The 44,271-nt window shown below is 67.5% G+C and carries 47 protein-coding genes and 5 pseudogenes (1 of these 52 cut by a window edge); 18 read left to right on the top strand and 34 right to left on the bottom strand.

The genetic code is table 11. The features are described 5' to 3' along the window. The 10 genes from AB0G47_RS23315 to AB0G47_RS23360 all read right to left on the bottom strand — a co-directional run. On the bottom strand, nucleotides 1-234 hold the 5' portion of the coding sequence (locus AB0G47_RS23315; protein ID WP_360773058.1) for a hypothetical protein. It extends 114 nt beyond the left edge of the window; only the first 234 of its 348 coding nucleotides appear in the window; the start codon lies at nucleotides 232-234; the stop codon falls past the left edge of the window. A 146-nt stretch (nucleotides 235-380) separates the two neighbouring features. Next, complete coding sequence (locus tag AB0G47_RS23320) at nucleotides 381-845, bottom strand: hypothetical protein (protein ID WP_360773061.1); 465 nt, start codon at nucleotides 843-845, stop codon at nucleotides 381-383. A 27-nt stretch (nucleotides 846-872) separates the two neighbouring features. Then, a complete protein-coding gene (locus AB0G47_RS23325) occupies nucleotides 873-1,397 on the bottom strand; it encodes a hypothetical protein (protein ID WP_360773064.1) in 525 nt (174 codons plus the stop codon). Further along, on the bottom strand, nucleotides 1,394-1,822 hold the full coding sequence (locus AB0G47_RS23330; protein WP_360773067.1) for a hypothetical protein: 429 nt from the start codon (nucleotides 1,820-1,822) through the stop codon (nucleotides 1,394-1,396). Before AB0G47_RS23330 ends, AB0G47_RS23325 begins: the two co-directional genes overlap by 4 nt. 66 nt (nucleotides 1,823-1,888) lie before the next feature. Beyond that, nucleotides 1,889-2,233 (bottom strand): hypothetical protein, encoded by a 345-nt coding sequence (locus AB0G47_RS23335; protein WP_360773070.1) that lies wholly within the window; start codon nucleotides 2,231-2,233, stop codon nucleotides 1,889-1,891. A gap of 105 nt (nucleotides 2,234-2,338) precedes the next feature. After that, complete coding sequence (locus AB0G47_RS23340) at nucleotides 2,339-3,214, bottom strand: hypothetical protein (RefSeq protein WP_360773073.1); 876 nt, start codon at nucleotides 3,212-3,214, stop codon at nucleotides 2,339-2,341. Nucleotides 3,215-3,306: 92 nt separating this feature from the next. Further along, nucleotides 3,307-4,452 (bottom strand): hypothetical protein, encoded by a 1,146-nt coding sequence (locus AB0G47_RS23345; protein ID WP_360773076.1) that lies wholly within the window; start codon nucleotides 4,450-4,452, stop codon nucleotides 3,307-3,309. Between the two features lie 70 nt (nucleotides 4,453-4,522). Continuing rightward, the gene (locus tag AB0G47_RS23350; protein WP_360773079.1) at nucleotides 4,523-5,626 is read right to left on the bottom strand and encodes an AAA family ATPase; all 1,104 of its coding nucleotides are present in this window, start codon (nucleotides 5,624-5,626) and stop codon (nucleotides 4,523-4,525) included. A gap of 55 nt (nucleotides 5,627-5,681) precedes the next feature. After that, the gene (locus AB0G47_RS23355) at nucleotides 5,682-6,020 is read right to left on the bottom strand and encodes a hypothetical protein (protein WP_360773082.1); all 339 of its coding nucleotides are present in this window, start codon (nucleotides 6,018-6,020) and stop codon (nucleotides 5,682-5,684) included. Between the two features lie 160 nt (nucleotides 6,021-6,180). Beyond that, nucleotides 6,181-6,747: a hypothetical protein gene (locus tag AB0G47_RS23360; protein WP_360773085.1), complete on the bottom strand. Its 567-nt coding sequence runs from the start codon at nucleotides 6,745-6,747 to the stop codon at nucleotides 6,181-6,183. A gap of 81 nt (nucleotides 6,748-6,828) precedes the next feature. Here AB0G47_RS23360 and AB0G47_RS23365 point away from each other — a divergent pair. Next, nucleotides 6,829-6,996 (top strand): annotated as a pseudogene (locus AB0G47_RS23365) (IS5/IS1182 family transposase); the annotation flags it as partial. A 20-nt stretch (nucleotides 6,997-7,016) separates the two neighbouring features. Here the strand turns inward: AB0G47_RS23365 and AB0G47_RS23370 are convergent. Next, entirely contained in the window at nucleotides 7,017-8,402 is a 1,386-nt protein-coding gene (locus tag AB0G47_RS23370; protein ID WP_360773088.1) for a VCBS repeat-containing protein, read from the bottom strand. A 346-nt stretch (nucleotides 8,403-8,748) separates the two neighbouring features. Between AB0G47_RS23370 and AB0G47_RS23375 the strand changes: the two genes are divergently transcribed. From AB0G47_RS23375 to AB0G47_RS23395, 5 genes are read left to right on the top strand one after another with little or no spacing between them, the layout of a single operon-like run. Further along, the gene (locus AB0G47_RS23375; protein WP_360773091.1) at nucleotides 8,749-9,255 is read left to right on the top strand and encodes a hypothetical protein; all 507 of its coding nucleotides are present in this window, start codon (nucleotides 8,749-8,751) and stop codon (nucleotides 9,253-9,255) included. 15 nt (nucleotides 9,256-9,270) lie between these two features. After that, complete coding sequence (locus AB0G47_RS23380) at nucleotides 9,271-9,717, top strand: hypothetical protein (protein WP_360773094.1); 447 nt, start codon at nucleotides 9,271-9,273, stop codon at nucleotides 9,715-9,717. Nucleotides 9,718-9,728: 11 nt separating this feature from the next. Beyond that, nucleotides 9,729-10,424, top strand: a complete 696-nt coding sequence (locus AB0G47_RS23385) for a response regulator transcription factor (protein WP_360773097.1) — start codon at nucleotides 9,729-9,731, stop codon at nucleotides 10,422-10,424. Nucleotides 10,425-10,429: 5 nt separating this feature from the next. Further along, a complete protein-coding gene (locus AB0G47_RS23390; protein ID WP_360773100.1) occupies nucleotides 10,430-11,665 on the top strand; it encodes a HAMP domain-containing sensor histidine kinase in 1,236 nt (411 codons plus the stop codon). A 34-nt stretch (nucleotides 11,666-11,699) separates the two neighbouring features. Next, a complete protein-coding gene (locus tag AB0G47_RS23395) occupies nucleotides 11,700-12,026 on the top strand; it encodes a hypothetical protein (protein ID WP_360773103.1) in 327 nt (108 codons plus the stop codon). A 101-nt stretch (nucleotides 12,027-12,127) separates the two neighbouring features. On the opposite strand, the gene AB0G47_RS23400 is transcribed toward AB0G47_RS23395, so the two are convergent. The 13 genes from AB0G47_RS23400 to AB0G47_RS23460 all read right to left on the bottom strand — a co-directional run bounded on the left by AB0G47_RS23400 (nucleotide 12,128) and on the right by AB0G47_RS23460 (nucleotide 27,641). Continuing rightward, nucleotides 12,128-13,561, bottom strand: a complete 1,434-nt coding sequence (locus AB0G47_RS23400; RefSeq protein WP_360773106.1) for a DUF6177 family protein — start codon at nucleotides 13,559-13,561, stop codon at nucleotides 12,128-12,130. Beyond that, entirely contained in the window at nucleotides 13,558-17,571 is a 4,014-nt protein-coding gene (gene eccCa, locus AB0G47_RS23405; RefSeq protein ID WP_360773109.1) for a type VII secretion protein EccCa, read from the bottom strand. Before eccCa ends, AB0G47_RS23400 begins: the two co-directional genes overlap by 4 nt. Beyond that, nucleotides 17,568-18,680 carry a type VII secretion protein gene (locus AB0G47_RS23410; RefSeq protein ID WP_360773112.1) on the bottom strand — a complete coding sequence of 371 codons (1,113 nt, stop codon included), beginning with the start codon at nucleotides 18,678-18,680 and terminating at the stop codon, nucleotides 17,568-17,570. The genes eccCa and AB0G47_RS23410 overlap by 4 nt, the downstream gene beginning before the upstream one ends. Nucleotides 18,681-18,689: 9 nt before the next feature. After that, nucleotides 18,690-20,054 (bottom strand): type VII secretion integral membrane protein EccD, encoded by a 1,365-nt coding sequence (gene eccD / locus AB0G47_RS23415; RefSeq protein ID WP_360773224.1) that lies wholly within the window; start codon nucleotides 20,052-20,054, stop codon nucleotides 18,690-18,692. A gap of 31 nt (nucleotides 20,055-20,085) precedes the next feature. Further along, nucleotides 20,086-20,376 (bottom strand): hypothetical protein, encoded by a 291-nt coding sequence (locus AB0G47_RS23420; protein ID WP_351161611.1) that lies wholly within the window; start codon nucleotides 20,374-20,376, stop codon nucleotides 20,086-20,088. A 145-nt stretch (nucleotides 20,377-20,521) separates the two neighbouring features. Beyond that, entirely contained in the window at nucleotides 20,522-21,394 is an 873-nt protein-coding gene (locus tag AB0G47_RS23425; protein ID WP_360773115.1) for an immunity 49 family protein, read from the bottom strand. Continuing rightward, nucleotides 21,391-23,967 (bottom strand): hypothetical protein, encoded by a 2,577-nt coding sequence (locus AB0G47_RS23430; RefSeq protein WP_360773227.1) that lies wholly within the window; start codon nucleotides 23,965-23,967, stop codon nucleotides 21,391-21,393. The genes AB0G47_RS23425 and AB0G47_RS23430 overlap by 4 nt, the downstream gene beginning before the upstream one ends. 2 nt (nucleotides 23,968-23,969) lie before the next feature. Next, nucleotides 23,970-24,362 carry a DUF6507 family protein gene (locus AB0G47_RS23435; RefSeq protein ID WP_360773118.1) on the bottom strand — a complete coding sequence of 131 codons (393 nt, stop codon included), beginning with the start codon at nucleotides 24,360-24,362 and terminating at the stop codon, nucleotides 23,970-23,972. Between the two features lie 55 nt (nucleotides 24,363-24,417). After that, on the bottom strand, nucleotides 24,418-24,729 hold the full coding sequence (locus AB0G47_RS23440; protein ID WP_351161619.1) for a pore-forming ESAT-6 family protein: 312 nt from the start codon (nucleotides 24,727-24,729) through the stop codon (nucleotides 24,418-24,420). A 55-nt stretch (nucleotides 24,730-24,784) separates the two neighbouring features. Further along, entirely contained in the window at nucleotides 24,785-25,114 is a 330-nt protein-coding gene (locus AB0G47_RS23445) for a hypothetical protein (RefSeq protein WP_135335256.1), read from the bottom strand. 276 nt (nucleotides 25,115-25,390) lie between these two features. Beyond that, a complete protein-coding gene (locus tag AB0G47_RS23450; protein ID WP_360773121.1) occupies nucleotides 25,391-25,981 on the bottom strand; it encodes an ATP-binding protein in 591 nt (196 codons plus the stop codon). A 706-nt stretch (nucleotides 25,982-26,687) separates the two neighbouring features. After that, the gene (locus AB0G47_RS23455) at nucleotides 26,688-26,894 is read right to left on the bottom strand and encodes a hypothetical protein (RefSeq protein ID WP_360773124.1); all 207 of its coding nucleotides are present in this window, start codon (nucleotides 26,892-26,894) and stop codon (nucleotides 26,688-26,690) included. Between the two features lie 276 nt (nucleotides 26,895-27,170). Then, complete coding sequence (locus AB0G47_RS23460) at nucleotides 27,171-27,641, bottom strand: flavodoxin family protein (protein WP_360773127.1); 471 nt, start codon at nucleotides 27,639-27,641, stop codon at nucleotides 27,171-27,173. A 261-nt stretch (nucleotides 27,642-27,902) separates the two neighbouring features. Here AB0G47_RS23460 and AB0G47_RS23465 point away from each other — a divergent pair. The 4 genes and pseudogenes from AB0G47_RS23465 (at nucleotide 27,903) to AB0G47_RS23480 (ending at nucleotide 30,286) form a co-directional block, all read left to right on the top strand. Beyond that, nucleotides 27,903-29,146 (top strand): annotated as a pseudogene (locus AB0G47_RS23465) (IS701 family transposase). A 291-nt stretch (nucleotides 29,147-29,437) separates the two neighbouring features. Then, on the top strand, nucleotides 29,438-29,794 hold the full coding sequence (locus tag AB0G47_RS23470) for a hypothetical protein (protein WP_360773130.1): 357 nt from the start codon (nucleotides 29,438-29,440) through the stop codon (nucleotides 29,792-29,794). Between the two features lie 89 nt (nucleotides 29,795-29,883). Next, complete coding sequence (locus AB0G47_RS23475) at nucleotides 29,884-29,988, top strand: helicase (protein WP_360773133.1); 105 nt, start codon at nucleotides 29,884-29,886, stop codon at nucleotides 29,986-29,988. A 166-nt stretch (nucleotides 29,989-30,154) separates the two neighbouring features. Further along, on the top strand, nucleotides 30,155-30,286 hold the full coding sequence (locus AB0G47_RS23480) for a hypothetical protein (protein WP_360773135.1): 132 nt from the start codon (nucleotides 30,155-30,157) through the stop codon (nucleotides 30,284-30,286). 292 nt (nucleotides 30,287-30,578) lie between these two features. On the opposite strand, the gene AB0G47_RS23485 is transcribed toward AB0G47_RS23480, so the two are convergent. Next, a complete protein-coding gene (locus tag AB0G47_RS23485; protein WP_360773138.1) occupies nucleotides 30,579-30,920 on the bottom strand; it encodes an Lsr2 family protein in 342 nt (113 codons plus the stop codon). Between the two features lie 770 nt (nucleotides 30,921-31,690). Between AB0G47_RS23485 and AB0G47_RS23490 the strand changes: the two genes are divergently transcribed. Beyond that, nucleotides 31,691-31,933: a hypothetical protein gene (locus tag AB0G47_RS23490; RefSeq protein WP_360773141.1), complete on the top strand. Its 243-nt coding sequence runs from the start codon at nucleotides 31,691-31,693 to the stop codon at nucleotides 31,931-31,933. Between the two features lie 851 nt (nucleotides 31,934-32,784). On the opposite strand, the gene AB0G47_RS23495 is transcribed toward AB0G47_RS23490, so the two are convergent. Next, nucleotides 32,785-33,225: a transposase gene (locus AB0G47_RS23495; protein WP_360773143.1), complete on the bottom strand. Its 441-nt coding sequence runs from the start codon at nucleotides 33,223-33,225 to the stop codon at nucleotides 32,785-32,787. Here AB0G47_RS23495 and AB0G47_RS23500 point away from each other — a divergent pair. Together AB0G47_RS23500 and AB0G47_RS23505 are read left to right on the top strand one after the other, a co-directional pair. Continuing rightward, complete coding sequence (locus AB0G47_RS23500) at nucleotides 33,215-33,436, top strand: hypothetical protein (protein ID WP_360773146.1); 222 nt, start codon at nucleotides 33,215-33,217, stop codon at nucleotides 33,434-33,436. The two genes, AB0G47_RS23495 and AB0G47_RS23500, sit on opposite strands and share 11 nt — an antisense overlap. A gap of 105 nt (nucleotides 33,437-33,541) precedes the next feature. Further along, on the top strand, nucleotides 33,542-34,024 hold the full coding sequence (locus AB0G47_RS23505) for a hypothetical protein (protein WP_360773149.1): 483 nt from the start codon (nucleotides 33,542-33,544) through the stop codon (nucleotides 34,022-34,024). A gap of 121 nt (nucleotides 34,025-34,145) precedes the next feature. On the opposite strand, the pseudogene AB0G47_RS23510 reads toward AB0G47_RS23505, so the two are convergent. The 5 genes and pseudogenes from AB0G47_RS23510 to AB0G47_RS23530 all read right to left on the bottom strand — a co-directional run. Further along, nucleotides 34,146-34,262, bottom strand: a pseudogene (locus AB0G47_RS23510) (IS5/IS1182 family transposase); the annotation flags it as partial. A 57-nt stretch (nucleotides 34,263-34,319) separates the two neighbouring features. Then, nucleotides 34,320-34,706 (bottom strand): hypothetical protein, encoded by a 387-nt coding sequence (locus AB0G47_RS23515; protein WP_360773152.1) that lies wholly within the window; start codon nucleotides 34,704-34,706, stop codon nucleotides 34,320-34,322. Nucleotides 34,707-35,034: 328 nt separating this feature from the next. Further along, entirely contained in the window at nucleotides 35,035-35,274 is a 240-nt protein-coding gene (locus tag AB0G47_RS23520) for a hypothetical protein (RefSeq protein ID WP_360773155.1), read from the bottom strand. Between the two features lie 2 nt (nucleotides 35,275-35,276). Then, complete coding sequence (locus AB0G47_RS23525) at nucleotides 35,277-36,329, bottom strand: N-acetylmuramoyl-L-alanine amidase (protein ID WP_360773158.1); 1,053 nt, start codon at nucleotides 36,327-36,329, stop codon at nucleotides 35,277-35,279. Between the two features lie 62 nt (nucleotides 36,330-36,391). Continuing rightward, nucleotides 36,392-36,751: a hypothetical protein gene (locus tag AB0G47_RS23530; RefSeq protein WP_360773161.1), complete on the bottom strand. Its 360-nt coding sequence runs from the start codon at nucleotides 36,749-36,751 to the stop codon at nucleotides 36,392-36,394. Between the two features lie 779 nt (nucleotides 36,752-37,530). On the opposite strand from AB0G47_RS23530, the gene AB0G47_RS23535 reads away from it, so the two are divergent. From AB0G47_RS23535 to AB0G47_RS23550, 4 genes are all read left to right on the top strand, one after another. Continuing rightward, nucleotides 37,531-38,613, top strand: a complete 1,083-nt coding sequence (locus AB0G47_RS23535; RefSeq protein ID WP_360773164.1) for a YncE family protein — start codon at nucleotides 37,531-37,533, stop codon at nucleotides 38,611-38,613. Between the two features lie 86 nt (nucleotides 38,614-38,699). After that, complete coding sequence (locus tag AB0G47_RS23540; RefSeq protein WP_360773167.1) at nucleotides 38,700-39,395, top strand: hypothetical protein; 696 nt, start codon at nucleotides 38,700-38,702, stop codon at nucleotides 39,393-39,395. Beyond that, nucleotides 39,388-40,512 (top strand): crosslink repair DNA glycosylase YcaQ family protein, encoded by a 1,125-nt coding sequence (locus AB0G47_RS23545; RefSeq protein ID WP_360773170.1) that lies wholly within the window; start codon nucleotides 39,388-39,390, stop codon nucleotides 40,510-40,512. Before AB0G47_RS23540 ends, AB0G47_RS23545 begins: the two co-directional genes overlap by 8 nt. Further along, a complete protein-coding gene (locus AB0G47_RS23550) occupies nucleotides 40,509-41,777 on the top strand; it encodes an MFS transporter (RefSeq protein WP_360773173.1) in 1,269 nt (422 codons plus the stop codon). Before AB0G47_RS23545 ends, AB0G47_RS23550 begins: the two co-directional genes overlap by 4 nt. Here the strand turns inward: AB0G47_RS23550 and AB0G47_RS23555 are convergent. Both AB0G47_RS23555 and AB0G47_RS23560 read right to left on the bottom strand, forming a co-directional pair. Continuing rightward, nucleotides 41,774-41,929 (bottom strand): hypothetical protein, encoded by a 156-nt coding sequence (locus tag AB0G47_RS23555; RefSeq protein WP_360773176.1) that lies wholly within the window; start codon nucleotides 41,927-41,929, stop codon nucleotides 41,774-41,776. The genes AB0G47_RS23550 and AB0G47_RS23555 overlap by 4 nt on opposite strands. A gap of 899 nt (nucleotides 41,930-42,828) precedes the next feature. Beyond that, entirely contained in the window at nucleotides 42,829-43,611 is a 783-nt protein-coding gene (locus tag AB0G47_RS23560; protein ID WP_360773179.1) for an NUDIX domain-containing protein, read from the bottom strand. A 115-nt stretch (nucleotides 43,612-43,726) separates the two neighbouring features. On the opposite strand from AB0G47_RS23560, the pseudogene AB0G47_RS23565 reads away from it, so the two are divergent. Then, nucleotides 43,727-44,011, top strand: a pseudogene (locus AB0G47_RS23565) (helix-turn-helix domain-containing protein); the annotation flags it as partial. Here the strand turns inward: AB0G47_RS23565 and AB0G47_RS23570 are convergent. After that, nucleotides 43,907-44,269: pseudogene (locus AB0G47_RS23570) on the bottom strand (GPP34 family phosphoprotein); the annotation flags it as partial. The pseudogenes AB0G47_RS23565 and AB0G47_RS23570 overlap by 105 nt on opposite strands. Nucleotides 44,270-44,271 lie beyond the last annotated feature (2 nt).

Genomic DNA, 44,271 nt, shown 5'->3' on the forward strand with positions numbered 1-44,271 from the left:
GGTGACCGCGTCCTCGAGTGCGGAGCTGCGCAGGTCCGGGCCGAGCGTGCTGAACCATGCCTCCATCGCGACGCCGTCCTTCTTCACCAGGCCGAGGGTGTCCGCGTAGGCCTCCCATGCGTGCACGGTCATCTGGGCCGCCCAGTTGATGGCGGTAGCGGCCTGCTCCTCGGTGATGTTGTGCATGGTGGCGACCTGCAGAACGGCGAGCGGGTCCGGCGTCATCGTGCGCATGAGCGGTGCTTCCTTTTCTGGTATTCCAAGCGGGAGTTGGGTGTATTTCCCCTTCCCAACTGAGATTAATTCTACTATGTATGGAGGGGGTGTCAATCGCGTTTGCGCAGGTCAGGGCCCCGGAGGTGATCTCGGCGCATGCGGTTCTAGGCTGCCGAGCGTGCCTCGCGACCGGTGCGAGAGGCGCGCTTGCGGATGCTCGCCGCGCCCGCGCGCCGCACCTCGGCCCGCTGTGACGTCACCCGGCACAGCCCGCACAACGGCTCTCCGAGCCGTTGGTGCGCTTTCACCCCGCTACTCGTCCCGCAGGTACCCGCCTGGGATGCGAGCTTCGACAGCGCAGGCGCGCCCGCGGCTACAGCGACCGGCCGTCCATTGACCCATGTACGCGCCGCGCACACCCCGTCGAACCGGTTCGCCTCCGGCCGCACCCGCTCGTAGCACTCCAGCACGAACGGGCAGAGTTCCGCGCAGCCCTCCATGAGCGGCCCGCAGGCTTTCATGACGTCACTGGGATTGCTGCGAACCAGCTCCTCGCTGGGCACGTACCCGTCGAGGCCGGCGCACGGTGCGGCGGCAGTCCAGGCTGCGGAAGAAGTGGAGGTGATCACGGGGAAGGGCCTTCTCGTTGCGGGGAATCAGAACAAGGCGGGCTGCGCCTTGGCGGGCGGGCAAATGGAGTCCAGAGCAGCCGACGCCTTCAGCTCCAGGCCACTGGCCCGGCGCGCCCACGGGCGGTAGAAAAGGGACGCCCACAACTCGGGCGTGCGGAAGGGGGCCGGGCCCGGAACGTACGCGGCATCGTGTGCTGCGACGGCCTCGACCGCCGCGCGCAGAGTCCCGTAACGGACGGGAGTCAGGCAGGAGTTCACCGTCCGGTGCACGTCATGCCAGTGCACGAATCCGGACCGCGCCCCACCACGAGCATCGACGTCGTAGCGAAACCCGCACCCGCCGGGAGCAGCCGACCAGCGCGTCAGGCATCCGGCATCCGGTTCCCCCTCGAGGCGCCGGACACTGCGGCTGCGCTGCCCCTCATCGAACTGCTTCTCGCCCCACTGGACGCGAGCGTGAAGATCCGGCAGGTCGATGAACTCCAGGAGCAACGCTGGTGAGAAGAAGTCACGCACCGCCATCTGGATGTCGTCGTCGTTGAGGTTCACGCCCTGGCCCCGGAGGGTTCGCGGAGGTGTGAGCAGGCGGCGAGGTGCGCCGTCGCGGCCTCGACGAGGGGCTCCAGGCGCAGGTCCCCTACTTCGTAGCGGAATGGATGAGGAGGCAGGCTGTCGTAAACCATGCACCGCCAGGCGGGCGCCGGCCCGTCCTCGGGTACGTGGCTCAGGTGCCAGCCCGCGAGCACCCCAGGGGCCCAGCGGTTGAACGGCAGGCAGTCTTCGCCGGCAACCACGAACAGCGTGCCGTCGTCGGCGTAGGCGCAGATTGCCATGCCGCCGCGGGTCTCGACGTACGGGTGCAGTCCGGCCTCTTCGAGGGCGACGTGCACGTCGCTGTACACGGCGAGGGCGCGGTGCTCCTCCGGCCCGTAGGCGGCGCGGATCCCGGCCACCTCGGCGGTCACATCAAGCATGTCAATCCAACCTCTCTGACTGGTTGTGCACTGGCCTATTTTTGGCCAGTGCACAACCAGCTGCAGTTACTTGACCTTCAGTGCAACGCGCTTGGTGAAGTGGTCGCCAAATCGGCTCCGCAGCACACTGACTGCCAGGCCAAGCGTGCCCCACGCGCTCTGTGGAATGTCTGTGAACAGCACCCCTGTCAAAGGCAGATCACCCTCGGGCTGCTGCGTCAGTGCCAACGCCTCCCACCCCTTGCTGCCCGGCCGGCGCTGAGCCTCAATCGAGCTCTCGCCGTGATAAGCGATCACCCGCACCTCATCACCGCGGGAAGCCACCTGGACCATCTTCGCCCTGGTGAATGCATCAAAGAGTTCATCGTCGGGCATGTAAGCGATCCCGCGGCAGATTGAGCCGTACTTCATGAGTGCCTCCCAAGTGAGCGGGTCCCCCCTGCTCGCATGGTTAATTCTACTATCTGTAATGAGGGTGGCAAATCGCCCGAGTGTGAACTGTTGCGCAGTTATACATCAGCCTATTTCTTGGAGTGACTTTACCTCCCCGCCACCAGCCGCAGTCTCCCCCCTCCCACCCCGCATGGCAGCAAGCTGCTGCCGCGCCACCTCCGACAACCCCTCAACCCCCGGCTTACGCCGCACCTGCGCCAACACCCGCTCGTTCGCCTCCCGCTCACGGGCCTTGAACCGCTCCTTCTCTGCCCGTTGCTGCGACACCCGCTGCTGCCTTGGACTCGTACCGCAGCCCCGGCACGAGCGGCCCGGCTCATCCGGATGCGCCGGGCACAAACCCGCCCCTGCCCCCTCAAGCGGAGCGTCAGTGGGCGCCCCCGCAGCGCCAGCTGTGGGGGTAGGGGGGTTCTTCTCTGGATATTGGCTCTGGTTACTAACTAGAACGCCCGAAGACCCGGCGTCCGGTGAACCGGCGTCCGGAAAACCGGCACCCGAAAACCCGTCTTCGGTCCCGACGCCTCCCTCTCCGTCGCCATCGTCGCCCCGGTCCACTTCGGCGGCAGAATCCCCCTGATCCAGCTGCTTCTTGAGCCTGCGCGCCACCCGTCGAGCCTCCAACTTGCGGTACTCCTCGGCCGCCCACTCCTGCGCCGTGTCGTACACCTCCGTGATGCGCGTCAGCGTGCCGTTCTTCAACCGCTCGGTCACCACCCGGTAGTAGCCGCAATCCTTCAGCTCACGCAACGCCGTCTTGATCGCCTCCTTGCCCTCCTTGCCTGCCTTCGCGATCGACTCGGCCCGCACCGTCCACGCATCCGGCTTCGAGATCAGGAACGCGAGCACTCCCCGCGCTCGAAACGACAGACGGGAATCCTCGAGAGTGGCCGTCGGCAGCACCGTGAACCCGGTGCTGAGGTGGCGGCGCAGAATCGACACGGAGCATGCCTCCAAGGCGGTAACAGGACTTCGAAAGATCAAAAGAGAAGGCCGAACCCCGCACCGTCCGTGCGGGGCCGCCACAGAGGCCATCAGGAGGCTTTGCGGGCCCGGCTGACCTTGATGGTGCGGGCGGTCTTCTGGCCGGCTGCCTTACGCCGGGGCACGACCATGCCGGCCCGGCGCAGAATCTGGATCATGGCCTTCTCGTCCGGGACCATCGGCACGACCAGGTCGGCGTCCTCGAACTGCTCGACCATTGCAGCGACGTCCGTCTCTTCCTTGTCGTTGCCGCCGCCCCACCCCAGGTGGTTTTCCCCGTAGTTGCCCTCCGGGGAGTTGTCGAGCGTCGCCCTAGCCATCTCCTTGACCCGCTTCGCCTCCCGGTACCGCTCATGAGCGCGCACATAGTCGGCGAGCGCCCTTGCACGGTCCGCGTCGTCGTGGACGAGAATCGTCTGCGCAGGCTGCCCCGGAGCCACCCCCGGCCAGCAGGCCGAGACGAACGGGCAGTTGTCGCAGATCACCGACAGGCCCGGCCCGTCATGGTCGCGCCGCAGTTCCTCCGGAGAGTCCGCCTCCACGACACGGTCCACCCACCAACGAGCCTCCGCGGCCAGCCACTCGTCGAAGACGAACTCCTCGATGTGCTCCTCACCCGTATCCCGGCATACGAAGCGGAACCGGATGCGCTGCACGTCGATCGGACCGAGCCTGTGCAGGTACCGCTGGCCGGGAACGTCCGCGAACCCGACCGTGCGCAACAGTTCGGCGTACAGCAGCACTTGCCGCATCTCTGCTGCTGTCGGCCCGAACCTCACGACCCGGTCCCAGACGCGGCTCGACTTCGTCTTCACGTCCTCCACCGTCAGATGTGCGGCAGGCTCGGCAGGACGGTGCCGCTTGGGCAGCCGCGCCGCAGTGGGGGCATCGAGCTGTACGACGTCGATGTGCCCGCGCAATGTCGCGTCCGCGACGGTGCGCTCGATGAGCCACCCGTATTCACGGCGGGCATCTTCGAGCAGCCCCTGGTGGATGTACGTGCCGAGGATCGCGGCGCGCTTGTCCCCGGTATTCGTACGCTCCGTGCCGGCCAGGATGTATCCGGCTCGGCGTGAGCAGATCGTGTCCGACGCCCCCAACTGGGTCTGCACAGAACGGGGGCGGCGGGCATCAGCAGCGTGCGCGGCATCCCAGATCGACAGGGAAGCGGGCGCACGGAAAGTTGTGGCGGTCACAGCGGTCTCCAAGAAGGCGCGCCGGGGCCCGGCCCGTCACAGCGGGCCCCGGCAGCGAAGGGTGCGAAGGTCAGGCGGTGGCGAACTCGGCGGGCGGCAACTCCTCGAAGTCGCCCGGGGCCTCGGCGCCCTGGTCCTGCTGCTCAGCCGCAGCCGCCCGCAGCCGCGCCACGTCATCGCTCGTGGGGTCGCTGAGCTTCTTCGGGTTCTTGACCTCGGCGGCCATGCGCTCGATGGCAGCGCGCACCACGAGCACCTCGTTGCGGCTGAGATCCTCGTCCCCTTCGACCTGGCGCCACAGTTTCTTCAAGCCGTCGACGCCCTGCTCGGCCGCCTTGTGGACCTTCGGCATCCACTGCTGCGCCAGATCCCCGGTCAACTCAGGGGCGACCTTGGGCTGGTTGTGGATCGAGCAGCCCATCAGACCGAATACCAGCTTCTCGATGGTGAAGCCCGGCAGTGTCTTGGGCTTGCCGCTGCGCGGCACCTCGAACTTCAGCGACCGGGCACCGATGACCTTCGGGTTGCTGTCACGCTGCAGGCGCACCCACACCGTCGCGTCGTAGGCGAGGGACTTGTGGCCCTCCACCCGCCAGTCCTTCGTCTTCGGGATCGGATCGCCATTGCCGTCCACAGCGGCCACTTCCTTGCCCCGAGCGAGCAGGATCACGATGCCCGGCATGGTGCGCACCAGATACATGACACGCTGCCACCGTTCGGATGCGTCATTCCACAGGTTCATGGACGGCTTGATCTCAGCATCCGGGTCATGACGCAGCTTGTCCTGGTTCTTGTCCGTGCGGCGGGCACGCTCGTTGGTCCAGTTCACGAGCATCCGCCACAGCATCGAAACCGAGTCGATGACCAGGACGACCGGCTTCTCCTTCGCGGCGGCCGCACGCCGGGCCTCGGCGTGCACGGCCTCGATCTGGCCGAGGATGTCGCGGTAGCTGCCGTTGTGCTCGATCAGCAGGTAGTCCGCACCCGACACGTTCGCGTACTCATCAGCCGTGTCTTCGCCGAGCTCCAGCCAGTACGCCTGGCCGGTCTGCTCCGAGCCGGTGAACGCCGCAGCCTGATGCGACTTTCCACTCTTCTCCTCACCCTCGATCAGGACGATCGGCCAAGGGATGACGCCGGTGGGCTTGCGGGTGCGCAGGCGTGGCGCGGTCATGCTGGACACAGAACATCTCCAAGAGACTCACAGAAAGATAGGTACTGACCTATTTCTAGGCTGTGTGGATCTTCCTGATCTCGAACAGGGGTGACCACTCGGGGTGCAGGTCGATGAGGCGTCTCGCGTAGCGGCTCCGGAAGTCATTGTTGAGCTTCCAGGGCTCCCCGCGGGTGGCGATGCCGTACTGCCAGCGCAGGACCTCGAACAGCATCCCAATGCCGATGCGCCTGAGTCCACGCTCGACACAGTCGGCGGTGAGGTTCTCCAGGTGCTGGAGAATCCAGGGGTTGAGCTGGTCGAACGCTTCGAACCGTTCCTGGATCGTCAGCTTGCCGCCTGGATTCTCGGGCTGCTGTATGGCTGCGATGGGCAGCTCTAGCTGCACGGTCACGTACCCCTCCGTTGTTCGATGCATCGCAGCCTATTTTGCATGCGATCGCCATGGCCTGCGCATGCACCCTTAGTGGATGAGGTTAATTCTACTATGTATCGAGGGGGAGGCAACTCCGCCGAACCACTCCAAGACTGTGAATCCGACGGGCACAACGACGTCAGGACCCGCCCGCGGCGGCCTTGCCTCGCGCGGAGATCGCCGACCCGGGCCCGTCGTAGCGACCCTCACTCAAAGCCGCAGCAACATCCTCCTGCAGCTGCCACACCCCACCACGGCTCTGCGTCATCGTGTGCTCCGCGCCCTCGAGGACAGTCGACAACAGCCACACCGGGGAGCCACCCAGCACGTAGTCCTCGGCTGGCAGCATCCCGCCACCCCGATTACGGGTGTTCGACGCCACATGCTGACTGACACCAAACAGCGCCGCGTACTCCTGCAGCCCCACCAGAGGCGGCAGTTCACCCTTCTTCATCGGCCGGACCGTCGCGTGCTGCTCCTCCTCCAGCTGGGCAAGGAGCGCCTCATCCAACTGCCGGCCGCGACTGCCAGGCGGCAACGCGAAATCTACAGCCAGACCTCCCGGCCAATACGGCTTGCCCGAGACGATCACGGCATCCTCGTAGGAGACGATCCCAGCCGGGATCCACCGGTCGCTGACCGCCGTCGGCGCAACGTTATAGATCTTCGCGAACTCCTTGCGGCCCACGATCAGCGGCTTCGCCACGACGGCCTCCTCTCCTCTGTCCACAGCCTGGGCATAGCAGAATACTTCCAGCAGGTGCGAAATCCGCACCCGAGAGGCAGCAGTCGGCCCACTGGTTTCGACGAGGCGGTCTACAAGCGGAGGAACGAAGTCGAGCGGACCGTCAACGCTCTCAAGGGCTTTCGGGCCGTAGCAACCCGGTACGACAAGAGGGCGTACGTCTTTCACGTAACGGTCACCCTTGCCGCGATCAGGCTATGGCTGCGTTGATGACCCGCCCGGACAGTCCCTCAGGAGGCGCGCGGAGCGAGACCTGTTGCCGCGAAGGCCGCTTTGTCCCGGTCTGTCGTGCCGTCGGTGATCCACCAGTGCGTGGGGTCCTCCCCGTACGTCCCGAAAAGGCCGTCGGACGCCCAGTTGAAGATCAGCTCGTGCTTGCCGTCACCGTCGAAGTCGGCGGCTCCCGCGGGCCGGGCACGGGGCGAGTCCGCGGGCGCTTTCCGCGCGTTGCGCTGGACAGAGGTGCGCTTGTCGCCGTCGATGAGCGTGGCACCTTCGTATGTGGCGACCAGGATGCCGTCGCGGCCGTCGCCGTCCGGGTCGGCGGTCACGAAACCGCCGGGCCCATAGCCGGTGTCCGCGCCCTCGGGCACCTCGGGCAGCTGGTGCGTGACCGGTTTGCCGCCACTGCCGGGGTACACGTCGAGCGATCCGTCGACGTCGGGCGCCTCCGTCTCGGCGCCGGGCTCGTCATTGCGGCTGCCGTCGTCGCCGACGGCCACATCGCGCAGTCCGTCACCGTCGAAGTCGCCGAACGCGTGGGCGTTGCCGGCGCGCAGCTGCTGGCCGTTCGCGGCCAGGCCGGTGCCGCGGCGGGCGGGGTAGAGGCTGTTGTCGGACTGTTCGCCGTCGCTGATGCCGTGGAGCAGCAGGGAGGTCGCGCGTGGCTTGCCGGACGGGTCGATGGCGTCCACGACGAGTTCGCCCTCTTCCGGCAACGACAGGCTGGTATCGGTGCGGGCCGGCACACCGGACCGCGTGAACGGGCCGTACAGCACCACCAGGGGCGACTTGTCCAGGGACAACTCGGTCCTCGCGTGCGCCGCGAGGTCGTGGTGCCCGTCCCCGTCGAAGTCGCCGCGCACCACTCCCGTGAGGCCCAGCTTTGACGCGCTCTGCGGCAGCCGCACCGGCGTCGGCTTGCCGCCTGCCTTGGGCCCGTCGGGGCCGCCCCAGGCCACGTACGGGGCGGTGCGGTGATCGTCCGCCCCGTTGTTCGGCACGTGCTTGTCCCTGACGGTCGTGACGAAGTCCGGGAAGCCGTCGTTGTCCAGGTCGGCTACGTCCAGGTCGATGATGGCTTTCGGTGAACCTGGCAGGTCGCGGCTGTTGTAGAGCGTGCGGGTCGAGGGGGCGAGCCCCTTCGCCGAGCCGTAGAGCACGGCGAACTGCCCGCCGTCGGGCAGTTTGCCGCCGGGGAGGGGCACCATGAAGTCGCGGTACCCGTCGCCGTTGATGTCGTCAGGATCCTTCGACCCCTTCCCCGGAGTCGGCGCCCGGCTCTCGGTAGGCGCGCTGGGCACCGGGACTTCGGGGCCCGATCCGCCACCGCCGCATCCAGTGATCGAGGCGAGAACGCTCACAGCGAAGGCCGACAGCGCAACACGAGACTTCATGCACCCACCCTCACACCCCCGTCCGCGCCCACTCCATCGGGGTGGGTCAACTGTTGCCCAGTCGTTGACCGACGGAACTTGGCACGCCCGACCGGCCGGACAGGCTCTAACTAGGCGGCGCCACGCTGTCGCATCCAAGTGAGAGGCACGTGGCGGGGACGAGGTCCGACCTGGGACTCCCTTGATCAATTATGTTGGGTTCGTCATCCGTGGGACAGGTAACAGCAGTCGATGGACGACTGTTACACGGCCAGCAGGTCACCGATAGCCGTCACTCCTAACTTCGTCACCGAGCGATCCCACGAAGCGGGATCCATTCGAGACATCCGAGACAGGGGTAACAGCTATGCAGTCCACCTCAAACACCACCTGGCGCACGAAGACCGTCGTGGCCACCGCCCTGGCCGGAGTTGCCGCTTGCGGCGTGCTCGCCCTTCAGACGGCCCACGCCTCCACCAGCTCCGGGAGTGCCGAGCAGACCGCGCGCACCGCAGGCGTCGCCCGTGGCAGCGCCGCGCCCTACGTCGTCAACCACTACGGCGAGGAGAACGCGGACAACGGTCGCGCCGAGCGCACCCCCAAGAACTTGGTACTTTCCGAGTTCACCTCGATCAGTGGCCTTCACTGGAAGGAGTGGGGCACGAAGGAGGCAGTCGCCACCGGGAAGGTCACCGGCAACTGGTGCCTGGAAACCTGCTTGGACAAGCCGCTGAAGGCCACGGTCACGCTCTCGGACCCCAAGACCGTGAACGGCAAGAAGGTCTTCTCCACCTTTACCCTGAAGCTGGCGCAGGGCACGGGCGAGTACGAATCCGAGGATCTCCAGGGCAAGCACGCGCTCGCCACCAGCTGACGCGAAGGATTCTCGATGAACAAGCCCACGGCCGTGGCCGCCGCAGCCGTCGTGGTCCTGACGGCCGTGGGCGCCATCGGGTGCGGCGGCCCCGCCAAGCCTCATGTCGAGGGCGCCGCCCCGAGTCCCACCCAGGTCTCCGGCCCCGTCTATGTCTCCGATTCCATGGGCCACCCGCTCACCCGCCCCACCAACCTGAGTCTCACCGAGTTCTCCACACTGACCGGGTTGCGCTGGCGCTCCTGGGGAGGCCCGAGGGCCGTTGCCACGGGACGGCTGTCCGGAGGCTGGTGCCGGCCCAAGTGTTCCGATGCGGGCTATCGGGCCACTGTCGAACTCACCCGCCTGGAGCGGCGCGAGAACGTCTCCTATTACACCCGCGCCGCCGTACGGTCCTCGCATCTGCCGCCCAAGGACACCGACGACTTGAGCGCCGTGCACCTGCCCGTACCCGAGCCCTAGGACCGCAAGCGATGACCGACGTGCTGCTCGTCGAGGACGACCCCCTGCTGCGGGAAGCCACGCAGCTGTCCCTGGAGCGTTACGGATTCCAGGTGCGCACCGCCTCTGACGGGCGCGCCGGGCTTGCCGAGTTCCTGGCTCGTGCCCCCGACATCGCAGTACTGGACGTGATGTTGCCTCACCTCGACGGGGTCAGCCTGGTGCGCCGCATGCGGGCGGGAGGTGCGGGGAGTGCGGGCAGCCAACTGCCGGTACTGATGGTCTCCGCGCGTACCGACCCGGTGGACGTGGTCATCGGCCTCGAGGCCGGCGCCGACGACTACCTCACCAAGCCCTACGACATCCCCGTACTGGTCGCGCGGATCCGTGCGGCACTGCGGCGCACCACGGACTACTCCCGCAGCGTCCCCGAAGAGGAGACGACGCTGCTGCGGTTCGGTGACGTGACGGTGGACACCGCCTCCATGGAGGTCCGCCGGCACGGCCTGCTCGTCGATCTCACGCCCACCGAACGCAAACTGGTCCTTGAATTCGCGGACCAGCCCGGAGTCACGCTCTCACGGGCCACCCTTTTGGAGCGGGTCTGGGACTACGCCGGGGGCGGCGACCACCGCGTGCTCGACGCGCATGTGCAACGGCTGCGCGCCAAGATCGGCCGGGACCGCATCGTCACGGTCCGCGGCTTCGGCTACCGGCTCGTTCCCTGACCGCCATGGGACTCCGTACCAAGACCGCGCTGGTCATCGCCGGTACCGCCGGGATCGTCGCCACGCTCATCGGCTTCCTGGTGCACCATCTCACCGCCCAGGACCAACAACGAGGCGCCGCCCGGGCAGCCGATGCCCAACTCGTGGAGGCGGCGAACGCCTACGCCTCCGGGATCGACAAGGGAGCCCTGGTCAACCCGGGCGACCTGCCTGCCGAACTGCGCAGGACCGTCACCGAGCGCCCGGTGCGAGCCACCCTCCTCCAAGACCACGACCGCTTCGGCAAACCCGTGATGTGGGCGGCCACCCGCAGCGGCGACGACATCCTCGCGGTACGACGCTCCTATGCCCCACAGGCCCGAACCCTGGCAGACCTCGACCGGGCGCTCCTCATTTCCGGCGGTCTTGTGACCGCACTCGGTTCGGTGCTCGGCGCCGTCGCGGCGGCCCGCGTAGGGCAGCGGATCACCGCCTCCGCGCGCACCGCGCAGCGGATCGCGGACGGTGACCTGACGGACCGGGTGGAGCCCCGGGGCAAGGACGAGATCGCCCGGCTCGGCACCGCGGTCAACACCATGGCGGACGCGTTGAGCGCCCGCCTCGAGGCCGAGCGGCGGGTCACCGCCGATATCGCCCATGAGCTCCGCACCCCGGTGGCCGGCCTGGTGACCGCCGTCGGACTCCTGCCACCCGGCAGGCCGACCGAGCTCGTCCGCGGTGGCGTGGGCACCATGCGCAACCTCGTGGAGGACATCCTGGAAGTGGCCCGCCTTGACGTGCCGGGCATCGAGCAGGCACAGCGCGACGAAGTGCTGCTGAGCGAGCTGGCCCGCCAGGTCGTCGCCACAACGGGCGTGGACGTGCAACTTCGGGTCCACAGCGACGCGAAGGTGGCCACAGATCGCCGCCGGGTCGAGCGGATCCTGGTCAACCTGATCACCAACGCACGACGGCACGGCGCCCCGCCGGTGTCGGTCGACGTCGACGGGGCAGTGATCCGCGTACGCGACCACGGCACGGGCTTCCCCGCCGATCTGCTCGCGCAGGGCCCACAGCGGTTCCGCACCGGCGCCCGCGAGCGGGGCGGCGGCACCGGCCTGGGCCTGACCATCGTCGACGGCCAGGCGCGGGTGCTCGGCGTACGGGTGAGCTACGAGAACCCCCCGGGCGGCGGCGCACAGGCCACCCTCGACCTCACACCGAGCGACACCCCACGGCATGCGACGGAACCCATCGACTGAGCCCACGGCCAGGCCGGTCGGGCCGGGGTCACTCATGGCCGGGACATCCCCGGAACAGCCGGTCGCTGCCTCACAAGGCGCCGAGGAATCCTCTGACGGCTGCAACGAACTCGGCTGGGACGGTCTCGTGGACGGTTTGCCCGGCCGGGAGTTCAACGAGCTGGGCACGGAGGCGCCGTGCTGTCATGTCCTTCGCGTGCTGGGCGCTGAGGAGCATGCTGCGGCTGCCGCGGATGAGCAGGACCGGGCAGTTTCCGGCGAGCCAATCGTCCCAGTGATCCCCGTTGAGGTGCTGGACCGGGACCTGCACCACCTGCGGCCGACCACTCACCCGAACCAGAACCTAACGAAGCACTACTAGGGCAGCCCGTCGAAGCCTGATCCGGCGCACCCCTCAAAACGGGCCACACCCAGCGCGATCCTCCACGTGTGCCGTAGAGCCCCAGCCACAGCCACGGTTGGCTATGCGGACTTCAGGTGCTGGGTGAGCTGCTGGAGCGTGGTCCAGGAGCTCGGGTCGGTGCCGTCGCCCAGGGCGTAGTGGAGTGTGGGCCGGGATGCGGGGCCGAGTTGGGCGGGCCGGGGGCCGCCCTGCGTGTGCTGGGCGTGGGTGCGGCCGATCTCGCTCACGGCGACTGCGCCGAGGGTGAAGGAGAGGGGGACGGGCGGAGCTTCGAAGCGGGGCGGGACGGTCAGGTCTCGGCGGGCGGTGCGGAAGGTGGTGAGCATGGACGTCAGGTTGTGGTCGGTGGCGAGGACCTCGGCTAGCGGGGCGATGGCGTCCAGGGGTGGGGCTTCGTCGGTGGCGTAGCCGAGGGCGAGGGTGATGTGTTCCTCGATGCCTGCCGGGGTGTGGGTGATGTGGGTGGTCGCGATGGCAGGGCGGTCGGGGGTGCCGATGGCGGTCAGCCAGGTAGGGGCGGACTTCTGGGCGCGGGTGCGGGCCAGTTCGGTCATCTGGCGTCGGGACCAGGGCAGGGCGATGGGTTCGGCGGTGGACCATCCGGCCGGTGGGGTGCCGGTGAGGGTTAGCCAGGCTGCTTCCAGGGCGCCGCCGAGCAGGAGATCTTCCTCGGCGGGGTGCGTGGTGTGGAGGGAGAGGATCAGCTGGCGCTCACCCTGCGCGCCAGGGGAGTCGGGGGTGGGCCTGGGTTTGAACGCCTCCGCGATCCGGGCGTTTCCCTCCGCGGTTCTCGCCGGGGTGAAGTGGCCGTCCTGCCAGTGGAGTTGAGCGCCGGAGAGGCCGTCGTAGTAGCCACTGTCGGGGTCTTGGATCACCCAGCGGTTGGGGTGGCCGTGCAGGGCGTTGCGGGTGGGGAGGGTGAGTCTGGTGTGGGGTGGGGTGACGATCTGCAGGGCGCGGTCGCTGGCAGCGGCGGTGCCCAGGGCATCGGCGAGCCAGCTGGTCATCGCGACGACAGGGCGGTCCTGGATGACGACCGCGGCCTTGTCGGTGAGGACGTCGACGGCTGGTGGTGCCGCTTCGGACGCCGGTGCGGCGGTAGCGGTCTCGGGCGTGAGCGGGACGACCTCGGTGTGGGCGGCCTCCGGTGGCCAGACCATGCCGTCGAGCACGGCGGCCAGGCGTCCGGCGAAGGAGCCGGCGAGCCGTTCGCCCTCTTCGACGGCGGTGGAGGCGCGGGCCTCGGTCCACCAGAACGGCTCGTTGGGGGCCGCCACTTCGGCCCCGAGCAGGCGCTGTGCCTCGCCGGGGACCTGGACCAGAAGGGGCGCTTCGACGGAGACCAGCGGGCGGCCGCCCGGCGCGCAGAGCTGGACGACGGCGCCCTCGGCCAGGGAGTTGATGCCCAGGTCGGGGCCGCCCGCGAAGAGGCCGGCGAGCAGGGTGTTGATGTCGGGCATCGTGGGGGTGAGGGCGATGACGTCCTTGGTCACTGCTGGCGGGTCTCTTCCGGCTCTGTTGGTTCTGTCGGTTCTGTGGCGAGGGCGGTCTGGATGAGCTGGTGGCGCCGTCCGCGGTGGATGAGGGTGCCGCGGCCGGGGGGTTGGGCGGAGGCGTAGAGGCCGGGGAAGAGCTGGCCCTCGGTGCGGTCGCCGGTCATGAGCAGGGCGGTGGTGCCGGTTTCGCGCAGGGTGGTGAGGAAGGGCTCGTACAGGGCGCGGGAGGATCCGGCGACGCGGCGGGTGATGACGAAGTGCAGGCCGATGTCCTGGGCGGAGGAGACGTAAGGCAGGAAGGGCGCCAGGGGCTGTTGGCCTGCGGTGGTGAGGATGTCGTAGTCGTCGACGAGGATGACGATGCGGGGGCCGGTGAAGGTGGGCCCGTCGGTGATCGTGTCCGGGTCGGCGGTCTCGGGGAGGCGCTTTTCCAGCTCGCTCGCGATGCCGGTGGCGAGGGCGGCGGCGAGTTTGGCGTTGTGGGCGTAGCCGCCGCGGTAGGGCTCGGGGACGGTGCCGCGTAGGCCGCGGCGCGGGTCGAAGACGCCGAAGACCAGGTCCTTGTCGCTGTGGCGGTCGATGAGCTGCCGGGTGATCAGCTTGAGCAGGTTGGTCTTGCCGCATTCGTTGTCGCCCAGGACCAGCAGGTGCTGGTCGCCTCCGAACAGGTCGAGGTGGGCCGGGGCGAGGGCGTCCTGGTCGACGCCGAGCGGGATGCGGGCGGGCTCGGAGATCGCTGAGGGCAGCTTGGCGGCGGGCAGGGACGTCGGCAACACCCGTACCGGGGAGGCGAGTTCGCCGTGCCAGCTGGCGCGGATGGTGCGTGCGGCGCTTTCCAGGGCGGGGCCGAGGTCGCCGGTGGTGCGGCGATGGTCGATGCGGGGCAGCGCCACCTGCGCGAAGAGCTTGCCGTCGGTCAGCACCCGTCCCGGCGTGTCAGGGGAGAGCGTCTCGGAGAGCTTGCGGTCGACGCTGGAGTCGGAGGGGTCGTTGAGGCGCAGTTCGACGCGGCTGCCGAACATGGACTGGGTGGCGATGCGTACGTCGTTCCAGCGCAGCATGCCCGCCACGATGTGGATGCCGTAGCCGCTGCCGCGCTTGAGAAGGTCGGCGACAGTGTCGTCAAGATCGGCGAACTCGTCGCGCAGCGCGCCGAATCCGTCGATCAGGAGCACGATGTCGGTCGAGCCCAGCTCGGACAGCTGGCCCTGGGACCGCAGGCGGCGCAACTGGTCGACGGAGTCGATCCCGTACTCGCGGAAAAGTTCCTCACGCAGGGCGAGTTGGGCGCGGACCTCGGCCACCGTGCGGGCCGCGCGTTCATGGTCGGCGCGTCCGGCGATGCCGCCGACGTGCGGAAGACCGGCGAGCGCCGAGAGCCCGCCACCGACCAGGTCCAGGCCGTACACGGCGACGTCGGCGGGAGTGTGGGTGAGGGCCAGGGAGAGTGCGAGGGTGCGCAGCAGGGTCGTCTTGCCGGACTGCGGGCCGCCGATGACGGCGGTGTGCCCGCCGGCGACGGTCAGGTCGAGGTACCAGGGCTCCTGCCACTGTTTGGCCGGATCGTCGAGTACGCCCAGGGGTACGCGCATCGGGTCGTCGCCGCGCTGGGCGAGGTGCAGCCCGTGTTCGGAGGCCTGGACGGGCCCGGCGGCCTGGTCGAGGGTGAGGGCGTCGGGCAGCGGGGGCAGCCAGATGCGGCGCACCGGCGGTGCGGCGGTGGCCAGTTGGTCGACCATGGTCGAGAGGACGGTCGGGCCGGTCTCCCGCTCCCGCATGGAGGGTTCTTCCGGGGTGTCGGTCTCGGGGTCCTGGCCGGTATTGAAGGTGGGGTAGGGCCAGGCGAGGGGTTCGTCGTCGGTCTGGTCGTGGCGGGTTGGGCCTCGGTGGGCGCCGGAGACGTAGCCGGCCTTGAAGCGTTCGTACGTCGATGTGTCGACCTTGAGGTAGCCGAAGCCCGGCAGTGGCGGCAGTTGGAAGGCGTCGGTGGTGTCCAGGACGGTGCGCGACTCGTCGGCGGAGAAGGTGCGCAGGCCGAGCCGGTAGGAGAGGTAGGTCTCCAGGCCCTTGAGTTTGCCGGATTCGATGCGCTGGCTGGACAGCAGCAGGTGGACGCCGATGGAGCGGCCGATGCGCCCGATGGACAGGAACAGGTCGATGAAGTCGGGTTTGGCGGTGAGGAGTTCGCCGAATTCGTCGATGACGACGAAGAGGTGGGGCAGCGGTTCCAGGTCGGGCTGCTTGGCGCGCAGGGCGGCGTAGTGGCCGATGTCGGCGACGTTGCCCGCGTCCTTGAGGACCTGCTGGCGGCGTTTGACCTCGCCGGCCAGGCTGGTGTGGACGCGTTCGACGAGTCCGGCCTGGTTCTCGAGGTTGGTGATGACCCCGGCGACGTGCGGGAGTTCGGTGAAGGGGGCGAAGGTGGCGCCGCCCTTGTAGTCGACCAGGACGAGCGCCAGGTCCTCGGGGGAGTGGGTGGCGGTCAGGGCCAGGACGAGGGTGCGGAGGAGTTCGCTCTTGCCGGAGCCGGTCGCGCCGACGCACAGTCCGTGCGGGCCCATGCCCAGCTCGGAGGACTCCTTGAGGTCCAACAGGACTGGCTCGTGACGGTCGTTGAGGCCGATGGGAACACGCAGGAAGTCGCGCTCGCTACGTGGCGCCCACAGCCTGTCGAGGTCGAGGGCGGCCGGGTCGTCGATGCCGAGGAGGGTGGGGAAGTCGACGGGCCCGGAGATGGGGGTGCCCTCGGCGGCGGACTCGGCCGAAAGGCGCAGCGGGGCGAGTAGGCGGGCCAGGCCCTCGGCGCCCGCGATGCTCATCGCGTCTGCGGTGCCGTGCCCGGGCTGCGCGTCGGGAGCACGCAGGTCTTCGACACTCACCTGGTCGCCGTCGACGGTGATCCGGACGCTCACCTGGTCCGGTTCGTGGAGCTGCTGTTCGAGCAGGTGGAGCACGGTCACTCCCATGCCGGTGAGGTCGACAGCCGTGTCGGGGCGGGGGAGTTCGGTGGCCGTGTTCCCGTGGCAGTCGCTGACGACCAGGAGCCGGTCGTTCATCCGCAGGGCGTTGCGGTCGGACAGGCCGCGGCGTACTTCGGCGGCGTAGGAGGAGCGGCGGCGCAGGTCCGGGGCGCACTGCCGGGCGAGCGCGGCCAGGCTCGGCGCGATGCGCCGGGCCGCGACCGGTCCGTCGTCCTGCTGGGGGTCGAGGATGTGCGGCAGCCACTTGGCCCATTCCCACTCGTCCAGGTGCTCGCCGGGTACACCGAGGGCGAGGGCGACGTCGTCGGGGGCGTGCGTCACCGCTGTCTGGATCAGCAGGGCACGGGCGACGCGCAGGACGCCGTCCCGGTCGCCGATGATGCTGACGTTGCCCGCCCGGTCCAGCGGCGCCATCAGCGGGAAGTCGGTGGCGGTGGTGAACCGGTGCTGCAACGCCCGGGCCTCGTTGAGCATGAACGGGTCGGGCGGGGTCAGCACGCCACTGCCCGAGTTCTGCCCGATGGTGAGCTCCTGCACGGGTACGTCGCCCGTGCCGAGCCGCACCCGCAGGAAGTCCGCGTCCAGACGGCGCCGCTCCCACAGCCTGGCCGGGTCGCGCACCAGGTCGTACAACGCCGCGGGTGGCGGATTGAGGACCCGTGCCTGTCGCCGCAACTCCCGCTCGACGGCGCCCAGTTCGTCGCGCTGTTCCTCGACGTACTCGAGATACCGCTCGCGCTGCGTACGGCGGGTGCGCTGGGCCTTGCCGCGCTGGGAGAGGAAGAGGGCGACCGCGCCGAGCAGGGCGAAGACGAGGACGATCGCGCCGACGGCGGCGAACTGGCTGTTGCGGATGACGGTCATCATGACGACCGAGCCCATGACGCCGGCCATGGGGAGCAGGGCGGTGGCGGCGTTGCCCATCTTGCCCTCGGGCAGGTTGGGCGGCGGCTCGATGGTGCGCTCCGGGGCGGCCGAGAGGGGCCGGGTGGAGCGGGCGGGGCGGTGGATGAGGCGATGGGTCATCGCACCCGCACCGCCCGCCCCATCGCCTCGGCGGCCAGCTGGACGGCGGCGTCGCGGGAGTTCTGGCCGAGCATGCCGGTGTGGATGGGGCCTCCTTGGGCCAGATGACGGTCGTAGGGCAGGGGCACCACGGCCACCCCGGTCTCGCGCAGATGCGCGGCGGCCGTCTTCAGGTCGAGCGTCGTGTCGGGGGAGTTGGCGGAGAGGGCGACCACGGTGGTGGCCAGGGCAGAGTGCGGCAGCTGGGCCAGCCAGTTAAGGACCACGCGGGTGCCGCCGACGCCCTCGGCGGTCATCGGGGCGACCACCACGCGCGCGTGGGCGGTGTCCATCGCGGTGCGGGCCACCTCGCCGGGCAGCGTCTCGCAGTCGACCACCGTCACGGCGAAGTAGCGGCGCAGCGCAAGGGTGACGGTGCGATAGGTGGGTACGTCGAGCGGGGCGCCGACACGTCCTTGGCTCGCGGGCAGCAGCCAGCCGCCGTCGGTGACCGGCACCAGATAGCCGGTGACGTCGGTGAGTTGCATGGCCGGGCTGAGGATGGGGGCCAGGTCCGCGCACGCCCAGCGCACCGACTCCGCGCCCAGGCGCACCGGCAGGGTGCCGAGCGCGGCGTCGGCCTCCAGGGCCAGGACGGGGTCGTGCCGGAAATGGTTGAACGTCCGTGCCAGGAGCGCGGAGACGGTGGACTTGCCCACTCCGCCGCGAATGGAAGTGACTGCGATGACACGGCCGGTGGTGACCGGTTGCTGTACCTCACGGGCGAGTCGGGTCTGCTCGGCGACTTCCTGGCCGGCCGACGCGGTCAGCTTGCGCAGCGAGCGTCCGGTGCGCCGGACCGCGGAGTCGCCGTGCTGCGGGCTGCCGAGAGCGCGGGCCAGGCGCGGATCGACCGTCGGCACGGACTCCGGGGTGGGCAGCGGAAGGCGGGGATCACGGGCGCTGCTGCGTACGGGACGGGCGGGAGCCGTCGGCTGAGGAACCGGCCGTGGATCCACGGGGGCCTCACTCTCCGCCCTGCGGAGCACGGCGGTCGGCTCGACCTCGGGGCTCGGGCTCGCCCCGAGGTCCCTCAACACGTTCCGCTGCCAGTCGTCTTCCTGAGCCATGCCGCACCCCTACGCGAAGGTGTCGAGCAGTCGCCCGTACACACCGAACACCCCGATGACCAGCGGCAGCAGCGCGATCACGCCGACCGACTCCAGGACATCTCCGGCCCGCCGAAGCCGCACCCGCACATGCTCGGCGGGCTGCACCGCAAGCACCACGAGAGGAACCACTGCGAGCCCGCCCAGCAGGGCCAGCGGCCCACCGCCGGCCGACCGCTCCAACCAGACACCGACCAACGCGACGACGACGACCGCGGCAGCGGCGAACAACGCGACGACCTCGGCGACCAGTGGGAAGGCCCGCGCCCGCAGCGCGAGCACGACCGCAGTGACCGAGGCGAGGAGCACGGTCCACACGGTCGGCTCCTTGAGCACCATCACCCCGGCGCCGGCCGCCGAAACGGCCAACACGACGGTGGCAACGGCCAGTCCACGATGGGTGGCGCTCAGCGCCGCACCCACGCGATACCGGCTCACCGACGACCCGCCCGAACGCCGGTCATCCAGCCCCGAAAGACCGGAGGCCATCAGCGCAAGCCGTGGCAGGACACCAAGCACCACCACCGACACGACAGCGAGCAAGGAACCCACCCGGGCCTGCTCAGCCGCCGTCCCAGCGCCGCCCTGCAGCGCAACGGCTGCCTCCCACGCCACGAGGCACCCCAAGAGGGCCCCGGCGCCGATCAACGCGCCGCGCCCCAGCGGGGAGAACCATCCCAGCAACAGGAGCGCCACCCCCACGCTCACGGCAACGCCCGTGAGCCGTACCGCCCCGGACCAGGCGTAGGTATCGGCGAGCGTCCAGCCGCCCAGCACGCCCAGGGACCCGGCCGTCACGATCAACGCGGCGGCCAGCCCCAGCCGCCCGGCCCGCCCCAACAGGGCGCCGACGAGAGCCGATACGGCACCGACGCCGAGCAGTGCATTGCCCACGGAGGACAGCTCGAACTCACCGCGGGCCAACACTCCCGCGACGAGAGCCCACACCACGGTGGCAAGACCGGCCACCACCCGCCGAGTCGCGGGCCGCCATCGCCAGGCCCTCACATCCAGATCATCGGCGGCCTCATCGGTGACGTCATGCACGACAGGCGCCGAGGGCGCATCCTCGGCCTGCACCAGCCGCAGCACGGCGCCGTCCGATATCCCGGCGGACTCCAGGGTGCTGTCGTGGGCCAGGGCCGATCCGTCCGCGGTGACCAGATGCCGCAGCATGGGCCGACCGGCGGCTTGATCGTCGAGCAGCCGCAACACTTCAGGGAGCAGCAGCCCGACGGGCTCCTGCGAGGGAAGCACGAGATCCACTCGCCGTCGCTCTCCGACCAGGGTGACCCGGCTCAAGGCCGTACGACTCGTACCGCTCGTGCGGCTCAACGGCCCCGCAGATATCACGCGTTCGAACCTATCATCGAGAAGAAGGGCTTACGGAGGGCGAGGGGGAGGTAGCCGACGGCGGGGAAGGAGGCACGGAGGTGCTGTAGGGGCTCTTGCCGATCAGCCGGTTCGAAATGAACGACCACCCCACACACCCGGCACACAACACCGCCGCAATCACCACCCCAGCGAAGACTTTCCCCAACCGCTCATCCACCGTGCGCCGTTGCCGCTGCGCACCGAACAACAACGCATCACGCAGCCGTCGGCGTCGTACCGACACCGACTCCAGCAACTGACTGTCGTAGTCCTGGGCTGCCAAAGTCTTCCACTTCTATTAATCGAGTTGGCAGTGCACGTGCGCTGTGGGCATCTTGGGCAAGTCCATTTTTGGATCGCCGAATTGAGCGCAACTGCGGCTCCGTCAGCGGGAAATCCATGAGGAAGACACCGACGGTCAACCGGCGTTACGTGGGGAACTCGCCCAACCAGCCGCGCTGTAGCAGATGCTTCGGCAAGTACTCCGACTCGACGCCAATCGGAATTCCCCCGTCGTAGGCTAGGCAGGCGATAGCCAGAGGTCCCAGGGCGACGCTTCCATCAATGTCTGCTTCCCGATCCTCGTTCAGCGTCCAGTAGGTCTTGTGCAGCTTCAAGGCTTCCAGTAGGGCGGGGCTGAATCCCTCCTCATCCTTGCGCACGAAGTGGTAGAAGAGGTTGATCGGCGGGTAAAGCAGGCCATCGAGGAGGTCTCGCGGGGCGAGTCGCGCGACGGCAGGATCCGACGCCTGGAACGTAGCGGTGAGTTTCTCCACCAGCCCAGGCCGACGCAGCCAGTATGTCTGCAGGGTGTCTACCCAGTGATAGATGTACTCGTCGTACTTTCCCTCGCGTGCACGCAGTCGCTCGAGAGGGATCTCGCACAACTGCGTCATGCGTGGCTGATCACGGCAGATGACGGCCAGCCAGAACGCCGTCAGCCAAGAACCCGCATCGGCAGTTGGCATCGGGCCCACGGCTGGAAGCGTCCGCATCTTCCGGTTGATGCGGCACTCGACGGGTGCCCCGCCCGGCGCCGTCATGGCGAACAAGGCTGATCCCAGTTGCATCGCATTGACCGTGGCCTCCCACGTTTCCAGTGCCGCCGCACGTGGATCGACGACACAGCGAGCGCGCAATACCAGAAGCCCGGTGTCGAAATGTGAGTCGATCAAGCTCGCGGAACCAGCGGAGTCGGCAAGTTGATCGATGCCGTTCGCCAAGTGTGTGCTGAGGCGCTCGGCCAACTGCTCGGCGTCAGGTCCTGCCGACAGGTCATGCCGGGCCATATTTTCGGTCACGGAAGGGTTCCCTTGCTGATATCGAAGTACCGATACTGGAGGCCAGTGTACGTCCCAGCGTTCTTCTCTCCATGAACGACGACATATTCTAGCTTCTCCGAGGCTATGGCTTTTTCGATGGCGGCCACGACCTCGACTTCCCCGCGTTTCTTCATGAGTCGGAAGATGTCGAGGAAGTATTCCCGGCTCCCCTGAGAAACCCTGCCGCCGTTGTCCGGGAGGTCGCGGTGGCCAAGTTCCGTATCAGTACTACTCTTGGCCTCGACGACAACTACTCGACCATCCTTGTGTACCCACACTTGATCAAACTGATCATTTCCATTCTTCGGCCCGAGAAGGGGCTGCTCTTCGAAGCCTTTATAACGCTCGGCGATGAAGTGATGCCGGGCGGCCTGCTCGCCAAATTCTTCGGCTAGGTCCCTCATCTGGGTATGAGATTCCTTGTACGTCCCCTTGGCTTCCCCCCAGAGTGCTTGTGACTCGACTGTGCTGTTTTCCTCGTGGGCCTTGCCTGTTCCTTCCTTCCAGTCTTTCGCGAGGTTGTCCCACTGTATGGCGTGGTGGCGAGCCCCTGCAGCGTCGTCGAGAATGTTGAGCCTGTGCTGGCTCTTGACGGTTTCTGGACCAAATTTGATGTAATCAGGGTCGAGGTAATGGGGTTTGGGGGGATCAGGAACGTCCTTGGAGCGGATAAATGGGGCATCATCCGCGAGCCGGGTCAGCTGGGGTGGGGTGAACCCGCTCTCGTCCGTGAGTTCCAGGCCCCTTCGATTGCCGAGGTGTTGGCCGCCCTTATAGTACTTTTCGAAGTATCCCGGTTCGTGGTTGGCCCGGTAGACCTGGATCTCCTCGATCTGCTCCAGAGTGAGGCCAGGCCGGTAGGGGTTGGGGCCCTCCCGCATGAAGCTGGGGCGCTTAACAGGGCCGGGCTGCAACGGGGTATTGCCGTCAGGCCTGGGCGTGCCGTCCCCGGTTGCGTCGTCGCCGGCTGAAGATAGATCGTCCCGACCGCCGCCCGACTCACCAGGACGCGTTACGGGGCCATGCTCCGAGCCGCCGGATACCGCGTGACCGGTGGAGCTGCTCGAACTGGACCCGTCGTTGCCCCGGGCCCCGGCCGAGCCTCCAACCTCGCTGTGGCCGTTGGCTTGTGGAGAGCCTGCTTCACCTCTGCCAGCAGGAGGCTCATGGCTGGCCTGCGGCGGAAGACGTTCACCGGCGTGGACGCTGGCGCTGGGGGCTCGCTCTCCGGCACCCACAAGCGCAGGTTCGGGCACTTCCGCAGGAGCTGTCCGCTCGGCGGCGGACCGCTCGATCGGAGCCGTCTCCCTGATGGGCTTGCCCTCGGCGTCGACCCGGATGAACTTGCCGTCCTCGACGCGGACCCTGGAGCCGTCGAACTTGAGGTCGGTGTGTACGCGCCGCAGCTCGGGCGCGGCGTCGGTACCAGTCCGGACGCGGGCAGTGAGGTCGGCGACGCTGGGCAGCTTGCTGAAGGCCTTGCCGCCCACCGTGAGCCCGGCGGAAAGCGGGTCGGCGTAGGTGCCGATCTTCGCCGCGACGCCGGCGGCCTTTGATGCCGCGCCGGCCTTTCCTCCCTTGGCGACGACCCCCAGCGGACCGGCGCCCAGCGTGAGGATGTTGAAGGTGGCGGTCCCCGCGGCCTGGACGGGGTGCTCCTCCCACTGGTCCCAGGCGACCATGGCCTTGGCGAACTCACGGGCGGCCGTCTTCTGCCGCTTGACGTCGGCGCCGTCCTTGTCCGCGAACATGGTCTGGTCCATGACCCAGTCCAGGGGGGTCGCGATGTACTGACCAGCGCCTGCGACGACGTCCCCGAGGTTGCTCCAGGCCTCCCCGGCCGAGCCCCCGATGCCGACCAAGTGGCCCAGGCCCTCGAGGGTGGCACCGCCACCACCGACGATGAAGCCGTCCCAGACGTAGTGCTTGACGTGCCGGTGGATCTCCCACGCGTGGATGGACTCGCTGACGTGGCTGCCCCAGGGCGTTTCCTTGGCCTGCTTGAGGAGGCCGGCGTCGTAGCCGTACATCACGGTTTTTTTCGTCGCCTTGTGACTGCCGTCGTCCTCGATGAACTTCGGGCCGTTCACGATCGCCGAGATCTTGGTCGCGGCCCGGCGCTCGGCCGCTTCGAAGGCGGTCTTGGTGACGGCGACGTCGTCCACGAGCTCGTTGTTACGGTCGGTCTTTTCGTCGTCGTAGTGCCAGTCGTCGTCGCCCTCGACGCTGGCGACGAACTTCCTGGCATCGGCCTCCAGCGTCTGAAGGCGCTTGGCCAGCGGGCGCGCCTCGCTGGAGAAGGTGTCAAGGGCGTCGGCCACCGTCTCCAGATCCGCGGCGAAGGTGTCGGCCCTGTCCATCACCGGCTGGGTGGAGGCGAATAGATCGTCGGCCTCCGGCGCGGTGTAGTAGGCCCCCAACATCTGGAACCGGGAGTGCACATCGGCCCCGCCGTTGCGGATCCCGATGGCGTCGCTGCGCAGCGCGGAGACGTCCTTGTCCAGTTGCTCGAAGTCACCGATGAACTGCGGTATGCCACCCGGCTCGATCATCTTCACTTGTCGGCGCCCTTCTTGCGGGCGTCGGCGAGAATGGCCTTCATGTCCGGGGCCTTCTCCGCATTGCGCTGTGCGGTCGCGGCTTGCTCCAGGTCCCCGTGCACGTAGTGGTTGGTCGCCTCGATCGCTCCGTTCACCGACTTCGCGGCCCGAGCGCCGGGGAAGAGAGCATCCTCCGCGGACTTGTCCACGAACAGCGCCAGCGCCACGCCGATCGGCCCGACGGGCACGTCCCCGCAGTACCCCGAGCTGATGGTGCCGGCCGAGGTGGCCGCGCTCTTGACGTCGGTCCCGTACGCCTTGACGTCCTTGGCCAAGTCGTCCATCGCCAGCCCCACCAACGACGTCACTGAATCCACCCCGGACGGTGAAATGTCCCACGCAGGCATGCCAAACCCCCTACTGATCCCCGTAATTCAGCCCGGCTGATTCGTGCTGTGTCGGTCAGCCGATGTTGTCGACCGCGGCCCGCGCCCGCGCCAGGGTCGACTGCGCGGTGCCGTCGTTCTGCTCCAGTGTGGTGCGCACGAGGCGGATGATCTCCCGTACCTCGTTGGCCGCCTTGTTCCAGCGGACTTCCTTGCCGTGGTAGTCGTCTGACACGCCGTCGGCCTGGTAGTCGGCCATCGCGGCCTTCACCGCGCGGTCGCGGTCGCCGAGCACCCGCTCCAGCTGACCGATGATGATCTGCAGGCCGCCCTGCACGTCCGACGAGGCGCCGGTGTCGTAGGAGCGGCGGTCCTGGTTTCCAGCCATGGCGAAGTTCCCCCTGCGTACGAAACGTTTGGTGTGCGAGTCGGCCGACTCGAAATCAGCCGGAGAAGCGGGCGCCGTCGAAGTTCGCCGCACCCATGTTCTGGTGGGCGTTGTCGGACTGCTCCTGGTCACCGGAGCCGAACGCGGTGTCCATGCCCGCCTGCCCGCCCAGGATCGAGGACAGTGCCCCGTTCAGATCCGAAGTGATCTCGTCCGCCCGCAACTTGAACGAGTCGAAGGTCGCCTTGCCCGCCCCGTTGAACTTGCCCTCCAGCGGCTCCGCCGCCTGGACCAGCAGGCTGATCAGCGTCCCGAGATCGTCGCTGGACCCCACGGTGTTCTTCCCCAGCACCGCGAGAGTCGTGTCTCCCATGTCAAACTTCACGAACCCACCCCCGAATATGTCGATCACATTGGCATCGCGAACTGCGTACGCATTGTGGCCCGTTCTCACAGTGGGCACATGCGCCCCTCACGCCCCGTAGCGTACCGAACATGCTCTCCCGCGAGGCGTAGCAGGTGCAACGCAGCTAGGGGTGATGGCGTGATCTGTACCATGGCGGGGGAATTCAGAATGGCGAGTGCACGGCTAAGGGCGCGCTGCCTGTTGCGTGCTGTGGCGTCGCCGCGCATGCACTGAGGAAGCCGCGAGTGAGGAGCCTCAGGCTGCTGCGAGAAGCTGCCGGCACGCTCGGCTCGACGAGCCCGATCGAACGGCATCCGCCCGCGGGCCACGTGACACCCGGCACGACAGGCGACCGGCAGCCGGACTTACAGATGAGCAGGGCGTGTCGGCCATGGAAGGGCAGGGCGTCAGCCCGAGCTTCCGCTCGAACCACACCCTCTTTCCCGCGCGGTCAGGAATCGTCCCCCAGGCATCTGCCAGTGCTCTGACCAGAAGCAGCCCCCGACCGTTCTCGTCATCTGCCCCGGTACTCGCCGGGGCTGGGCTGGCGGACTCGACATCAGTGACCTCGACGCGGAGCCGCGCCCCGACTCGGCGCACGCATACGACGCACAGCGCACCAGTGTGCACGATGGCATTCGTGATCACCTCACACGCCATCAGCTCCACCTCGCCCGCCACCTCCTCATCCATGACCAGGCCGATCCTCCGCGCACGCGCAACTACCTGCCGCCGCGCAAGGGGCACCTCCTCGACGGAGGCCGGAACCTTGAACGCGTAGGGCAACTCGGAGCGCGGGCAGTGCGGCATGGCTGGGACCTTTCGCAAGACAGCGAATTGGGGCATCAACGCGATCTCCCATAGACGAAAGGATCGCCCGCCTGCCACAGGCCACCCGCGTCTTGCATCGGGCCCCACCGAGGCGGCGGACGACCACCATGCCAGAGAATTGCCCAGCTCCTCATTTACGGAGTGATATCACCGCAGTAATGATCGCTCCTGAGCGAGTCAAGCGTCCAAGGCTGCAACAACCGAAGTCTTTCGCCACTCAGCGAAGAACCGGTCTTGCTCGGCGACGGGCAGCGCGGACAGCCTCATTGAGGCTCCCTGGGAAACAGAGATCGACCTGAGGTCAGACCACGCCCGCACTCCAGACTCACGCACGGTCTCAGCTGCGATGGTTTCTGGTTGCCTCATGTCATCGGTGGACACGCGGCGTTCCCCGGAGGTGTCCACTTACACGGCGGCGCTCGCGCACCGGCACACCCATCTCCTTGTGCGGTCCGCAAGATGAGTCAACCCACCCGGCCGCAACGCCTCCAGCGCATGCTTGACCATCGGCCCCGGCCACCCGCCGAACTCCTCGATGTTGAACCCGGAATCCTCCTCGAAGAGCGGTCGGCCCAGCCCAGCGAAACCCGGCGGGGTTAGGTGTTCGAGGCCTCGTGAGTGACTCAGGGGTGGCCCGTGGATCGCGCATGACCCATCGGACATCCCTTAGGGAGCAGGCGACAACATCCCCCGCAAGATCCTGGATTCGTCAGGACGGTCGTCAGACGACGGGGGCGAGGAGGTTCGGGACCGAGACGATGGTCGAGCCTCCCAGGGACACGTCGATGGTGCCGTTCGTGTCCGCACCGACCAGCCCCAGCACGTCAATGTGGGTGTCGGCATGGGCGGGTGCCGCCAGCGCGGCGGCGCCCGCCGTGAGCAGGACGGTGGTGGCGAGGGTGGCCAGGACACGCTGAAGGTTCTTCATCGGGCTCTCTCTCGATCACGCGGTTGGGTGGGCGAGTCCTTTCCGCCAGGTTGTCCAACAAACGCAAGTGCGCGGGTGGCGTGGTCGCGGGAGAAGGCCCGTCGGGTGCGGGAGCGCCCGGCGCGCGATATCGCGTGCCGGGCACGCGGATCGGAGCTGTGCGCCCTTGAGGGCTGGCAGGTCACCAACCACCCATCGGACATGCCCTAGTACTCCGGCCGTAGATCGTGATCTTGCTGGTCGGGGATGCGGTAGAGGCCGCAGGGGCGGCACGTGTCAGGAAACCGGCCCTTGCCCGTCCCTCAGCCGCGCGGCGAACGCCCGCGCGGCAGCCAGGTCCCCGTCGTTCGGCCGTTGTTTCTGGATACCGCCGACCAGCTTGAAGGGCCCCATGGTGTCCAATGCCCGGCAGGAGAAGTTCCCGTCCACCTCAAAGCCCTTACTTTCCAGGAGCTTGACCAAGGGGCGGAAGAAGGGCGCCAGCGGCAGCTCGGGAAGCCCGCTGGTGGCGAACACGAATGTCCGGCCCCGCCCGGTGGGCAGCGCCTTGACGAAGTCGATCAGGCGGGGGTGGAGCCTCTGATAGAAGACGCCCGAGCCGAATCCCACGAGGTCGGCCCCGGCCAGCTCCGCCAGGTCAGCCTGCTCGGGCGAGACAACCTTCGCGCCCAGTACCTGGGCCATACTGTCGGCGACACGACGCGTATTGCCGTGCGACACGGAGGCGCACACGATGACGGCCTTCATCCTCACGATCCCTTCTCTCGCTTCCGCAGTGAAGACAGCGCAGCGGCGTCAGATGTGACACCACTCGGGTGTGATGACAGGCACACCGTATGGGGGCAGCGACAAGCCCCTGCCGCTTGCCTGTCGTTCGTGATCTTGCCGGTCGGGCCGGCGCGGGGATGGGCGCGGCCCCGTTGATCATCGTGAGTTGTGTGGACTTACGAGGAGACGGTGGCAGCAGCTCACAGCATCGATCCCACCTGTTGGCGGGAGGCATTCGAAGTGGCCAGGGGCCGGATCGCGGGCCGCTTCGCCCGGTACGAACCCCGCCTGCGGGCCGGGCGGTTGGTACTGGGTCTGCTTGCGGACCTGCCTCGCAAGAATTGCTGGACCATCGCGGAGTGGGCCGGGGAGAGCAGCCCGCACGGCATGCAGCATCTGCTGTCCCGGGCCGTCTGGGACGCCGATGCCGTGCGCGACGACGTGCGCGAATACGTCGTCGAGCACCTCCATGACGAGGCCGCGGTGCCGGTCGTCGATGAGACAGGCGACGTGAAGAAGGGAACTCACACCGTCGCCGTCCAGCGCCAGTACACCGGCACCGCCGGCAGGATCGAGAACTCCCAGGTCGCGGTCTACCTCGTCTACACAGGCGCGCGCGGGCACGCGGCGGTAGACCGGGAGCTGTACATCCCGCGCTCCTGGACGTGCGACCCAGACCGCTGCCGGGCGGCAGGACTCGGCGAGGACACTGCCTTCGCGACCAAGCCGGAACTGGCCGCACGATGATCGAACGGTTCCTGGACGCCGGACACCACGTGAGCTGGATCACCGGGGATGAGGTCTACGGCGGCAACCCGAAACTGCGCACGGCTCTGCAGGAACGCGGCATCGGCTACGTCCTCGCGGTGGCCTGCTCGGCCGAAGACACCACCAGTACAGGCAAGTTCCGTGCCGACACGCTCCCGGCGAAGGTCCCGAAGCGGGCCTGGCAGAAGCTGTCGGCAGGCGCGGGAGCCAACGGCAACCGCTTCTACGACTGGGCGGTCATCGACCTGGCCGACACCGGTCCGGGCCACCACCAGCTGCTGATCCGCCGCAACCGCGCCACCGGCGAACTCGCCTACTACCGCTGCTTCTCACCCCAGCCGGTGCCGCTGACCGCGTTGGTGCGGGTCGCCGGGTCCAGATGGCGGGTGGAAGAGACCTTCCAGACCGAGAAGGGGCTGGCCGGGCTCGATGAACACCAGGTCCGCCGTTACCCCTCCTGGACCCGCTGGGTCACCCTCGCCATGCTCGCCCACGCCTTCCTCACCGTCGTCCGTGCCGACGAACACACCCGCCGTCCCGGACCGACCGACCTGGTCCCGCTGTCCTGCAACGAGATCCAGCGCCTGTTCATCACGCTCGTCGTCCGGCCGGTCCACGACACAGCCCACCGGCTCGGCTGGTCCGACTGGCGACGCCGCCATCAAGCCCGGTCCCGCACCAGCCATTACCGGCGGCAAGCCGCATTCCAGACATGAAGATCACGATCTACAGCTGGAGTACTAGAAAGGAGAGGGCTTCGCCCGCTGCGTTGACGAGGTCATGCTGTGTCTGCTCGAGCGCGCTATCCAGTAATTTCCCGGGAAGGGATCCGCTTGATCAGCGGGCAGGGCGCGGACACCCCGCTTAAGCATCCGCTGCACGGCAGGTGTGTTAACTGCACCAGTCGCTCCGATCCGGGCGGCTGATCGCCGTCTGCAGGAAGCTCTTCGAATCGAAGGATCTGACACAGGACTCAGTCATTGGGGTGATCTTGGCAGGACAGCACGGTGGGGCGGTACGCCCCGGGCAGCCTCGTACATGAGCCGACCATCCGGGTCGGCATGATGGAGAGGATCACCATGGGCGACAACATGGCGGCGAACGTCGGAGACTCCGCAGGGGGCGCAGCAGGCGTTCTGCAGCCTGCGGTATCGCTGGCGCAGGAGGTCATCAAGGTTGGTGCGGGCGGAGTGGTCACGAACGACATGGTCGGGAACGCCCAGGAAGTGGTGAACACCGGCTTGGTGTCGGGGGCGCAGGGTGTCGGCAGCGGCCAAGTCGGTCGGCCGTCATCGATGAGTTCTGGAACGGTCCTGGGCCAGGAGAGCAACTCCGGTTCCGGCCAGGACTCCGGACTCCTGTGAACGTCTCTTCCTGACCCCTGCACGACCGCAGGACAGGCCGCGGCAGCCCGGGCCGCGAGGCGGGCCGGGGCGGCGGCGAGAGGCACGTCGTGAAGCTGGAGGGTTTCCTGTCCAACAGCAAGACCCGCCAAGCGAATCTGAGCGCGGAGAAGCTCACCGCCCGCGCCGCCCTGGACCTGGAGTGGGGGCCGTAGCGCACCCCTCACCGCCCGGCGGCGGGCCCCAGGGAAGTGTCCCTGGGGCCCGCCGTCACCGGAGTAATCCTGGGATTGCTCCGGTGGCTCTGCCGGGTACTGAGGTCGGTCTGCGTAACACGGGAGCTTCGCCGTCGTCGACACCAACCTCCGCTTCACCGCGGTCATGGCCGCAGGCTCCATCGCCGGCGCCGTCCTCGGCGGACTACTCCTCGGCGTCTTCCCTGACGCCCTCCTCATCCCCGGGCTCGCCGTCATCCTGCTCATCTCCGCGCTCAAGCTCGCCCGCCACGACTGACCTCAGCCCTCACGCGAGTGACTCGCTTTAACTTAGTGCAGAGAAGTCCGCTTAGTGCAGAGAAGGATCGAACTGTGGATGCGCCGCCAGGCCACTCACTGCCGAATGGCGACTACCCGCGCGTGAACTGAGCGTGAGCTCGCTCATATTGGGAGTGGGGTGTCGGCGGCGATCGCTTCACCATCGGTTCGCGAGCATTGTCACTGGCCGTGCAGACTGCGTTGCCATTCCCCTGAGGAATGCGAGTTGGCCCCGCGGCAGTTCGCGGGGGCCAACATCTATTCGATGAGACTCAGCGAGCCTTCTCGAACGCCTCACGGACCGCGGCCGGCACGCGACCGCGATCGCTTACCTCGAAGCCGTTGTCCCTCGCCCAAGCCCGGATCGCCGACGAGTCGTCCCCGCCGCCAGCCGATGCCCTGGACCTCCCCTTCGCCTTCGCTGCACCGCGAACCCTGCGAGCACCGTCAGCATGGAGATAGGGGTTCAAGATCTCAAGGAGCTTCTCGTAGTTCTCATCCGTGAGGTCGATCTCGACCCCAGCTCCGTCGATGAGGACGCTGTGCGTGGAGATTTCCGACGATTCCTCGCCGGTCAAGTCATCCACGTATGTTGTGACTACCTTCTGGGCCATGAGGAGGATCGTAGGACACGTTCAGGCACATCCGGCAATCGCAAGCCACTGGGCTCCGGCACTGCTATTTCTCCGTCCCGTCACGAAGGCATCGAGGCGCTCCGGCTTCAGCCTGAATCCCTCGCGGACGGTGTCCGCGTTCCTGGCCTCGTTCCCGGGCCGCCGGAGCATCACACGTTGCTGATCATCACGCTGGCCAAGGCGGCTGCTCGGGCCCCGTGCCGGGCGATGCGCGGGGGTCGCAGGTCCCGTTGGAGGAGACGAGCAGTGGACTCGATGCAGTGAGTTGATTGAGGAGGCGGCGGCTCTCGCGCGTGCTATGTGCGGGTGAGCAGACGTCGTCACTAAAGAACACGCGACAACCCCGGGCGGAGCCGCGCCTGATCAGCATGACAGCACGCACTGACATCCTGTCATTGCGATAGGTACGCGCTCGCGGATCGCGAACCCGTGACTCAGCCTCGCCGTTGCGTGGCCGACCGGGGACCGCACGGGCACGGTATGAAGAACAGCGCCTTCCACCGCATGGAGGGTAGGGGCTGACGTAAGCCAGCCCCGCCCATATACGCCATGCCCTGCCGCCGAAGTGAAGTGCGCGTGCCGGATCGCCTGATCCAGCGACTTCGGGGTAGGGACTGTACATGCCTTCCAGTCGAATCCCTGATCAGGTTCTTCGGCAAATAGCCGTGACAGCACGCGAGTGGGCCCGTGAGTGGGGTGAGCCTCATGCACACGGTGGAAGGGTTGTTTCCACGACACGGTCCGTCGTAATGGAGCAGATGTATGACGGCGGCGTTACTGCACCGAACGAACCCATATATCTGGTTACGCTTGAAGGATCCTTCTCCCTGCAACGGGAAGAGGGGGCAGAAGCCCGGACGGGCACCTGGGCGGCCCTACTGATCGATCCGATCCTGGTGCGCGTGACCACTTACACGGTGCGGCCTCCGGATATGATTCCGGAACTCTCTCTTACCGACTTGGGCGGCGTCCATGATTTAGCCATGGACTGATGGTGGGTGAGTGAATGTGCCGCAGTGGAAGCCTGCCAGCCTGTACTCACACAACCGATGGCTCAGGGGCAGGGACTTCTATCGCCCACCACGACACGCATCGGGAGGTTCCACCTCTCAGGAATGAGAGCGGACTTCCCGGGACCCACACATATGTCGTGCCCGGACCTGTCCGCATTTTCGTGCAGCCAGAAACGGCGGGGGCAGTCCACGTTGTAGACCCAGTCGATGGGCCATTGTGGCCTTCCCCAGTTCCTGTCGTCTAGGCACGGAAAATCGGCATGTCTTTTCATGGTGCCGTTGTACTTGTACCAGGTCTGCGCATATCCCCACTCTGGCGGGGGCGCCTCCGCTTTGGCGGGCTGAGCCGCCATTATGGATGCCCCAGCGAGCGCGAGCGACACTAGCAGGGATCTACCGCCACGGTTTCTCACAACTACTGCCTCCTGATGGTTCAACCAGTGGTCCCTGTTGTCGAGTTCTGGTGCGAGTGAGGGGCAACAGTAGGTCCTCGTGCGTAAACCGTGAAGCGTCAAGTCCTAACTGGCAAGCGGAGCTCCGGATTGAAGCTGGCTAATATTGGCCGGGTATTTCTTGAGTGGCGCAGCCCGCAGATCTCGTGCCCATATCGTGCAGTGCATCGGTGATAAAGAAGCATTTGCGCCAACTCCGACCACTGCCAACTTCACGATCGGCTGAGCCTGGATCCACCGCGTAGAAGTCGATGAATGGATTTCGGGGCTTCTCGTGGTGGTTTTCTGCTGGTGGGCAGGGGCGGGTGCCGGATGGCCGTTCCGGTGGCGGGGTCTCCAGGGTCCTTCGTGGTCGTGGGCGGCGGGTGGGTTCGGCAATCAGGTCGTCAGGCGGTGACCGACGGCTGTCCACAGGTTCTCCAAGGCGTCCTGCCACGGCCAGTGTTCGGGGAATTGCCAGGTCAGAGTGCGTGCTGCCCACGCCAACCGGGCAGTGGCGTGGAGGAGTTGGCGGCGTATGGTGCCGGTACTGGCGCGGGCGTGGAAGGTGGAGGCGAGGGTGCCGAGCGCGCGGGTGAGGTTGCGCGCGAGGGCGGCGAAGGTGAGCCAGGCTGCGTTCGTGGTGAACCTTCCCGAGGGTAGGTGTCCGAGGGCGGAGTCCTCCAGATCGGCGAAGACCTGCTCGACGATCGCGTGTCGGCGGTGATCGGCTTCGGCGTCGATGAGCGCGAGCGGGCTGTCGGTGAAGACCGCGTGGAAGCGCCAGCCGGCGAACAACACGCCCTGCCCGTCCGGGACGGAGACGGGGGTGAGGCGCACTGCCGCTGGCCATCATCGCGAAAGCCGTCCCTCAGACGCACACAAGGGGAAGACCCGCTTCGACCCCTATGATTTCGATGTCGACCTCAACGTGGTGGTCGACCAGGAAACCTATGACAACACCAGAAGGTCCTATCCGCATCTGAACAGCGACGATACGAAGCTGATGCCCAGTGAAACCGAGCCGGAAGATCTCGTTCAGCCTCAGTAAGTAGATAGGCAAAGCATTCAAGGCGGCTTTCCCGCACGTCCGGGGAATCGAGGAATCCGTGACCGCCCCTCGCGTGGAGCAGCCTTGGTAACGGAAAGTGTTCAGATGAAGAAGCGACAGAAGATACATTTCAGCGTTCGCGTGGATACTGACGAGACGCCGGAGCGGCCGGTCAAGGCTCTGGAGCAGGTCGCCACGAGCGTCGGACGAGCGTTGAACTGCACCTTCGCCGAAGGTGAGTTCCAACGGTGGTACGCACAGGTCGCGGACGTCTTCGGCCTCAAACTCTCCGTGGCCGGCGTGGGTGGCATCGGCGGCAAGTCGGTAGCCAAACTCGTCGGCGCAGTCGCTGAGAAGGGCTTCCGCTACGCCCCGGACGGCAGCGGCCAGGTCGAGTACGACCGAGTGGACATCAGCGCCTACATGGTCGATCTGCTCACCATCCGCACCGGGCTCGAGTGGTACCAGCCCACCCCCGAAGACCTTGCCGCCGAACGCGGAGCAGCCGGCAGATTCGATGACCGGCTCGGGCAAGTTAGCCCCCAAGGATGGACCAGAGACGACGAAGAAAAGTTCGGCGACTGGTAATGCGGACTTTCACGGCGAAGGACGGTGGCCGCACCCGCGTGGCCCGCCGGGGCCCGGGCGGTGATCCTGCCGGCTCCTGGAGAGAATGACGGATAGCCTGAGGCGCCCGCCCGAACACCAGCCGGTCCGGATGCCGCTTGTGCCCCGGATGCCGAACTCGACGCTGGACCTTTGGCAGCAGCGGCTCGACTACCGCCCACAGCTCGTCGTCGGCTTCCCACGGCTTCGGCCGCGCCATCCCACACCCCCGGATCTTCAACCCCGGAGCGATCCAACCACCTCGAAGATCATTCTGTTAGGAGTTCTCAGAGGCCCCGAACAGTCGGCGGAGGGCGCCTCGTGCGCGCTTCGGGCGGTAGTCGAACGGGACGCTCTCGGGCGGGCGGGCCGGATCGTCCTGCGGGTGGGTCCGGCGGAGCGCGGCCTCGAACTCCTCCTCGGTCCGGGCCTGCCAGAGCGGCATGAAGTACGGGTTGCCGCCGGTGCCCCACACCGCACCGGTCCGCTTGAGGACGATGGTGGGCCCCAGCCCCATGACGAACGCGGCCTGATCGCCCATCAGGTACGCGTCAGGTTGCGGCGACACGGAGAAGGCGAAGCCGATGTCGACGACGCGCCCGTCGTAATGACGCCATCCGTGCCGGTCCTTGAGCCAGGCGACCAACGTGTTCTCCGAGAGCATGCGGCCGATGATGTCACTGGACACAGGATTCGAGAAGTCGGCGGCCTGGCGGGTGTGGGGCCGGCGGCAGGGCCACGCGGGGGACCGCAGGTGCCTGCGGTGCGTGGGCGGCGGAGGGGTCCGTGGTGGGGTTGCGCGGCAGTGCAATGGGTTGCCCCATGCTGTCTCGGCGTCCGCCGGCCGCAGGGCTGGGCTTCATGCCGGACTGGTCCCAGGCCCTTGCCGAGCAGATCGACCCGCAGAGGATCACCGACGGACTGACGAGGATCATGCACTCGGCAGAGTATTCCGGCGCTCCGGAGGGTGATTTCCCACGCGAGTCAGATCTCTAAGGTGTGCTCGCAGACGGCACGTTCAGGGCATCATCGAGCGCGGGGCTGCGAGACAGGGCCTGACTAGTCTTGCGGTCTTCGATGCGCTGCACTACTTCGCCGGTGCCGAGGATCGCGGCAGCCAGGGCAAGAATCAGCCCCGTCGGCAGTCCGTCCACGTAGTAGGCGATCAGTGAGAGTGCTGCCGAGACGACGGCGTACAGGCGGGTGCTGTGGTCGTGGATGAAGTTACTCAAGTTCAGTTCCCGTAGGCGAGTTGATGTAGCAGAGTCCAACCGCGTCGGCCGATGGCCGGATCATTAGGGCGGCCGGTGGTGTACAGGTTGTGCTTGCGGTTGAAGCTGGCCACGGCCTTCTGCGTCTGAGGTCCGTAGTTGTCAGCCAGCGGCACTGAGCGGTCCAGCCAGCCGGTGTCCTTCAGCGCCTTCTGGAGACCCTTCGCAGACGGTGACGAGCGACCCGGAGCAAGACCGTGCGGAAACGGAGGCGGCGTATACATGCCGCCGCCTGCCTTCCTTGGAACGGTGAGCTTCTGCCCGGGTGTGATCATGAACGGCTTCTTGATCTTGTTGGCCTGGGCGAGGAGCTCCCAACGGATGCCGAGCTTCTTGCCGATCCCGGACAGCGTGTCGCCGTTCTTAACCACATAGGTCGACGATGCCCCCGCCGAAGCGCCGCCCGAACTTCCACCAGAGGGCTTGGACTTCAGCCGGGCAGACACGCGCTCCCGCAGCCATTCCATGGTGAAGCCCTTGGGATCGACCTTCCCCGGCTGCCACTCCTTGTGGCCGATCACGCTCGCCGGGCTCCAGCCGTGCGCGCGGCACAGTGCCGCCGCCGCTCGTTCGATCGCTTCAAGCTGCGCCTTCGGCCACGGGTCCGTGCCATCGCCGCGGTTCTCGCACTCAAAGCCGTAGAAGTGCGTGTTGCCGTCGGTGTCCGCTTCGTTCGCAGCGGGAAGACCGCGCTCGGCGATAACCGCCCGCAGCACATCACCATCACCGCGGCCGGCGTGGTTGGTCCGGCCGTGTCCGACGAGGTACACGGTGCCGTCCTTGGCGACCATGCCGTGGCAGAGCGGGCCTGGCAGGCCCGCGTAACCGCGCTCAACGATGCTGACGGTATTGGTGGTACCGGAGGTCACGGTGTGGTGGATCACCACACCGTTCACCGGCCCGAACGGTCCCTTGTGGTTCCTGTTGTGGGATCTCCACCCCGGCCGCTCCACCACGTGCACGCCTTCGGCGCGCAGCGCGGCAACGAGTCGGTCGGCACTGATAGGTGTCGCCACGTTCGGCGCTCACTGTTCTCCCCGCGCCCGAACTGAAACTCAAGTACCCCTGATCGGCGTGCCTACGGTGCCGCGCCGCGCGACGCGAGCCACAGCTGCAGAGCCATCAACAGCACCGGCGATACGAACGAACTGAACACCAGCCTCCGCGTCGCCATGGCCTGCGCCTGGTCCTCACGACGCTGCTGCTCGGCCCGCTCCGTCGCCTGGTCATGCTCGCCGCGCAGCCCAGCCAGCCCTGCCTCGATCTGGCTGATGCGCTGATCGACCGCCCGCTGGTCGGCCCGGTACACATCCTCGGTGACCACCTGGTCCAGGCGGGCGGCGAGCTGGGCGAGGTCACCGCGCAGATCCTCACGCAGTTGCGATACGGCGCGGTGCAGCTCCCACAGCGTGGGCTCGGCACTCGGCGGTACCGACATCTGCGATCACTCCCAGCGGCCCCGCACCACAGTTGATCGTACGGGGGCCAAGGGAGCATCTCGAGGGGACGGGAGACCGCGCCAGCTCGTCGACAACGAGATCGTTCGTGCCCAATAGTGCTGCATTCCGAGTGATCCCCACGGAACACGCAGAGCGCGGACGCCACCATCGGGCCGGACAGGAAAGAGCACGTCGAGCACTCTCGCAATCGATCGCTCGGCGGCCCGCTGCGCGCGGTTCGTACAGACAAGTCGTGGGGCCGATCGCGCTGCGTCGAGATCGGCCCCACTCTGCAAGTCCGCCTCACTGTAGGCATTCGGAATATCCCATTCCAATGCGGTGCGCAGGTCATTGTCGGTCGGTCTCATTCGCGGGCCACGGCAACCTGTCTCACGATCTTGGCCCTTGAGTCCTACCCCCAGACTTCCCGCATGGCTCAGCGTCGTCGCTCACCTCGAGCTGATCGGCTTGTCAGTCGCGTTCAATTCAAGCCAGGTCTTGATCGTTTGATGTCTCGTGAGCTGTGGGCCGGGCGCATCGTGCGTCAGACTCCGGGAGCCTTCTGTGCCATCGCCGGTCCTGGAGCGCGCAGCCTGAACTCCGCTTGATCGCCGCATATGCCTCTGCTCACTCTGCTCCTAGACCACGTGTCAATACGGCAGGTTTCAGTCAGGGCTTGGGGATGGCATGGACCAGTGTTCGACATGAAACGTAGCGTCGCTCGGGCAATCTCAGCCGCCACGGGCCGTGGTGGAAGTCGACAGTTGGAGACAGCAGCGTGACAGTTGAGATTTACTCCACCGACACCGACTCCGGGCAGATCACCGTCATCCGCAAGGACGGGCCCTCGGCGCACGAGGTCCGTAAGGAGATCTCCGTTGGTAACGCGCCGCGCGGAAGCGTGAAGTTCACCCGTGACGGGCGCGGCTTCGTGTCCAACACCAGCACCAACACAGTCTCCGAACTGGATGCCCTGACCCGCCGCGAGGTCGCGCGAATCACGGTCGGCTCGGGCCCGCGCGGCCTGGGCATCGTGCCGGGCGAGCGGTACCTGCTGGTATCCAACTCCGGCTCAAACACGGTGTCCGTGGTGGACCTGGAGTCCCGCACCGAGCTGACCCAGGTCGCTGTCGCCCGCGACCCGCGCCACATGGCCATCAGCAAGGACGGCCGCTACGCGTACGTTTGCATCTGGGGCTCGGGCTACATAGCCAAGCTCGATCTCGGCGGCCTGATCGACGAGGGCCGCCCGGAGACCATCCGCGAGGTGGCCCGCATCCACATCGGGGAGGACTCCTTCCCCTACAGCCTCAACATCGACCGCACCGGGAAGCGCGCCTATGTCGCGTGCAACGCGATCGCGGAGATGCCCGTGATCGACCTGGAGACCGACAAGGTCATCGCCCGGGTGCCGGTCCTGGGTGATGGCGGCCGTGCGGTCGCCTTCACCACCGACAACCGGTACGCGCTGCTCACCCTGGAGCGCAACTCCGTGATCGCGGTGGTCGACACCGATGAGCTCAAGGCGACCCGCAACATCCCGGTGGGCCCCGGCCCGCGCGGCATCGCGGTCGACGACAACGACGGCACTGTCTACTGCGGCATCTTCGCCCGCACCGTGCCCGACGACGACCAGCTCGAGTTCAAGTTCAGCCCGCACAGCCTGACCGTGGTCCACCTCGACGGCGTCGACCTGGCGCTGCCGGCCGAGGAAGGCGGGCAGGTCCAGTATGACGAGATCAAGGTCGGCTACGGGCCGTGCAGCGTCTCGGTCTTCAACCCGGCCGAGGTCTCGTATGACGGCAGCAAGCTCAATGAGGCCGCGGCCCAGCTCAGCGAGGGCGCCAAGGCCGCCAGCTGAGCCCTGGCTCATCGGTCACGTCTGTAAGTTCGGCCCCCGCACGCTGCGGCGTGCGGGGGCCTGCCGCGAAGGAAGGTGCAGCTGTTTTGCCAGTCGAAGTCCCGTTCCGTCAGCTCCAGCCGTGGGCTGTACTGCCGAGCAAGCACCAGGTCGATCGGCAGCGCAGCCGCAGTGATGCGGCGGTGTACCGGGAGAACTTCCGTTTCGTGCGCGCCGAGCGGCGCCCGGAGCACTGCGCCCCGTGGGTCATGGGACAGGAGTTGGGCTGGCGCGTGCACAGTCCCGTCGACATCGACTTCACGCCTCTGGATCAGATCGAGCTCGACGGGATCAGTGAGCCGGAGGCCGCCGGGCGGGCGGCCAACCGGACCGAGTTGTGGCAGCGCGAGAAGACCCACCTGGCGGTGGAGAAGACCAGCTGGCTGCACCTGCACCAGTTCAGTACTCCGCGCGGCTGGGAGAACATGTTCCTGGTCAACGGCGCCGGAAGCGTCGAGTGGCGCATGGGCTGGACCGCGGACGTGCCCCGCGGCTACTTCCTCCTCGTCCTCCCACTGGACAGCGCCGAAGGGCTGGACGTACCGGTCGGCATCCTGAGCAGTTCGATCACCGCCCGCATGGCCACGGAGCATGGTCTGAGCATTGCGGTACGGCCCACCGCCCAGGTGAGCATCCGCCGCGGCCAGCCCATCGCCCGCATCGTGCTCCTGCACGCGGACTCCCTCCAGGCCAAGGGGCTGTTCGAGGACACCCCGATGGAGGCGGAGCCCGCCCTTGATTGACCTCTCCCTGCCCGAAGCGCGTTCTCTCGCCGTGGCGGCCCAGGGCCTCCACGGCGCCGCCACACCACCGGGCGCTGAAGGCGTCCTGCATCGTCTGACCTGCATCCAGCTGGACACGATCAACGTGGTCCGCCGCTCGCACGAACTCGTCCAACTCGCCCGCGGCGTCCCGATATCCGATGCCGAACAGCTGATCAGCGCGCAAACAGCGCCGGTGCTGTTCGAGTACTGGGGGCATGCGGCCTCCCTGATGCCGATCCGCCTGTGGCCGCTGTTCGCCTTCCGCCGCCGCAGGTATGCGGCCAAGGGCTGGAACGGCCCGAAGGTCTCCGACGCGGCAGTCGAGCACGTACGGGCAGCCCTGGCCGAGCAGGGCCCGCTCACCATCAGCGACGTGGGCGGCGCCCAGGGCAACGGCTGGGAGAGATCCTCGGACAACAAGTGGGCCCTGGAGTGGCTGCTGGCCACCGGCGAAGTCGCCTGCACCAACCGTCGCAGTTGGCAGCGCGTCTACCAGCTCGCCGAGTCTGCCATCCCCAGCGACGTGCTGAACGCCGAGCCCGGCGACACGGAGTGCCTGCGTTCCCTGGCCCGTCTGGCCCTGCAGGTGCTCGGCGTCGCGACCGCCGACGACATCGCCGACTACTTCCGTCTGCCGCCCAAGAAGGTCGCCGCCTGCCTGCCCGAGCTCGAAGGAGCCGAGCCCGCGCGGATCGAGAGCTGGGACGAGCCCGCTTGGGCCGATCGCACAGTCCTCGGGCTGCCCAGCCCGGACAGCGACGCGTGTACTCCGCTCTCGCCCTTCGACTCATTGATCTGGCACCGCCCGCGCATGCGTCGCCTGTTCGGTGTCGAGTACCTGTTGGAGGCATACAAGCCCGCGGTCAAGCGCGAGTGTGGCTACTTCGGCATGCCTGTTCTCGTCGGCACGAGCCTTGTGGGGCGGATCGCGGTCCGCGTCAGCAAGGGCACCGCCCACATCGAGGGCCACCAGCTCATCGACGGCCAAGACCCCGACCACCTTGACCGCGCCCTGGCCATCCTCTGCCAGTGGGGCAACGCCACGAACATCCCCACTCTCCCCACGCCCCCGCCGTCTGCCGGAGTCATCTCGTGAGCGACACGACCATCAGCTACCGCGCCACGCTCGCTGTGCCCAAGGCCAAGGGCGTCCTCGCCCTCGGTGTGCTCAGTCGCCTGCCCGCCGGCATCGTCCCCTTCGTGGTGCTGATCTCCTTCACCCAGCACTACGGGATCGGCATCGCCGGGCTGGCCTCCGGCGCGATGCTGCTGGCCATTGCTGTCCCCGGCCCCGCCCGCGCGCGCTGGTGCACCGCCCACGGGCCAGGAGGCGTCGTGCTCATGGCGCTGGCCTGCGTGGTGCTGTTCGCCGTTGGGGCATCCGTGACCGGGTATCGCTTCTGGCAGGTACCACTGGTGATCACTGCCGCGGCCGGTGCCCTGTTCCCGCCCCTGACCCCGAGCCTGCGGGCCATCTGGTCCCGTCTGATGCCCGACAAGCAGCACCTGCAGAGCATCCACGCCCTGGACTCGATCGTCGAAGAACTCACCTTCGTCGCCACACCGTTGCTCGGCACCGCTGCCATGGCTCTGGCCGACTCCCGCTGGGTCACAGGCACAGGGGCCTTCCTACTCCTGCCCGCTGCCCTCGGGCTCGCTGCCGTCCTGCGCGCCCTTCCCACCGCCGAGGATGACGCCGCCGAATCCGGTGATGAGGCCGAGGTCACGGTGCGGCGTCGCTCGCTGATCAGGACCCGGGACGGCCAGGGCATCACCGTGCCCGTCATCGCCCTTGGCCTGTGCGGTGGCGGACTCAACGTCATCATCCCGGCTGCCACCGAGGACTACGCCAACGTCATCTCCTCCGGCTACGCCTTTGCCGCCTTCTCCCTCGGCGGCGCCGTCGGCGGGCTGCTGTACGGGCGCCGGAAATGGACGGCATCCCTGCGGCGTCGCTACGCGATTGCCACCGCCGCACTAGCCATCGGCGCACTGCTGCTGGCCGCACTGGCGTCATCCCCCCTGACCATCGTGGCCGTCTTCTGCGTCGGCCTGCCCATGACGCCAATCTTCGTCATCGCCTACCTCCTCGTCGACGAACGCATCGACACCACCCGCCACGCAGAAGCCAACGCCTGGCTTGGCTCCGGCTACAACCTCGGCTCTGGCGCCGGTTCCATGCTCGGCGGCCAGCTCCTGGCCCTCACTGGCCCGCGCCTTGTGGCCATCACACTCGCAGCGATCGCGGGCCTTGCGACCTTGATCGCTCACCGGCTGCCGAACAAACCGAGCCCCGACACGGATTCTGAAGCAGCAGGCGTCCCGCCAGAAGCGGGGAAGCTCTCCAGCGACGCACCCTAGGGCGACGGGGATCCCATGTCGCCGAGGGGCCAGCCGCGGTCCCCTGTGCGGGCGCCCCTCTCGGCCGCGTCGGTGCGTTCGACCGGTCCCAGCCGGTCGGCGAGCGGCTTGGCCGCCTCGATGACTTCGTTGCCGAAGTCGGTGAGGCGCATCCGGTGCCCGTGCGTCTGGCACGCCTGGGTGAGGGTGGGGTAGCGACGACCTGGATGAAGACGCGCAGTCGGCGGAGCGCGTAGGCGTTGCCCAGGGCGGGCCAAACCACCTCCGGCGCCGAAGTGAACTCCTGCCGCGGGGCCTTCGGCTGCCGGTTGTTCCGAGCCGGGATGCCACGTGCGCGGCCCCCGACGGCTGTTCCGCTCAACCGATCCGAGGACGAGTGCGTAGACGAACTCGTGCAGTGGATCAACCGCCAACAGAAGATGGCCTCAGGAGGCCTGCTTCCTCTGAGTGGCAGCTGGGCAACGGGCCACTGACGCCCGCGGATACAAGGGACGCCTGGAATCCGAACAAGTCGTGGGGTCGGTCTCGCTGCGCCGAGACCGACCCCTACGCCGAAGAGCCATCGCCATGAGGCGACAGGCTTCACGCCATCATCGAGCAACCCGCTCACGGGTGGCTATGGCTGCAAGAGCTACGTCACGCAGTAGCCCGACGCCCCCTAGGGAGACCAAAGCCCAGATCTGAGTCGGCGTGGTCACGTACCCGGTGGTGATAGCGATCGCACTACCGCTGCTGCTCACTGCTGTCCAGCTGAGCCCGAAACGAGGGACCCTCAGTACGAAGAAGTCCATCGGATGACCGCGCTCGACCGTTTGTTGATCGTTCTTCATCAGGCCCCCAGGCGTCGTCGGTGCTCGGGACTGGCTCGCCATTGCATTCGACGCTACTCGCCAACATCGTTGCGCGAAGGGGCCGTTCACTCGACTGGATGGCATATGCCGAGGAGGTCTTCCGGTGTGGGCCGGGCGCGATGTGCCGTGCCGACGCCACTCTGCAGGCGATGCAAACAGTTCGCGAACCAAATTGCAGGATCCGCTTATTGATCCGAAACTCAATCGGTTCTGTTCGCCGCGCGGTCAGGCGTCGTGGTGGAGCCCTCCTGCGCATACCGGTGGACGACCGGCGCCAGGTAGTCCACTGGGGGCCTGCCGAGGGTCGCCAGCTCGGTCTCGGAGCGGATCAGTGCGATCTGGTCCAGCTCCGGCTCTTGTCCCCGTGCTGTCTCCGAGGACACCAGAGCTTCGAATCGCTGGTGAAGCAGCTGGGCTGGCCGGCTCGGAGAACGGAACAAGAAACCGACGTTCCCGTGTTCCCCGCGTGTGACCAGCCACAAGGCCAGGCTCTCTGGCCGTGTGTGCACACCTGTCTCTTCAACAAGCTCCCGCGCGGCATGACGACGGAGCGCGACCACGTCGAGTGGCTGTTCGTGAGGCGGCGACTCAAGGGAACCGCCGGGCAGCTGCAGTCGGCCAGGGGTCGCCGTCGACGGCGACATCCGTCCCACCAGGAGGCGTCCGTCATCCGTCGGCTGCGCGACGGCGACGAACACGGAGGACACCGAGGGAGCCCCGGGGACCCGGCGCAGGGCGCGGTATCGGTACGTTGCCCTCGCCCAGGAGAGGACCATGCTACCGGGCGCTTCCCACTCCAGCCCGGTACACGCGACCGCCGGCCCGTCGAAGAGACTTGGGTTGGCCTGCACCGCCTCGTCCCAGATACGGTCCATGGCCAGCCGTTCTTCGGGCGACACCCACAGCGTGGCTCCTTCGATGAAGCGGAGTTGGTCCACCTCGAAGAGTTCCACGTCGGACGGGTGCAGCGGTGGCTCGGTCACCGGCTCATGCTGGCACACTGGTGATCCGAATGCGTGCCGGGTCGTTGAATGCCGTGTGAGTGAACTGGTGGGTGACGCAGGACAGTTGTCGCCGTCGGCGCAAGAAGCGTTGCGGATGCGGGCGGTGGCCGCGCTGGTGGCGGGCAGGGGCCGTGAGGACGTCGCGGCGGTGTTCGGCGTCTCGCTCAAGGCGGTGGACAACTGGTGGGCGAGGTGGCTCGCAGGCGGGCGCGGGGCGCTCGAATCCCAGCCGCGCGGGCGTCGGGCCGGTGAGCACCAGCTCCTCGGCGAAGCCGAGCAGCGGGCCGTTCGGCAAGCCGTGCTGGACCACCAGCCGTGCGATCTCGGACTCGCAGGGCAGTTGTGGACCCGGGCGGGCGTGCGGGACTTGATCGCGAAGCGCGCTGTCCAGCCGGGCCCTGATGTCCCGGCTGATGGCCGTGTCCGTCGCTTGGTAGCGAGTCGTCGGCAGTACTCCGCACATCTGGCCCGATACGGCATGCACCATGCCGCACCGCTCCAGGTGCGCGAGGTAGATCTGGCGCAGCCCCAGTCGGGGCCCGCTAATCCAGTGGACCGCCCGAACCGGGCTGCCGCGCCTGCGCAGCAGTTCCAGTGCGGAGTCCAGAGTCGGATCTCCGGTCGGCCGTGGCATCACCA

Source organism: Streptomyces sp. NPDC021622, from assembly GCF_040640795.1.
Taxonomy (GTDB): Bacteria; Actinomycetota; Actinomycetes; order Streptomycetales; family Streptomycetaceae; genus Streptomyces.

Bases quoted from the DNA above. Each gene is read 5' to 3' on its own strand.
- AB0G47_RS23330 (WP_360773067.1), bottom strand. From the start codon at position 1,822: ATGCTTGATGTGACCGCCGAGGTGGCCGGGATCCGCGCCGCCTACGGG.
- AB0G47_RS23335 (WP_360773070.1), bottom strand. From the start codon at position 2,233: ATGAAGTACGGCTCAATCTGCCGCGGGATCGCTTACATGCCCGACGAT.
- AB0G47_RS23350 (WP_360773079.1), bottom strand. From the start codon at position 5,626: ATGACCGCGCCACGCCTGCGCACCCGCAAGCCCACCGGCGTCATCCCT.
- AB0G47_RS23370 (WP_360773088.1), bottom strand. From the start codon at position 8,402: ATGAAGTCTCGTGTTGCGCTGTCGGCCTTCGCTGTGAGCGTTCTCGCC.
- AB0G47_RS23375 (WP_360773091.1), top strand. From the start codon at position 8,749: ATGCAGTCCACCTCAAACACCACCTGGCGCACGAAGACCGTCGTGGCC.
- AB0G47_RS23380 (WP_360773094.1), top strand. From the start codon at position 9,271: ATGAACAAGCCCACGGCCGTGGCCGCCGCAGCCGTCGTGGTCCTGACG.
- AB0G47_RS23385 (WP_360773097.1), top strand. From the start codon at position 9,729: ATGACCGACGTGCTGCTCGTCGAGGACGACCCCCTGCTGCGGGAAGCC.
- AB0G47_RS23390 (WP_360773100.1), top strand. From the start codon at position 10,430: ATGGGACTCCGTACCAAGACCGCGCTGGTCATCGCCGGTACCGCCGGG.
- AB0G47_RS23395 (WP_360773103.1), top strand. From the start codon at position 11,700: ATGGCCGGGACATCCCCGGAACAGCCGGTCGCTGCCTCACAAGGCGCC.
- eccCa (WP_360773109.1), bottom strand. From the start codon at position 17,571: ATGACCCATCGCCTCATCCACCGCCCCGCCCGCTCCACCCGGCCCCTC.
- AB0G47_RS23410 (WP_360773112.1), bottom strand. From the start codon at position 18,680: ATGGCTCAGGAAGACGACTGGCAGCGGAACGTGTTGAGGGACCTCGGG.
- AB0G47_RS23430 (WP_360773227.1), bottom strand. From the start codon at position 23,967: ATGATCGAGCCGGGTGGCATACCGCAGTTCATCGGTGACTTCGAGCAA.
- AB0G47_RS23435 (WP_360773118.1), bottom strand. From the start codon at position 24,362: ATGCCTGCGTGGGACATTTCACCGTCCGGGGTGGATTCAGTGACGTCG.
- AB0G47_RS23440 (WP_351161619.1), bottom strand. From the start codon at position 24,729: ATGGCTGGAAACCAGGACCGCCGCTCCTACGACACCGGCGCCTCGTCG.
- AB0G47_RS23450 (WP_360773121.1), bottom strand. From the start codon at position 25,981: ATGCCCCAATTCGCTGTCTTGCGAAAGGTCCCAGCCATGCCGCACTGC.
- AB0G47_RS23455 (WP_360773124.1), bottom strand. From the start codon at position 26,894: ATGAAGAACCTTCAGCGTGTCCTGGCCACCCTCGCCACCACCGTCCTG.
- AB0G47_RS23460 (WP_360773127.1), bottom strand. From the start codon at position 27,641: ATGAAGGCCGTCATCGTGTGCGCCTCCGTGTCGCACGGCAATACGCGT.
- AB0G47_RS23480 (WP_360773135.1), top strand. From the start codon at position 30,155: ATGGCCGCAGGCTCCATCGCCGGCGCCGTCCTCGGCGGACTACTCCTC.
- AB0G47_RS23485 (WP_360773138.1), bottom strand. From the start codon at position 30,920: ATGGCCCAGAAGGTAGTCACAACATACGTGGATGACTTGACCGGCGAG.
- AB0G47_RS23490 (WP_360773141.1), top strand. From the start codon at position 31,691: ATGGAGCAGATGTATGACGGCGGCGTTACTGCACCGAACGAACCCATA.
- AB0G47_RS23505 (WP_360773149.1), top strand. From the start codon at position 33,542: ATGAAGAAGCGACAGAAGATACATTTCAGCGTTCGCGTGGATACTGAC.
- AB0G47_RS23515 (WP_360773152.1), bottom strand. From the start codon at position 34,706: ATGCTCTCGGAGAACACGTTGGTCGCCTGGCTCAAGGACCGGCACGGA.
- AB0G47_RS23530 (WP_360773161.1), bottom strand. From the start codon at position 36,751: ATGTCGGTACCGCCGAGTGCCGAGCCCACGCTGTGGGAGCTGCACCGC.
- AB0G47_RS23555 (WP_360773176.1), bottom strand. From the start codon at position 41,929: ATGCGCCTCACCGACTTCGGCAACGAAGTCATCGAGGCGGCCAAGCCG.